This is a genomic window from Pedobacter sp., from assembly GCF_031119335.1.
Lineage (GTDB): Bacteria > Bacteroidota > Bacteroidia > Sphingobacteriales > Sphingobacteriaceae > Pedobacter.
Genome location: NZ_JAVHXT010000019.1, coordinates 13,376 through 71,046, shown reverse-complemented (window position 1 = coordinate 71,046; position 57,671 = coordinate 13,376). Strand labels below are relative to the sequence as shown.

The 57,671-nt window shown below is 38.2% G+C and carries 50 protein-coding genes and 2 tRNA genes (1 of these 52 cut by a window edge); 32 read left to right on the top strand and 20 right to left on the bottom strand.

Annotation, left to right across the window (positions count from 1 at the left end):
- The 3 genes from REI64_RS16870 to REI64_RS16860 all read right to left on the bottom strand — a co-directional run.
- A protein-coding gene (locus REI64_RS16870) for a hypothetical protein (RefSeq protein WP_308851320.1) crosses the window boundary here: on the bottom strand, positions 1-336 show its 5' portion. Its footprint begins 12 nt before the window's first position; the window shows 336 of its 348 coding nt (coding positions 1-336); it begins with the start codon at positions 334-336; the stop codon falls past the left edge of the window.
- A gap of 54 nt (positions 337-390) precedes the next feature.
- Positions 391-654: a hypothetical protein gene (locus tag REI64_RS16865; RefSeq protein WP_308851319.1), complete on the bottom strand. Its 264-nt coding sequence runs from the start codon at positions 652-654 to the stop codon at positions 391-393.
- A gap of 105 nt (positions 655-759) precedes the next feature.
- Positions 760-1,215: a GNAT family N-acetyltransferase gene (locus REI64_RS16860; RefSeq protein ID WP_308851318.1), complete on the bottom strand. Its 456-nt coding sequence runs from the start codon at positions 1,213-1,215 to the stop codon at positions 760-762.
- A gap of 123 nt (positions 1,216-1,338) precedes the next feature.
- Here REI64_RS16860 and REI64_RS16855 point away from each other — a divergent pair, with 123 nt between their 5' ends.
- Both REI64_RS16855 and REI64_RS16850 read left to right on the top strand, forming a co-directional pair.
- On the top strand, positions 1,339-2,169 hold the full coding sequence (locus REI64_RS16855; RefSeq protein WP_308851317.1) for a helix-turn-helix domain-containing protein: 831 nt from the start codon (positions 1,339-1,341) through the stop codon (positions 2,167-2,169).
- Between the two features lie 217 nt (positions 2,170-2,386).
- Positions 2,387-3,298: an alpha/beta hydrolase gene (locus tag REI64_RS16850; protein ID WP_308851316.1), complete on the top strand. Its 912-nt coding sequence runs from the start codon at positions 2,387-2,389 to the stop codon at positions 3,296-3,298.
- Positions 3,299-3,466: 168 nt separating this feature from the next.
- Here REI64_RS16850 and ligD read toward each other — a convergent pair whose 3' ends face one another.
- Positions 3,467-6,208, bottom strand: coding sequence for a DNA ligase D (gene ligD, locus REI64_RS16845; protein WP_308851315.1), 2,742 nt, complete (start codon positions 6,206-6,208; stop codon positions 3,467-3,469).
- A gap of 210 nt (positions 6,209-6,418) precedes the next feature.
- Here ligD and REI64_RS16840 point away from each other — a divergent pair, with 210 nt between their 5' ends.
- The 6 genes from REI64_RS16840 (at position 6,419) to REI64_RS16815 (ending at position 17,918) form a co-directional block, all read left to right on the top strand.
- A complete protein-coding gene (locus tag REI64_RS16840; RefSeq protein ID WP_308851314.1) occupies positions 6,419-7,045 on the top strand; it encodes a GyrI-like domain-containing protein in 627 nt (208 codons plus the stop codon).
- A gap of 751 nt (positions 7,046-7,796) precedes the next feature.
- Positions 7,797-9,017 (top strand): Pycsar system effector family protein, encoded by a 1,221-nt coding sequence (locus REI64_RS16835; RefSeq protein WP_308851313.1) that lies wholly within the window; start codon positions 7,797-7,799, stop codon positions 9,015-9,017.
- 2 nt (positions 9,018-9,019) lie between these two features.
- A complete protein-coding gene (gene ppk1, locus REI64_RS16830; RefSeq protein ID WP_308851312.1) occupies positions 9,020-11,071 on the top strand; it encodes a polyphosphate kinase 1 in 2,052 nt (683 codons plus the stop codon).
- Positions 11,068-11,961, top strand: coding sequence for an SdiA-regulated domain-containing protein (locus tag REI64_RS16825; RefSeq protein ID WP_308851311.1), 894 nt, complete (start codon positions 11,068-11,070; stop codon positions 11,959-11,961). Before ppk1 ends, REI64_RS16825 begins: the two co-directional genes overlap by 4 nt.
- Before the next feature lie 3 nt (positions 11,962-11,964).
- A complete protein-coding gene (locus tag REI64_RS16820) occupies positions 11,965-15,558 on the top strand; it encodes a metallophosphoesterase (protein ID WP_308851310.1) in 3,594 nt (1,197 codons plus the stop codon).
- A 5-nt stretch (positions 15,559-15,563) separates the two neighbouring features.
- On the top strand, positions 15,564-17,918 hold the full coding sequence (locus REI64_RS16815; RefSeq protein ID WP_308851309.1) for a hypothetical protein: 2,355 nt from the start codon (positions 15,564-15,566) through the stop codon (positions 17,916-17,918).
- 108 nt (positions 17,919-18,026) lie between these two features.
- Here REI64_RS16815 and REI64_RS16810 read toward each other — a convergent pair.
- From REI64_RS16810 to REI64_RS16800, 3 genes are all read right to left on the bottom strand, one after another.
- Positions 18,027-18,100, bottom strand: a tRNA-Pro gene (locus tag REI64_RS16810).
- 23 nt (positions 18,101-18,123) lie between these two features.
- Positions 18,124-18,210, bottom strand: a tRNA-Ser gene (locus REI64_RS16805).
- A gap of 67 nt (positions 18,211-18,277) precedes the next feature.
- Positions 18,278-20,350, bottom strand: coding sequence for an HD family phosphohydrolase (locus REI64_RS16800; protein ID WP_375142000.1), 2,073 nt, complete (start codon positions 20,348-20,350; stop codon positions 18,278-18,280).
- A gap of 141 nt (positions 20,351-20,491) precedes the next feature.
- On the opposite strand from REI64_RS16800, the gene REI64_RS16795 reads away from it, so the two are divergent.
- From REI64_RS16795 to REI64_RS16770, 6 genes are all read left to right on the top strand, one after another.
- The gene (locus REI64_RS16795) at positions 20,492-21,349 is read left to right on the top strand and encodes an SPFH domain-containing protein (protein ID WP_308851308.1); all 858 of its coding nucleotides are present in this window, start codon (positions 20,492-20,494) and stop codon (positions 21,347-21,349) included.
- Positions 21,349-21,876 (top strand): hypothetical protein, encoded by a 528-nt coding sequence (locus REI64_RS16790; RefSeq protein ID WP_308851307.1) that lies wholly within the window; start codon positions 21,349-21,351, stop codon positions 21,874-21,876. Before REI64_RS16795 ends, REI64_RS16790 begins: the two co-directional genes overlap by 1 nt.
- A complete protein-coding gene (locus REI64_RS16785) occupies positions 21,869-22,048 on the top strand; it encodes an Arc family DNA binding domain-containing protein (protein WP_308851306.1) in 180 nt (59 codons plus the stop codon). Before REI64_RS16790 ends, REI64_RS16785 begins: the two co-directional genes overlap by 8 nt.
- Before the next feature lie 91 nt (positions 22,049-22,139).
- Positions 22,140-23,318, top strand: a complete 1,179-nt coding sequence (locus REI64_RS16780; protein ID WP_308851305.1) for an acetyl-CoA C-acyltransferase — start codon at positions 22,140-22,142, stop codon at positions 23,316-23,318.
- Positions 23,319-23,327: 9 nt separating this feature from the next.
- Positions 23,328-24,260 (top strand): hypothetical protein, encoded by a 933-nt coding sequence (locus REI64_RS16775; protein ID WP_308851304.1) that lies wholly within the window; start codon positions 23,328-23,330, stop codon positions 24,258-24,260.
- 83 nt (positions 24,261-24,343) lie between these two features.
- Positions 24,344-26,560: an oligopeptide:H+ symporter gene (locus REI64_RS16770; RefSeq protein ID WP_308851303.1), complete on the top strand. Its 2,217-nt coding sequence runs from the start codon at positions 24,344-24,346 to the stop codon at positions 26,558-26,560.
- 241 nt (positions 26,561-26,801) lie between these two features.
- Here REI64_RS16770 and fabF read toward each other — a convergent pair whose 3' ends face one another.
- Entirely contained in the window at positions 26,802-28,043 is a 1,242-nt protein-coding gene (gene fabF / locus REI64_RS16765) for a beta-ketoacyl-ACP synthase II (RefSeq protein ID WP_308851302.1), read from the bottom strand.
- A 1,114-nt stretch (positions 28,044-29,157) separates the two neighbouring features.
- A complete protein-coding gene (locus REI64_RS16760) occupies positions 29,158-29,592 on the bottom strand; it encodes an Hsp20/alpha crystallin family protein (RefSeq protein WP_308851301.1) in 435 nt (144 codons plus the stop codon).
- 78 nt (positions 29,593-29,670) lie between these two features.
- Between REI64_RS16760 and REI64_RS16755 the strand changes: the two genes are divergently transcribed.
- Positions 29,671-30,159, top strand: coding sequence for a thioesterase family protein (locus REI64_RS16755; RefSeq protein WP_308851300.1), 489 nt, complete (start codon positions 29,671-29,673; stop codon positions 30,157-30,159).
- A 23-nt stretch (positions 30,160-30,182) separates the two neighbouring features.
- A complete protein-coding gene (locus REI64_RS16750; RefSeq protein ID WP_308851299.1) occupies positions 30,183-30,641 on the top strand; it encodes a VOC family protein in 459 nt (152 codons plus the stop codon).
- Here REI64_RS16750 and REI64_RS16745 read toward each other — a convergent pair.
- A complete protein-coding gene (locus REI64_RS16745; protein ID WP_308851298.1) occupies positions 30,638-31,000 on the bottom strand; it encodes a dihydroneopterin aldolase in 363 nt (120 codons plus the stop codon). The genes REI64_RS16750 and REI64_RS16745 overlap by 4 nt on opposite strands.
- 105 nt (positions 31,001-31,105) lie before the next feature.
- Here REI64_RS16745 and REI64_RS16740 point away from each other — a divergent pair, with 105 nt between their 5' ends.
- The 6 genes from REI64_RS16740 (at position 31,106) to REI64_RS16715 (ending at position 34,783) form a co-directional block, all read left to right on the top strand.
- Positions 31,106-32,296 carry an acyl-CoA dehydrogenase family protein gene (locus tag REI64_RS16740; RefSeq protein ID WP_308851297.1) on the top strand — a complete coding sequence of 397 codons (1,191 nt, stop codon included), beginning with the start codon at positions 31,106-31,108 and terminating at the stop codon, positions 32,294-32,296.
- 192 nt (positions 32,297-32,488) lie between these two features.
- The gene (locus REI64_RS16735) at positions 32,489-32,881 is read left to right on the top strand and encodes a GxxExxY protein (protein ID WP_308851296.1); all 393 of its coding nucleotides are present in this window, start codon (positions 32,489-32,491) and stop codon (positions 32,879-32,881) included.
- A gap of 110 nt (positions 32,882-32,991) precedes the next feature.
- On the top strand, positions 32,992-33,381 hold the full coding sequence (locus REI64_RS16730) for an SRPBCC domain-containing protein (protein ID WP_308851295.1): 390 nt from the start codon (positions 32,992-32,994) through the stop codon (positions 33,379-33,381).
- A gap of 2 nt (positions 33,382-33,383) precedes the next feature.
- Positions 33,384-33,734: a DUF1801 domain-containing protein gene (locus tag REI64_RS16725; RefSeq protein ID WP_308851294.1), complete on the top strand. Its 351-nt coding sequence runs from the start codon at positions 33,384-33,386 to the stop codon at positions 33,732-33,734.
- 5 nt (positions 33,735-33,739) lie between these two features.
- On the top strand, positions 33,740-34,522 hold the full coding sequence (locus tag REI64_RS16720) for a hypothetical protein (RefSeq protein ID WP_308851293.1): 783 nt from the start codon (positions 33,740-33,742) through the stop codon (positions 34,520-34,522).
- A 45-nt stretch (positions 34,523-34,567) separates the two neighbouring features.
- Positions 34,568-34,783 carry a hypothetical protein gene (locus tag REI64_RS16715; protein ID WP_308851292.1) on the top strand — a complete coding sequence of 72 codons (216 nt, stop codon included), beginning with the start codon at positions 34,568-34,570 and terminating at the stop codon, positions 34,781-34,783.
- Between the two features lie 76 nt (positions 34,784-34,859).
- On the opposite strand, the gene lysA is transcribed toward REI64_RS16715, so the two are convergent.
- Both lysA and REI64_RS16705 read right to left on the bottom strand, forming a co-directional pair.
- Positions 34,860-36,017 (bottom strand): diaminopimelate decarboxylase, encoded by a 1,158-nt coding sequence (gene lysA, locus REI64_RS16710; RefSeq protein WP_308851291.1) that lies wholly within the window; start codon positions 36,015-36,017, stop codon positions 34,860-34,862.
- A 419-nt stretch (positions 36,018-36,436) separates the two neighbouring features.
- The gene (locus tag REI64_RS16705; RefSeq protein ID WP_308851290.1) at positions 36,437-37,759 is read right to left on the bottom strand and encodes an aspartate kinase; all 1,323 of its coding nucleotides are present in this window, start codon (positions 37,757-37,759) and stop codon (positions 36,437-36,439) included.
- Positions 37,760-37,981: 222 nt separating this feature from the next.
- On the opposite strand from REI64_RS16705, the gene REI64_RS16700 reads away from it, so the two are divergent.
- Both REI64_RS16700 and REI64_RS16695 read left to right on the top strand, forming a co-directional pair.
- On the top strand, positions 37,982-39,715 hold the full coding sequence (locus REI64_RS16700; RefSeq protein WP_308851289.1) for a phospho-sugar mutase: 1,734 nt from the start codon (positions 37,982-37,984) through the stop codon (positions 39,713-39,715).
- A gap of 181 nt (positions 39,716-39,896) precedes the next feature.
- The gene (locus REI64_RS16695) at positions 39,897-40,739 is read left to right on the top strand and encodes an NAD(P)-dependent oxidoreductase (RefSeq protein ID WP_308851288.1); all 843 of its coding nucleotides are present in this window, start codon (positions 39,897-39,899) and stop codon (positions 40,737-40,739) included.
- 156 nt (positions 40,740-40,895) lie between these two features.
- Here the strand turns inward: REI64_RS16695 and REI64_RS16690 are convergent, their stop codons facing one another.
- The 5 genes from REI64_RS16690 to REI64_RS16670 all read right to left on the bottom strand — a co-directional run bounded on the left by REI64_RS16690 (position 40,896) and on the right by REI64_RS16670 (position 46,642).
- On the bottom strand, positions 40,896-41,555 hold the full coding sequence (locus REI64_RS16690; protein WP_308851287.1) for a CoA transferase subunit B: 660 nt from the start codon (positions 41,553-41,555) through the stop codon (positions 40,896-40,898).
- Between the two features lie 196 nt (positions 41,556-41,751).
- On the bottom strand, positions 41,752-42,459 hold the full coding sequence (locus REI64_RS16685; RefSeq protein ID WP_308851286.1) for a CoA transferase subunit A: 708 nt from the start codon (positions 42,457-42,459) through the stop codon (positions 41,752-41,754).
- Between the two features lie 165 nt (positions 42,460-42,624).
- Positions 42,625-43,704 carry a PQQ-dependent sugar dehydrogenase gene (locus tag REI64_RS16680; RefSeq protein WP_308851285.1) on the bottom strand — a complete coding sequence of 360 codons (1,080 nt, stop codon included), beginning with the start codon at positions 43,702-43,704 and terminating at the stop codon, positions 42,625-42,627.
- Between the two features lie 48 nt (positions 43,705-43,752).
- A complete protein-coding gene (locus REI64_RS16675) occupies positions 43,753-46,131 on the bottom strand; it encodes an endonuclease MutS2 (protein WP_308851284.1) in 2,379 nt (792 codons plus the stop codon).
- A gap of 1 nt (position 46,132) precedes the next feature.
- Positions 46,133-46,642 (bottom strand): DUF4296 domain-containing protein, encoded by a 510-nt coding sequence (locus tag REI64_RS16670; protein WP_308851283.1) that lies wholly within the window; start codon positions 46,640-46,642, stop codon positions 46,133-46,135.
- Positions 46,643-46,790: 148 nt separating this feature from the next.
- Between REI64_RS16670 and REI64_RS16665 the strand changes: the two genes are divergently transcribed.
- The 5 genes from REI64_RS16665 (at position 46,791) to REI64_RS16645 (ending at position 51,348) form a co-directional block, all read left to right on the top strand.
- Positions 46,791-47,483, top strand: a complete 693-nt coding sequence (locus REI64_RS16665; RefSeq protein ID WP_308851282.1) for a YggS family pyridoxal phosphate-dependent enzyme — start codon at positions 46,791-46,793, stop codon at positions 47,481-47,483.
- Positions 47,484-47,509: 26 nt separating this feature from the next.
- Entirely contained in the window at positions 47,510-47,977 is a 468-nt protein-coding gene (locus tag REI64_RS16660; RefSeq protein ID WP_308851281.1) for a GNAT family N-acetyltransferase, read from the top strand.
- Positions 47,978-47,988: 11 nt separating this feature from the next.
- Entirely contained in the window at positions 47,989-48,798 is an 810-nt protein-coding gene (locus REI64_RS16655; RefSeq protein WP_308851280.1) for a DUF3298 domain-containing protein, read from the top strand.
- Positions 48,799-50,070, top strand: coding sequence for an aspartate kinase (locus REI64_RS16650; protein ID WP_308851279.1), 1,272 nt, complete (start codon positions 48,799-48,801; stop codon positions 50,068-50,070).
- Positions 50,071-50,166: 96 nt separating this feature from the next.
- Entirely contained in the window at positions 50,167-51,348 is a 1,182-nt protein-coding gene (locus REI64_RS16645) for a hypothetical protein (RefSeq protein WP_308851278.1), read from the top strand.
- Between the two features lie 224 nt (positions 51,349-51,572).
- Here REI64_RS16645 and REI64_RS16640 read toward each other — a convergent pair whose 3' ends face one another.
- Both REI64_RS16640 and REI64_RS16635 read right to left on the bottom strand, forming a co-directional pair.
- Positions 51,573-52,175, bottom strand: a complete 603-nt coding sequence (locus REI64_RS16640; RefSeq protein ID WP_308851277.1) for a DNA-3-methyladenine glycosylase — start codon at positions 52,173-52,175, stop codon at positions 51,573-51,575.
- Positions 52,168-52,644 carry a GAF domain-containing protein gene (locus tag REI64_RS16635; RefSeq protein WP_308851276.1) on the bottom strand — a complete coding sequence of 159 codons (477 nt, stop codon included), beginning with the start codon at positions 52,642-52,644 and terminating at the stop codon, positions 52,168-52,170. The genes REI64_RS16640 and REI64_RS16635 overlap by 8 nt, the downstream gene beginning before the upstream one ends.
- Before the next feature lie 168 nt (positions 52,645-52,812).
- Here REI64_RS16635 and REI64_RS16630 point away from each other — a divergent pair, with 168 nt between their 5' ends.
- The 3 genes from REI64_RS16630 (at position 52,813) to REI64_RS16620 (ending at position 57,049) form a co-directional block, all read left to right on the top strand.
- Positions 52,813-54,990, top strand: a complete 2,178-nt coding sequence (locus REI64_RS16630; protein ID WP_308851275.1) for a S46 family peptidase — start codon at positions 52,813-52,815, stop codon at positions 54,988-54,990.
- A 307-nt stretch (positions 54,991-55,297) separates the two neighbouring features.
- Positions 55,298-55,492 carry a hypothetical protein gene (locus REI64_RS16625; protein ID WP_308851274.1) on the top strand — a complete coding sequence of 65 codons (195 nt, stop codon included), beginning with the start codon at positions 55,298-55,300 and terminating at the stop codon, positions 55,490-55,492.
- A gap of 345 nt (positions 55,493-55,837) precedes the next feature.
- A complete protein-coding gene (locus REI64_RS16620; protein ID WP_308851273.1) occupies positions 55,838-57,049 on the top strand; it encodes a TCR/Tet family MFS transporter in 1,212 nt (403 codons plus the stop codon).
- A 403-nt stretch (positions 57,050-57,452) separates the two neighbouring features.
- Here the strand turns inward: REI64_RS16620 and REI64_RS16615 are convergent.
- The coding region (locus REI64_RS16615) for a hypothetical protein (protein ID WP_308851272.1) at positions 57,453-57,671 on the bottom strand (219 nt) is incomplete at its 5' end.

The window sequence follows — 57,671 nt, the reverse complement described above, 5'->3', positions numbered from 1 at the left end:
ATGTGCCACATTAAGATAGCATTCCAAATCTTCTATGAAGTGCCTTATCTTTTTACATTCGGTTTGAATTATTCCAGAAGGAAATTTTGGCTGCAAACGAAGTTCTGAGCGATTAAAACTAATATCTATTAAGAAGGTGGTGCCTATGCTGGTTTTTACTTCTAAACTAATTATTCCTTGCTCATCTTTAACTTCTAACGGGGTATAATCTACTGCGTCTGTAAATAGCTCAAATAGGTAACCTATTGCCTCGGTTGCCTTTTGCTGATAAGACTTACTTTTCTTTTTAGGCGGCACACCACCTTTAAATTGAGGGCTAAGCTGTAGCTGTTGCATAGATGAAATTTGTTGTAGCGTTTAAACACACCGAAATTGAAAATGTTTGAAGAATTAATTTATTGCAATTTCTACAAGTTCATTTTTACCAAATTGATAAAGGTGCACATCTAAATGTTCCCTAAAATTCACTAAATCTATCATGTGATCGCATAAGTCTATTATAATTTGATGGAAATCTATAAACGGCTTGGCCAATAAAAGTAATTTTCCATTAGTGGTAAAATCGGCCATCAGTAAATAATCCTGATAATAAGTTAAAAGTTCAGTTCTAAACGATTCCAAATGTTCTGTCATAGCTGATAATTTTGCTATCATAACATCGGCTAATTAAGATTTGTTTAGGCGCTTTTTAAATTTTAGAAAACCTTATGAATGTCCTCTCTTATACTTCATCACACTAAATTCTAACTATCGCTGAACTTACCTAACCTTTACTAACTTCATTTTTAAAAGCGGATAATTCATACCCAGCTCATCTTTTTCTGTTCGTTCAAATACCTCAAAGCCCATATTACGATAAAAGGCTAGCGCAGCAATATTCTGCTCATTAACATCAACGTGCTTTGCTTCGAGCACACTTATTGCAAAGTCAATTAGTTTACGTCCGTATCCCTGCCCAAAATAAGTAGGATCAATAAACAACATTTCTATCTTTTCCCCATCTACACCAATAAAGCCTGCCATAGTGCTTCTTGTCATTAAACAATACACCCCAAAATTATCGAAATCGACACCGCTCATCAGTTTGCTAATCTCGCCGAAATCTTTACGATCTAGAAAATCGTGTGAAGCCAACACAGACCTCTCCCAAACAGTAAGTAGCTGGTTTCTATAAGCTTGAACAAAAGGTTTGATCTTGAAATTATCTGTTTCCATTAACCGACTAAGTAAGCACACTGTTATTAGTTTACGATGCTAATTGTATATACCAATAGCTTTTTGAAGCTAAATATCTAAAATATATCTTATTTTGCAGAAACAAACCGACCACTTCTAAAAATGCTCAAGGAATTTAACTACAAAAAGTTCGGATATGTGAAACTCCATTCTACAGAAGAACCTCATCATTCATTTAGTTCTTTTCTGGAACATATTAGGATCATGTTTTTACCAGCAAATTTTCGGTTAAAAGTTGACTTTAGAGAATTTCTTTTGCCAAATGATGCACTTCTTTTTGTCAATCCTAAAGTAGTAGTTCAACCTATAGGTGATGTAATTTCTGGAGGTGAACTGGTTTATTTTAATCGAGATTTCTATTGCATAGAATTGCATGACCAAGAAGTAGCCTGCGATGGCATTCTTTATAATAACGTATTTGAAGTTCCTTTTATCGAATTATCAGAAACGCAATCTTCAGCTATACAACATATTTTAAATGAAATCAAAATCGAAATGGCTAATGAAGATAGCCAAACTGAAGAGATGCTACGTATTTTACTTAAATTGGTTATACTTAAATCAACTCGAATTTGGAAGGAGAAACATCAGCTCTCTGAAAATGATAAGCAGACAGAGGTGCAGTTCCTAAGAAAATTCAGCAAACTTGTGGAGATACACTACAAAACCCATCATAGCGTAGCAGATTATGCTGATATGCTTTTCATCACACCAAAAAGCCTCAGCAAAAAGATTAGTTTACTAAGTAAAGAAACACCAAACGATATTATAAAAAACAGAATTATCTTGGAAAGTAAGCGTCTTTTAGCTCATACTTCTATGGCAGTAAAAGAAATTGCCTATTCTTTAAATTACGAGGATGACGCCTATTTCGTTAGGTTTTTTACGAAAAATACAGGTATCTCTCCTACTGCTTTTCGTAAACAGTTTTAGTTTAATGGTCTCGTCTCGTTTAACAGCAGGTCTTATTTAATCATTTCTAAAGTATAAGAACTATAAGTGCAGGTTTCAAACCACCAAAAAACTTAGATATTTTCATTTTTTAATGAATTAGGGAAAAAAGTACAATTCTTGGCGAAGTACGTCCATTGATGCGCTATGCCTTTTACTGGAACTTTGTTTCATCAATTCATCATTAAAATAAATCAAAATGAAAAAGTCAATTTTATCTATCGCATTTCTAGTTTCATTGTTCACTAACAATTTAATGGGACAAAACACATTAAGCAAAAGAGTTCCGGCATCTGCTGGCAGAGCCGAGTACATCGAGGTTGAAAAAGGTGTTAAATTACATGTTACCGATCTTGGCGAAGGCAGACCTATCGTTCTTATTCACGGCTGGCCATTAAGCAATGCAATGTACGAATACCAATATCAGTACTTATCTCGCAAAGGTTTCCGTGTAATTGGCATTACACTTCGCGGTTTCGGAAAATCAGATAAACCTTACGGTAAGTATGATTTCGATGTATTCTCTGATGATATCAAGGTGGTACTAGAAAAACTAAAAATAGAAAACGCTGTGTTAGGTGGTTTCTCAATGGGAGGCGCAGTAGTAATCCATTATATTAACAAATATAATTCGGCGCACATTAGCAAACTTGCCTTATTTGGTGCTGCTGCTCCATCTTGGAAACAAAGAGAAGGTTTTCCTTACGGCATACCAGACGACGTTGTTAACGGGCTAATTAAAAGTACTATGACTAGTAGACAAGATTTAATTGCGAGTTTTGGAGCAGGTTTTCAAGCAAAGCCAGGTAATCTCTCTAAAAACATGGAAAAATGGTTAGAAGACATTAATCTGGAAGCTTCACCTTACGCAACTACTGAGGCTATCACAGCACTTCGTGATTTAGATTTAAGACCCGCACTTGCTAAAATTAACATACCTGTTGCCATATTTCATGGCGTACATGACCAAAGCTGTCCGTTTGTTTGGGCTGAACAGTTACAAAAAGACATCAAAAATGCAAGTCTTATACGTTTTGAAAACAGTGGACATGCACTATTCGTTGAAGAGATGGAAAAATTCAACATCGAGCTTGAAAAATTTGCAAAATAAGAGATATAACATTTTTTTACTTAAAGTTATTTCGTAACAATTGAGTAATAGCATTTGGACACTTTAAAACTAGAGAAGTTATTATTTAGCTTCTCTAGCTCTATTAAACAAATGGCTCAAAGTAGGCGATGGTAAGAAAACACCATAAAAATCATCTCCATTTATGTTTTAAGGATATATTTCTTTTGCTTTTTGTATAGCTTTTTCCAAGTCAATCCCTTTGCCAAGCACGCCTTTAAAAATATCGTCCCTATCTTGTACTCTTTCAAAGGCATTAAAGATGGTAAAATCCGTCATTTTTAAACCTGGTTTAAGCTCGTGCCAGTCTAATGGCATAGAAACAGTTGCACCAGGTTTTGGCCTTAATGAGTATGGGCCGGCAATAGTTGCGCCCGGTCTGTTCTGTAAAAAGTCAAGATACATTTTACCTTTACGTGCAGCAATTATCCTTTCTAAAGAAGTAAACCTCGGTATTTGTTTGTTAACAATTGTGACGATAATTTTTGCGAAAAGCTGGCTTTGATCGTAATTGTACTTGCCGCCCAGAGGGATATAAATATGGATACCGGTAGAACCGGATGTTTTTGCATAACAAGGCACATCAATAGTATCTAGCACTTCTTTAACCACATTTGCGGCCTCAATCACTTTATCAAAATGATGCTTGTCGGGATCTAAATCTATCACACAATAGTCTGGATTGTCTGGCGATTGAACCCGTGAGAACCAAGGATTAACTTCGATACAACCCAGTGAATTTGTCCATAATAGTGTTGCAATGTCATCTCCTACTAAATATTCTTTAGCATCGCCCTCACTTGTAGAATAGGGAAAGGTTTTTGCCCAGTTTGGTGCTTTACCCTTTACATCTTTTTGATAAAAACTTTTACCATGTATACCTCCCGGAAAACGATTGAGCGACAATGGCCTATCTTTCAGGTAAGGCAAAATGTACTCGGCCATGGCGTAATAGTAGTTGAACATATCTCTTTTGCTCACACCATCTTCGGGCCAATATAGTTTTGAAAGATTATTAAACTTTAATTCTTTTCCTTTTACTTTTCTAACTTGGGTTTGCTCTTTGGGGTTGAGTAAAGTTTTCGGGACAGTTTCCTTTGGAGGACGTACAAGTTCAGTATCAATATTCTTAGGCGCAGTCTTTCTTCCATTAGATTTATCTTTGGTTCTTGCTACTATTTCTTCGGTTTCGGTTGCACTTTCGCGAATTACCTCTTTTGCATCTTTATCGCTGCGCATACCTTTAAAAGACGGATGACGAAATACCCCATCGGCTGTAACTTCAGTAAATGTAATTTCGCAAACTAGTTCAGGTTTCATCCAAGTGGCTTTGGCATTTAGTTGTTTATGCTGAAACCGGGATAGCTTATTTACATCAGGCGCCACTTTAAAAGGACTTTTCTTGACAATGTAAGGATCAAATTGCTCCATCATTTTCTTCTGGTCGGCATCCGTAAACCCTGTGCCAACTTTACCTACATAGCTAAGCTCTTTGCCTTCCCATACCGCTAAAATTAACGAACTGAATAATTTTGAAGTGTTTTCGTTACGGGTGAAACCTGCAATAATCACCTCTTGTCTTTTAGATATTTTTATTTTCAGCCAGTCTTTGCTACGCTTGTTCACTAAATAGATACTCGATTTACGTTTAGCTATAATGCCTTCTAGACCAATACGACCGGCTGCATCAAAAAAATCGATACCATTGGTATCAAAAACTTTAGAAATACGTATCCTGTCATCATCTGTAGGAAGTATTTCGTTTAAAACGGCCTGCCTTTCTACCAATGTTAATCCAGTTAGGTTCTTACCTTCGTACCAAAGTATATCAAATACGTAGAAAACAAGTTCGCCATCAGCTTCGCTACGCCAATTTTGAAGCGTGCCAAAATTAGAAATTCCCTTTTTGTTTAGCACTAGCAGCTCGCCGTCAATAACCGCATTGATTTTCCAGCTTTGTAGAAGTTTGTAAATGGAGTAAAAACGGTCGTTAAACGATTTGTTATTTCGCGACAATAACTCCACCTTTCCCTTATTCAATTTTGCTAAAGCACGATATCCATCCCATTTTACCTCATATTGCCAGTCTTCATTGTCAAAGGGTTCATCTACCAAAGTAGCTAACATAGGTTTTATTGCCTTAGGTATAGCTGCTTTAGGTGCAGCTTTTAGAATTTTAGCACTATCCAACTTGGCAGAGGCATCTCCTACTTCGGCGTTTTTTTCTACGCTGCTTTTCTTTGTTGATTTTTTAGATGTTTTAGTTTGTTTAGCTACGATTTTTTGCTCGCCATATTCAGTCCAAACAGCACGAGCATTTTTTTCCATTTCTGCAATGGTTTTGCCAGAAAGCACAGATTTATCTAATTTGGTTACGTCCTTTTTTGCAGCGTAATCGTCATTATGTTTAATGAGCAACCATGAATTTTCGCCCATTCCGTTGGTGCGTACCAAAGCAAACTCTCCATTAAGTTTATCTCCGTGCAACCTCACTTTAACAGATCCATCTTTCAGTTGGGCAAGCAAATGTTTTTCCTGTGCTTTTTTACCTTTAATAGGTTCTTCTGGCTCGTACCAACCTTGATCCCAAACAATTACAGTTCCGCCGCCGTATTCTCCTTTCGGGATAATCCCCTCAAAACTCTTATAATCAAACGGATGATCTTCAACCATCATGGCCAACCTTTTGGTTTTTGGGTCTAAGCTTGGACCTTTCGGCACTGCCCAACTTTTAAGTACCCCTTCCATTTCCAAGCGAAAATCGTAGTGCAAACGAGATGCATCATGTTTTTGAACGACGAAAATTAGTTTGTTCTTATCCTTGCTGTTGCCAGATTTTGGTTCAGTTGTTTTTGTGAAATCACGCTTTTGTGCGTACTTATCTAATCCCATATTCGTTTAGTTATATCTAGCAACTTAAAACAAACATTTTCTTTCATAAAAAAGTTTCTAAGTATTTTTCAAAACATACAGCCACGCAGATAAGCACGTATTTGCTTGAAAATTAGCGTATATATATTAACGAAAAGAAATAAATGCTTAATTAACAAAGCACTGCCATAGGGTTGTCAGTGCCACATCGTAGTCTTGTAAAAACAATACATGATGCAAAAACTTGACCTCACCAAAACTGATAAGACTTATTACAGTGCTAAATCAGTGCCACAACTTGTTAATCTTCAGCCAGCTCGCTACATCTCTATCCAAGGAAAGGGCGATCCTGATGGTTTGGCATTTGGCACTAATGTGCAAGCGCTTTATGCCACCGCTTACCTTCTCAAATTTGTTCACAAGGCTAACGGAAACGATTTTACAGTTCCAAAATTGGAAGGGCTATGGTGGTACGACAAAGAGCTACAGCCTTTAATGGAGCTAGCAAACACACCGGTAGCTATCCCGAGAGAACAATGGCACTATCGTTTGTTGATACGCCTACCAGATTTTGTAACAACAGACGAAATTCTGACTGCCACTGCCAAAGTTGTAAGTGAAAAACAGCTATCTCAAGCTCAAAATGTAAAATACTTTGAACTCCACGAGGGTAAATGTATCCAGATTATGCATACTGGCCCTTTCTCAGAAGAGCCTCGAACCTTGGCTATTATTGCAAGCTTCGCTAAGCAGCACCAACTAGAACAAAATGGGTATCATCATGAAATTTACCTTTCTGATTTCCGAAAAACCCCTTCAGAAAAGCTTCGCACTATTTTACGTGAACCCGTAAAGTAAGCTATAGATCATGTCAATTACGAAAAAGGAAATAATCGTTGATAATTTGATGGTAACTTAGGTCAGCCTACAGCACAGCTTCTCTTTTGGATTACTAGAATTTATAAAACAAAAGCCTTTCAAATATTAATTTGAAAGGCTTAATTGACTTTTAATCGTCTCTGTCGGGGTGGCAGAACAATTTTCAAAGCATTTCCTACAGGATTTGAAGAAGCTGGCAAATTGTTTTTAGACCGAAACTCAACTAGTGAATATTCAAATAAAATTTCCTCTAGTAGAGCAAATGAATAAGTGCGGGCATCTAAACCGTACTTACTTTTATAAAGCACATCTATAAACTAATGCTTTGTCTCTTCCTGAAATAGCTAGTTGGTCGAGTATCGGAAATATATTCTGCGTAAAATGGATTGAAAGAAACTGACCTAGTTTAATTGGACAGTTTGGAACTGAAACGGATGCCTACATTACCGGAACACATACCAATCCGACGAAAAATTATCATAGTCAGCCTCACTTGAAATACCAATAATCATCGATATATCATTATTTAGCTTTTAAAAAAAAGCTCATGACGTCAGTAAACAACTATTTGATGAAGGCATAATTTTGGTACAAGCTAACATCAATATACCTTGAGCTTGTTAGCAAGCTGTCATGTTTATTAAGACTAACTAAGTTCATCCTAATTTTAATTAACTTAGTTATCGAATTACTGGAACCTAGTTCCAGATTAAAACATAACCGATAGACAATGAATTATGCTCAAATACAGCTTGCGGCAGAAACATACGTAAAGCAATACTTCAAAGAACACCAAGACTCTAACCTACTGTATCATGGCCTGGAACATACCTTAGGGGTAGTTGAGGCATCTACACAAATTGCCAATCACTACCAATTATCCCCACAAGATTTCTTTATCGTATATATTGGCGCCTGGTTTCACGACATTGGCTACCTAAAAGGGGAACCCGGCGAACACGAAGTAGCTGGTGCCAAGGCTGCAACAGATTTCCTGCAACAGCACCAAGTAGCAGAAGAGACCATTACTGCCGTTAGCAATGCCATTTTAGCTACCAAACTGCCGCAGCAACCAAAAAACCTTAACGAACAAATCCTTTGTGATGCCGACCTTTTCCATTTGGGCAGCGAAGGTTTTACCAAACGTTCTAAACTATTGCGCAGTGAAATCTCAAAACTATGCCATAAAGAAATTGGCAAAAAAGATTGGTGGCTAAAAGACCTTGCTTTTTTAGAGTCGCACCGGTACCACACCGACTATTGCCGCTTGTCGCTCGATGACAAAAAAGCTAAACATATAGCTAAACTGATAAAGAAACTACAAAAAGACGAAACCCAGCCCATTTTGCATACCACAACCGAACAAAACCCCGTGACAGAACCAAGCGATAAGCTTAAACCACAAAAGGAAGAAACAGGAGGAAAGGGTGTAGAAACCATGTTCCGTATTACCTCTACCAATAACCAAAGGCTAAGTGATATGGCCGATAATAAGGCGCAAATCCTCATCACGGTAAACTCAATTATGCTCTCATTAATTGTGAGCTTGCTGCTGCGCAGATTAGAAGACAATGAACATTTGATTATTCCAACCATGATGCTTTTGTTGGTGAGCCTTTCCTGCATTGTCTTTTCTATTTTGGCTACACGCCCATCTATACCAGCTGGCACTTTTACCCAACAAGACGTTGCAGATAAAAAAGTGAACTTGGTATTCTTCGGAAATTTCTACAAGATGCCTTTAGAAGAGTACCACCAAAGCATGAAAAAGGTAATGGGCGATAAAGATTTTCTTTACGGCACACTGATCAAGGATGTGTATTCACAAGGTGTGGTATTGGGCAAAAAATACAAGCTGATTAGGATTGCTTATAATATCTTTATGTTTGGACTGATAGGTACGGTACTAGCTTACATTATTTCTTACGCCGCTTACGGAAAGCTTTTCTAAAGATGGAAACCTTAATAAAACAAGCTGAAATACCATTATTATTGAACCGCGATTTGAGTTGGCTGTCGTTTAACGCTAGAGTATTGGCCGAAGCGGCGGCGAGTGCTACCCCATTGTTAGAGCGTATCAAGTTTCTATCTATCTATTCTTCTAACCTCGACGAATTTTACAGGGTCCGCTATCCTGTTTTAAAGGCGCTCAAAAAGCTACATAAGAAAACTCACGATGAACACGAGAAGCATGTATTGGAAGAGGCCAACCAAACCATAGACCGGCAACAGCAACAATACGGCCGCATCTTAAAAGAAACCGTACTGCCAGCATTGAGCAGTAACAGCATTGATTTTAGCTATGGTCAGCCCTTTCCACCTGCACTCGGTGCCGAACTGACGCATTATTTCATGACCCAGCTGTTGGGCTTTTTACGTCCTATAGCTCTCGGTACACCCGAGGCCAGCTATTTTCCAGAAAACAACCTGCTTTATTTCTTGGTAGAATTAAATGATCAAGGTAACAGCCAACATTTCATCGTCAATATACCTTCCGAGCAGGTGCCACGTTTCTATCTCACTAAATATGAAGAACGCAGCAAAGTTTTTTTCATAGACGATATCATCCAAGAAAATCTTGCGGTGCTGTTTCCTCAAGGTACCATTACCAATTGCCATAGTTTTAAGATTACCCGAGATGCAGAGCTAGAACTAGATGACGAGTACAGCATCGATATGGCCGATCAGTTAGAAAAACAACTGCTAAAACGTGACCAAGGTTTAGCTACCCGTTTGTTATACTCTCCAGGAATGAGTGCAGACGTTCTGGACTTATTAGTACAAAGGCTAAATGTTGCCCATGCCACTATTGTTAGCGGCGGCAGGTATCACAACCTAAAAGATCTAGCAGATTTTCCGATCAAAGACCCGAAACTTAGCCATAAAAACTGGCCGAAAATACCATATCCAATTCTACCTAAGGGCGAAACTCTGCATCAGTTCATCTTAGCTCAGGACATACTAATTAATCCGCCCTACCAATCGTACGATAGCGTGCTCCAATTTTTTAATGAAGCGGCTACCGATGCAACTACTACCGAAATAGCAACCACGCTTTACCGTGTAGCCAAAGATTCGAAAATTGTAAACGCACTGATTACTGCCGCCAAGAACGGGAAAAAAGTAACTGTTTTGGTAGAGCTTAAGGCCCGTTTTGATGAGAACAACAATATTAAATGGGCAAAAAAGATGAAAACCGCTGGTGTAGCGATTATTTATAGCGTTACTGCCCTAAAAGTACATGCAAAGGTAGCCCTCGTAAAACGAAAAATAGGTTTAAGAACTCAATATACTGGCCTATTGGCTACTGGTAATTTTAACGAAACCACTGCCAACTTTTATACCGATCATATTTTGATGACCGCCAACCCTGATCTGTTGAGGGAGTTGGAATTATTGTTCATCTTCTTGGCAAAAAGGAAAAAACCAAGCGAACATCCTCCAATCAACTTCCAAAAGTTGTTAGTGGCTCAGTTTAATTTGCAACAGGCTTTCCTTGATTTGATACAACGAGAAATACAGCATGCCCAAAGCGGTAAAAAAGCACATGTCATTATCAAACTAAATAACCTGGAAGAAGAAGTAATGATTAGGCAGCTTTACAAAGCTGCTGCTGCAGGAGTAAAGATAGAACTCATCATTAGAGGTATCTGCCGCCTAGTACCCACCACAAATATTATAGTACGCAGAATTGTTGACCGCTATTTGGAGCATGGTCGTCTTTTCTGGTTTTACAACGATGGTAACGAAGCACTGTACTTGGGCTCGGCAGATTGGATGACAAGGAACATCTATCGTAGGATAGAAGTATGCTTTCCCATCTATAACAATCAAATTAAAAAACAGCTTAAAGATCTGCTAAACATCCAACTTGCCGACAATGTACAGGCCACCTACCTGAACCAGCAATTTCAAAACATCCCCGTTGAAAACGCTGGTACTCCCATACAGTCGCAAAAAGCCATCTACGAATACTTAAATCAAAATCATCTACAAACAACATGACAAAACTCACCCATTCCTTCAACCTCACTTTTATTGGCATTTGCTTTGGCTTATGCTGCTCCACAGCTTTCCTTTCCTGTGCTCAAAAGAAAAAAGATAAAGTAGAAAGTCCATTAGGATACGACCTATCGGCGCCCGAAAAATACAATATGCCCGAAGCACTGCTAGAGATTTCGGGCTTTGCCTTTGCCAATGGAGACCCATCCAAAGTGTACGCCCAACAAGACGAAGAAGGTAAGGTATTTACCATTAGCTTAGGTTCAAAAAAATACCAGCATACCAAATTTGCAAAAGACGGCGACTTTGAAGACATCGCCATTGCTTGGGGAAAGGTGATGGTACTGAAAAGTAACGGCGACCTTTTTAGCTTTGCACTGGAAGAAACAAAAAATAAAGAAACCAAAAATGTAGCGCATACTAAATCTGTGTTACCGAAAGGCGAATACGAGGGCATGTATGCAGATGTTATACAAAACAAGCTCTACGTGATCTGTAAAGAGTGTGCTGTAGATAAGGGCACTAAACAAACCAGTGGTTTTATTCTTAGCCTACAAACCGAAGGTCTCTTTAAGCTTAGCGGCACCTTCAAAATAGATGTAAGTACAGTAAGCAAGCTATCGGGGCGTAAAAAAGGAACTTTCCATCCCTCGGCTTTGGCCAAACACCCTTTAACTAGCGAATGGTATCTGTTATCGGCCATCAACAAAACACTGGTGGTTACAGATAATCAATGGAAAATTAAAAACCTATACCCACTTTCTGTTAACGAGTTTAACCAACCAGAAGGCATTGCCTTTGACCACAACGCAAACCTTTATATTTCTAATGAAGGTAGCGATACACAATATGGAAACATCTTAAAATTTAGTTACAAGGCTCAAAAAAAATAGGCGATGAAAAGATTAATTATAGCATTTTATCTACTGTTTGTAGCTGTTCCTTTTTTACTAAGGGCGCAAGATGAGGTGAAACATCGCATGATCTTGATTGGTGACGCGGGCGAGATGAATGCAGGTCAGCGGCAATCGCTGATCAGTGCTGCAAACCACGTTATTAAAGACCGCACCACCACCCTCTTTCTTGGCGACAACATCTATCCCACAGGGATGGCCTTGCCTGGTAGCAACAACTTTGCACATACCGCACAGATCCTTAAATCGCAGTTTGAACCTATGCGTGCCAAAGGTGCTACGGTGTACTTTATCCCAGGCAACCACGATTGGGATAAATCTGGACCCAATGGATTAGCCAAGATACAAGCGCAAAGCGAATACCTAGCTTCTTTTAACGACAAGCAGTTAAAACTTTTGCCTAGCAACGGATGTCCAGATCCAATAGCTATTAACCTAACGGATAAGCTTACTGTTATTGCCTACGATAGCGAATGGTGGCTATTCCCTTTCGAAAAAAGCAATCCAGACTGCGAATGCAACAGCAAGGAAGAAGTATTGGTACGTATGCGGGAACTACGCGACCAAAATCGCGACAAGATGATTATTCTTGCCTCCCACCACCCTTTTCAGAGTTATGGAGCACATGGTGGATATTTTACTTTCAAGAACCATTTGTTTCCACTTACTTCTCTCAATAAAAACCTTTACATTCCGCTGCCTGGCATAGGCTCGCTCTATCCCTTTTTAAGGTCTACCTTTTTAAACCCAGAGGATATGAAACATCCTTTGTACAAGGAAATGATTACCAAAGTAAACGGAGTTTTTGGAGATATGCCGAATGTGGTATATGCTGCTGGGCATGAACACGGTTTACAATTGATCAAATCGGCACAGCTACAGATTGTGAGTGGTGCTGGCGCCAAACATTCGCCCAACAAAAAAGGCAAGAACACCCTATTCCAAAGTTACCACAATGGCTACGTTGTTGCAGATCAGTTAATGGACAACAGCATGCGCTATGAATATTACCTCTATAATGAAACAGGTGTTGAAAAAATGTACACTTATACCCAGCCCTATACCCCTGTAGACGAAAAAACCCAAAAAGCGGTAACAGTGATTACTGCCGATAGCGTAATGGTAAAAGTAAAACCATCATTCGATAGTGTGGGACGTTTCCATCGTTATATTTTTGGCGACAACTACCGCAAGGACTATGCGTTAGATACCAAATTGCCAGTAATCCGTATCTCCGAAATTAACGGCGGGCTAAAACCCACACAATTGGGCGGTGGTAACCAATCCCGTTCGCTTAGGCTCGAAGACAAAAACGGCAAGGAGTATGTGTTGCGCAGCGTAGAAAAATATCCAGAGGTATTACTTCCCAAAGGACTACAAAATACCTTTGCCAAAGATATTGTAAGAGATAACATGGCCTCACAGCACCCTTTCAGCGCATTGGTTGTACCTGTATTGGCCAAGGTTGCGGGCGTACCACATGCCAACCCCATCATAGGACTAGTTTCTCCAGATGTTGCCTTGGGAGATTATGGAGCTATCTTCGAAAACACGGTATGCTTACTAGAGGAACGCCATCCACTGGGCAATTCTGATAATACCGCCAAGTTTTTCAAAAAATTAGACCAAGACAATGACAATACCTACGATGCCAAAGGATATTTAAGAGCCAAAGCATTAGATGTACTGTTGGGCGACTGGGACCGTCATGAAGACCAATGGCGTTGGAAACCAGTGGCTACAAAGAAAGGTGTTAAGTATACGGCCGTTCCAAGAGACCGTGATCAGGTATTTTACCAATCGGATGGCAAACTGCAACGTTTTGCCCAACGATCAGACCTATTGCTATTTATGCAGGGCTATGAACGCAACCTAAAAGACATCAACTGGTTTTTATGGGAAGGTAGAGCCATGAACAGTAAAATTCTTTCTCAATATACCGAAGCACAGTGGGACAGGGAAGTACTGGAATTTTGTAGCCTTTACACCGATGAACTATTGGAAGAAGCTCTTAAACGATTACCAAAGGAAAATTACGACTTAAGACACGACCAGCTATTGGCACAGCTGAAACAGCGAAGGGCAGCAATACCCAAGCTAATGAATGAATACTATCATTTTTTCTTCCGTATAGTAGATATACAGGCTAGCCACAAGAACGAAAAAGCAGTGATTACCGATGCTGCAAACGGACATCTGAAAGTAGAGCTTTACAAAATCAATAAATCTGGTGATGTTAAAGATATTATTTTTAGCAACACCTTCGACCCAAAGATTACCAAGAGGATCAACCTCTACCTTCGCAACGGTAACGACAGTGTACTTTTAGATCAAAAGAATTCACCTATCTCGCTAAGGATTATTGCCGGCAAAGGCAAAAAGGTTTATGATGTACCAGCCTCCGCTAAATCCATTCGCCTGTTTGGGCTAAAGGGCGACAATACTTTTAGTGGCGCAGACCAAAATAAACTGAGAACAAAGCTAGCTACAGATACAGGCAATGCTACTTATCTGGGCAAGGATCTTTACCGCAGAACTTCTGTTTTTCCAAATATAGGGTTTAACGCCGATGATGGCCTTTCTTTGGGTGCGTTGGTTAAAGTGACCAGCCCTGGCTTTAGGAAACAGCCCTATGGCAATTCTCAATCTTTTGCTGCATTGTATTCGGTGGCTACCTCTGCCATACGCTTTAACTATACCGGAGATTGGCTCAAAGCCTTGGGCAGTGCCGATATCCTGATCCACGCCAGTGTACAGGCACCAGACAATACCCGCAATTTCTTTGGTATTGGCAACCAAAGTCCATTTACCGAAACCATCCGTTATTACCGCACCCGTTTCAATTTAATACAACTAGATCCGGCAGTACGTTGGAGAAACCCAAAATCTACCCTTATCCTTGGTCCGAGTTTCCAATATTACGGATTTGATCGCAGTGATAATATTGGTCGTTTCATCAATCAAACCTCACAGCTACACTCTCCAGATAGTCTGGTGATAGACCGTAACAAGTTCTTCGCTGGTGCTATAATAAACTTCATTAACAATACCAGAGACCAAGACCTTTTGCCTACCTTGGGCAGCTACATCAATTTTAAGTTATCTGGCTATAAAGGCTTAAGCAGTTCTGCCAATTCTTTTGCCCAGTTTCAAGGTTCAATTGCCCTTTACAAAAACCTCGATGGCAGGGCCAACCTTATTTTTGCCAACCGTTTTGGAGGCACGCTAACCGTGGGCAAGCCTGCTTTTTATCAGCACGCTTATTTGGGTGGCGAGGGTACTTTGCTCGGCTACCGGCAGTTTAGGTTTGCTGGCCGTCAAAGTTTCTACAATAACCTGGAAATGCGTCTAAAACTGGGAGATTTCGTAAGTTATATACTCCCTGGTCAAGTAGGTATGATGGGGCTTTACGATGTAGGAAGGGTATGGTCTGCTCACGACTCTTCGAACGCATGGCACCATGGTGTTGGTGGCGGTATGTACTTTGCACCTGCATCAATGGCGGTTTTACGCGTGGTTGCCGCCTATTCTAGAGAAGGCTGGTACCCTTATTTTTCAATGAACTTTAGATTTTAGATCCAATGAACACCCAAATCATCAACATAAAAAAAGACGACCAAACTGTTTGCCCAGCCACTTGGAGCCTTTCGTTTCGCCCATTAATTGCCTATCTAAAGCGCAGGCTTAAAACAGAGAAAACCATGAAACGGGAATTCTATCGTTATCTTCTAGAGAAAATTGAAACGGAGGAAGCTTTGGCAAAAACGCTAGATGTTGCTGTGCTGGATGGACATAGGGAAACATTAGAACTTATCTTCACCATTTTAACACCATTGCTTGCCGACGAGAAAGAGCTTTATTGGGCTTTGAGCACACCTGTGCCGCAACAGATATTTTTCAGTACAGATTTGATGTACGATTTCATTAAGAATACCGAAACATCTGCCGAAAAACTGGAAAATACACATTCAATTTCACATGAAGAACACCAGTTCACGTTTCTTTACAACATGATCATGGAAAGACTGTACAGCTACAATACCCTTTCCGACACCGAACTTACCTTTTCCAACACCAATAAAGATACTGGCCTGCGCCAATATTACAGAGTAAATGTAGATACACAATTTGTAGACATTACCTACACCAAGAAAACGCTTCCAAAACTCAATTTCGATCAACTTTCTGGCATTGGGCAAAACGAAAAGGAACTTGAAATGCTAAAACAGCAACTTCCGTTATGTGATTTCCGTTTCGATGGTTTTACTGTGCTATCCATTACCGACGTGTCGCTGCAATACGCCCTAGATGGAATTACCAAAGCACTTGTTAACCACACGTACCAACAATCTGCTTATGAACACATTATACAATCGCTAAAAACCCTTACCGGGAGAGCGGATATAGATTTCGGTCTGTTACCTTTTCTCACCGTTAATGATAAGCCTGTTTTCGATACCACAGAAAGTATCTCAAGCCTATTGCTAAATGCTTTCAAACAGTTTGGCATGGACCAAGAAGTATTTCACCAAAAATTCTACGAGTATAGGAAAGATCCTAAACCGCTTTTCTTTAACGGTATGACCGATGAGCAAATGGAAGAAATGCCGTTTATGGAAGCTATCCGTAAATATGGCATTAAATCCTACTCCATACTACCGGTAACCTACAGCGGACAAACGGTTGGCCTATTAGAGATATATGCCAAAGCAGAACTGGTGTTAGATGACAACCTGCTTTCTAAACTATCAAGGGCCATTCCGCTCCTGGGCCAGCTTTTTCAGTACCATATCGAAGAATTTAACACCAAAATGGATGAAGTTATTAAGGACAAATTTACCGCCCTTCAGCCTTCGGTACAATGGAAGTTTAATGAACATGCTTGGGATTTCCTCCATAAAAACAAGAATCAGCAGTTGGTACAAGAAATAGAAACGGTTACTTTTAAGGGGCTTTACCCTTTGTTTGGCGCTATTGATATAAGAAATTCTACTACAGAACGTAACCAAGCGTTGCGGGAAGACCTAAAGATACAGCTCGACCTGTTAAGTCAAACCATTCTCCAGCTCAAAGAGATACTTAAACTGGAACTGCTCGACAAACTATTATTTAATGCTAGAAATTTGATAGAAAAAATCAACACTTTAGACAATAGCTTACAAGAAAATATTGTTAGCGAGTTTTTAGAGTTTGAAGTACATCCAGTACTCAAACATATTGGAGAAACCCAGCCCAGAGCCACACAAACCATTGCCCCCTATTTTCATAGCATCCTTCCCGAAACGGGGATTTCATTTCAGCATAGGCGTACGTTAGAAAGTGCCATGCAGATGATCAATACGACCGTGGGCGAATACCTTGAAAATTCGCAGAAAGAACTGCAGGCCACCTACCCTTTCTACTTTGCCAAATTTAGATCGGATGGCGTGGAATACGACATTTACATTGGGCAGGCCATTGCCCCACGCATTCCCTTTGATACGATGTACCTCAAAAACATTAGACTATGGCAGCTTCAGTCGATGGCAGAAGTAGCCAGATTAACAAACGGAATGCTGGGCCAGCTATCCACACCGCTCTACACTACCCAGCTCATTTTTATCCATTCTAACCAAATCGATATCAGCTTTAGAAATGATGAGCGGAGATTTGATGTGGAAGGCGCCTATAACATCCGTTACGAGGTAATTAAAAAGAGGATAGACAAGGCCAAACTAAAAGATGGCAAAGAAAGGCTCACCCAACCGGGAAAAATTGCTATGGTTTATTACAACGCCAGCGAGGCGAGCGAATACATTACCTACATCCGCTACCTACAAGACCAGAAAATATTGCTCGATGACTTGGAGGAACTTGACTTGGAAGAACTACAAGGCGTGAATGGGCTTAAGGCACTTCGTGTTGGAATAAACTACGGTTTTTTCACTGCTCAGTAAAAGAATACTGGAATTGCCCAAGTGGATTTGCAATTCCAATTGCAGTTCCAGGTTTAGAGGGAAATAAAAAAGGACAAACCAAACATAAATTTGATTTGTCCTCTGAAGTCGGGGTGGCAGGATTCGAACCTACGACCTCCACATCCCAAATGTGGCGCGATACCGGGCTACGCTACACCCCGATGGTGGTATCACCTTTATTTTGCGGAGAGGGCGGGATTCGAACCCGCGGTACCGTTACCAGTACGACAGTTTAGCAAACTGTTCCTTTCGGCCTCTCAGGCACCTCTCCTTTCGATCAACATTGCTGCGTTTCGAGGTTGCAAATATAGTAATTCATTAATGTTTGCAAAAAAAAATTACACTGTTTTTGGATAATCTATGCGAACATGATAGATACTCATTAGCATTGTCTTGAATATCAACTTAATAGTTTCTAAATCTTTTAACGTTAAATCGCAATTATCTAATTGATTTTGCTCCAATTTGTAGTCAATGATCCTTTCAACTAGGTCACTTATGCTTTGTGCGTCCGGATTTTTAAGACTTCTTGAGGCTGCTTCTACCGAATCTGCCAACATTAAAACACCAGTTTCTTTAGAAAAAGGTATTGGTCCTGGATAACGGAAAATATTCTCGTCTATAAATTTTTCTGGAGAGTTTTTAAGGAAGGATTGATAAAAATAATCGACCCGTGTATTACCATGATGCGTTCTAATAAAATCTATCACAGACTCTGGTAATTTGTGCTTACGTGTAATTTCGATGCCTTTATGTACGTGTCTGATGATAATTTGCGCACTTTGCTCGTATGGCAACTTATCGTGCGGACTGGTGCCTGTTTGGTTTTCTATAAAATACTGAGGGTTTTCCATCTTACCTACATCGTGATACAAAGCTCCTGCTCTTACCAATAGCGCATTCCCTCCTATTTTAAAAATTGCTGCTTCGGCTAGGTTGGCTACTTGAAGCGAATGTTGGAATGTCCCTGGTGCCTTAAAAGCAAGTTCACGTAACAATTTATTATTGGTGTTGGTCAATTCAATTAAAGCCACATCTGAAGTAATTCCAAACACCCTCTCAAAAGCATAAATTAACGGATAGGCTAATAAAGACAACAACACACTAAATACAAACGGCAAAAAGTTCGCCCATTCTATATGCGTTAAAGAGCCTTCTCTTAATAAGGTAATCCCCATAAAAGAGATAAAATATGCACTTAGGATAAAAGATGCTGAGATAAGCAACTGCTCTCTTTTAACCAAATTTTTGATACTGTAAATGGCTACCATACCCGCTGTGGTTTGATAGAAAACGAACTCGAAACTATTAGGCACGAAGAAACCTGCTATCAAAATCACTAACAAATGTAGATTTAAAGCTAAACGTGTATCAAACAAAATCCTGATGATGATGGGAACAATACAGAATGGTATAAGGTACAGGTTGGACAAATTGAACTTAATTGCCCAAGTAAGCACCAGTAACATGGAAGTTACCACCAAAAGAATTAGCGAAAGCTGCCTGCTATCTGCAAAAATATCCTTCCTAAACAAATACAGAAACACCATCAACAAGGTAATGATAAATCCCACCAAGAGTACTTGCCCCAAGAAAACCAATTTATCATCGCCTACACTTTTGGTTTGTGCATCATAGGTTTCCCTAAAAGATACTAGTTTCTGATAAACTTCTTCATCTATGACAGTATCATTAGCTACAATCAAATCGCCTTTTTGTACCATTCCTTTGGTAGTAGAGATGCTTTTAAGTGCGTTAGCTTGCACTGTTGCAGTTAAACTTTCATCGAATAGAAGATTAGGCTTCAAATGACTTTCGGCCAAATCTAAAACTGTTTGCTTAATTTCATCACTACCCTTAAAGTTTTCTTTTAAATAATTTAAAGCCGTTTCTGTGGTAAAAACATCTTGCGAATTACTTTTAGTAGACACATTGTTTCTTACTTGCGAAAAATCGTAATATTTGTTTCCTTTCTGATGTTTTGGATTGATATCTATAATCCCTCTGGTGTAAATAGTTTTAAGGAGTTGATGGGAACGTTGCCTATTTATTTCTTTATCAGCCTCATTTAAAGTGTTAGACCTCCACTTAACATCAAACTCGTTGAGATAGGCCTCACTTTGATCTTTAAAAACCTCGTCTTTGTACTGATACAACGGTAAGATATTATTTATGACACTTTTCTTATCCTCTTCTATTTGTTGCGGCGTTTTTAAGATGGCAAAACTAAATGGCGAAATCAAATCCTTATTTAACCAAGTTTTTCCCTTTTCAAATTCATAACGAAAGCGGGGCTGCTTAGGCAAGTAAAATGTTGTCACCAACACACAAACTGCCATCATTACGTATTTTAAATTGGAGGAGTACTTGCGATAAAGTATTTTATGCGAATTCTTTTTAATCTTGGCCAAAATATAATTCTTTTAATAAATCAAAAATACTATTTATTTCTTCATAAGCACATAAAGTAGCCAATAGATTAAAGAGAGTGGAAAAAATCATTTGGAACTAAAAAATATTTTTATTAAAATTGATATCAAAACAATATCATTATGCAATCTGAAAAAATTATCAAACCACCTTCTGGCTACTTAACGTTAGTCGTGTCAATTATCCTCTTAATTGTTGGGGGATACCTTTTAGCTCACCGTCAATTTGGTTGGGGAGCTCTTGTATTAACTATAGATTTCATTCTCGTTCTACCGGGCTTGATTATCGTTAACCCTAACGAATCGAAAGTATTAACCTTATTTGGAAAATACGTAGGCACCGTAAAATCTGATGGTTTCTTCTGGGTAAACCCGCTAACTACCAAGAAAAAACTGTCGTTGCGAGCTAGAAACCTAAACGGACAACAATTAAAAGTGAACGATAAAATGGGCAACCCCATAGAAATTGGCGCTGTAGTGGTATGGCAAGTGCAGGAAACAGCAAAAGCCAGTTTCTCTGTAGAAGACTATGTGCAATATGTGAGTATACAAAGTGAAGCGGCGGTAAGACATTTAGCAAATAGCTTTGCCTACGATAATCTGGAAGACGAAGATGCACAAATCACCCTTAAAGATGGTGCGGATAAAGTAAACTCACTTTTAGAACAAGAACTAAACGACCGCCTTTCGAGAGCCGGTATTGAAGTGATAGAAGCAAGAATTTCGCATTTAGCCTATGCACAGGAAATAGCGAGCGCTATGTTGCAACGCCAGCAAGCTTCTGCAGTAATTGCAGCTCGTAAACTGATTGTTGAAGGCGCTGTTGGGATGGTTGAAATGGCTTTGGAGAGATTATCTGAAAAGGAAATAGTTAAGTTAGATGAAGAGCGCAAAGCGGCTATGGTAAGCAACTTACTAGTGGTGTTATGTGGCGATAGAAATGCTCAACCAGTTGTAAATACAGGCACACTATACAATTAATGGAATACAAAGAAATACAAAAATTAAATTTATGGTGGCTTTATATCCTATTTGGTATACAAGCCATCATTATATTGAGTATTACTTTTTTAGGTGATACTGGTGTAAGCTTAGAAGAACTTAAAGAGATTTATTACCTTCCAATTGTAGGAGTTGTTCTTATTTTCGCCTTAGCCTATTTTATAAATCAGAACTATCTTTCACTTTTTGTAAACAAAGATGGCATTACCTATAAATATTGGCCTTTCACAAGAACCAAAAGTATTCGTTGGGACGAAATTGATAGTGCTTACCTTAGAAAATACGATGCTTTAGGAGAATACGGTGGCTGGGGTTTCCGTTATCGTTTATGGTTTAAATGGAGTGATAAAGCTTTTATATTCGATGGTGATTCGATTGGTCTTCAGATTGTACTGAAAAACAATAAAAAGCTGCTGTTCAGCACGACTAAATCTGAAAACTTTCGCCAATTTTTGAAGGTATTAAAGAAGGATCATCACCTATTAATGATTAAAACTGATGTCTGATAAAGATAAAAAAGCATTTGCGCTTCGAATTAGCTCTGAATTACTGAAGGAAATTGAAAATTGGGCTGCAGACGAATTTAGGAGCATAAACGGGCAGATAGAATACCTCCTTAATGAAGCTGTTAAAGCCAAGAGGAAGAAATCTGCCAAAAAAAGTAATGACTCAGATTAGTTTTTATTCTGCAATAAAGAAGTGACTATCTACGGGTTTTATCATATTATAGCTAAATTGCCGCCAACCAAATATATTTTATACATTACAAATGAAAGAAGTAGTTATTGTATCAGCAGTTAGAACTCCAATTGGAAGTTTCGGCGGCACACTATCAGTATTTTCGGCCACGCAACTGGGTGGTTTTGCAATTAAAGGTGCTATTGCTAAAGCAGGAATTAAACCAGAGCAAGTACAAGAAGTGTACATGGGTAACGTTTTATCCGCCAATTTGGGGCAGGCACCAGCAACACAAGCGGCTAAATTTGCGGGCTTGCCAGATCTACCTACAACCACCATTAATAAAGTATGTGCTTCTGGCACAAAGGCAATTATGCTGGCAGCTCAAAGTATTGCGTTAGGCGAAAACGAAATTGTTGTTGCAGGCGGAATGGAAAGCATGAGCAATGTTCCCTACTATTTAGATAAAGCTAGAAATGGCTATCGTTTAGGTCATGGACAGATAACTGATGGTTTAGTAAAAGACGGATTGTGGGACGTCTACAACGATTACCACATGGGTTCTGCAGCAGAGCTTTGTGCCGAAACTTGCAAGATCACAAGAGAAGATCAAGATCAGTTTGCTATCCAATCTTACAAAAGAGCACAAAATGCCCAAGCAAACGGAAAGTTTAAAGAAGAGATTATAGCAGTAGAGCTTAAAGATCGAAAAGGTGAAATCACTTTGTTTAGCGAAGATGAAGAGCCTGCAACGGTAAAGTTTGATAAAATACCATCGCTGAAACCAGTTTTTAAGAAAGATGGTACGGTTACAGCTGCCAATGCTTCTACTTTAAACGATGGTGCTGCTGCGTTAGTTTTAATGAGTGCAGACAAAGCAAAGGAGTTAGGTTTAACTCCATTAGCTAAGGTTTTGGCCTACGCCGATGCACAGCAAGCACCAGAATGGTTCACCACAGCTCCTTCTAAAGCAATTCCATTAGCATTGCAACGAGCTAATATTACCAAAGATCAGGTAGATTATTTTGAGATTAACGAGGCATTTTCAGTGGTTTCTTTAGCCAACAACCAAGAACTAGGTTTAGATGGTGAGAAAGTTAACGTAAATGGCGGCGCTGTAGCCATTGGCCATCCTCTTGGTGCTTCTGGCGCTAGAATTGTGGTGACGCTTTTATCGGTATTACAACAAAATAAAGGAAAAATAGGCGTTGCCGGAATTTGTAACGGCGGCGGCGGTGCCAGCGCAATAGTTATAGAAAATCTTCGTTAACGAAATTAAATGCATAGGAATATTTTAAGGACGCTTTTATTTGCAACTACTTGGTGTTTGATGATTGGGAATTTGAACGCCCAAACCTTCATTACGCCTGCAAATTTAGAGAAACTTAATTTAGCGCAGGATAGCTTGTCTACCTATAGCGATTCTACCGTGACGGTTAAGGACGATGTAGAACGGATGGCCTACAATACCATGTTCGTTAAAAAGCTAATTAGCGTGCTTAAAACTCCGCATTCATTTCATTTCGATTTCGATTCACTGGCTAATAACGTTTCCTTTTTAAAATCGCCAAACCAGACTTTTAGAATAATCACTTGGTCGTTGCCTTTTACCGATGGCACCTACAAATTTTACGGAACCATTCAATTGGCAACGAAAGACGGTTCTTTAAAACTTATTCCTTTAAATGACGGCACATCGAATATTACGGATGAAAACCTTATTACAGATCAAAAAAACTGGTATGGAGCTCGTTATTACGAAATCATTCCGGTAACCTACCCTGGTCAAACCCCTTATTATCTTTTGTTAGGATGGAAAGGCAACGATGAAAAGACCACCAAGAAGGTTATCGAGGTGCTTTCGTTCGCTAAAGATAATGCTGTTTTCGGGAAAGGTGTTTTTGAAGTAAAGCGAAAAGCTGCCAATAAAAATCGAATTGTTTTTGAGTATAACAAGAGAAACTCGATGACCTTAACCTTCGATAAACAGGTAAATTTGATTGTATTTGATCATTTGGCACCTTACGACGATGATATGGAAGGCAAAGCAGAGTATTACGTATCAGATTCGAGTTTCGATGGGTATTCTATCAGCTATCAACGTTTATATTTTAAGGAAAACGTTCAGTTAAGAAACGAAGCATCGAATTTAGACGAGCTATACAGCACACCAAGAAAGGCTACAACCTTATTTCAAAAGGGCAAACATTAATTTTGTTGATAAAATATAAATGTATTAGCCTATATTGCACCCAATTTTTTATAAAAAACTAAGACTAACTTATCAAATAATTTATGCAAACAACTACTGCAGAAGATCAAAATGATTTTTTCAAGAGTAAGGTATTAGGGCATCCGTCGGGGCTTTTTGTACTTTTCTTCACAGAGATGTGGGAGCGTTTCTCCTATTATGGCATGAGAGCCTTATTGGTACTATTCTTTACTGCATCAGTATTAGACAGCGGTTGGGGATGGCCAAAGGAACACGCTTTAGCCATTTTCGGCACCTATACCGCATTAGTTTACCTTTCTACAATGTTGGGTGGCTATTTTGCCGATAAAGTAATCGGTATACGTTGGGCCGTAGTGGTAGGTGCGTTGTTAATGACATTAGGACATGCTTTTATGGCGCTTGAAACATCGTTCTTCATTTACGCCGGTCTACTTTTCTTAGTATTCGGAAGCGGTTTCTTCAAACCTAACATGACATCTATCGTATCAGAAATGTACAAAGATTTCCCTGAAAAGAAAGACGGTGCTTACACCATTTTCTATATGGGGGTAAATGCAGGTGCATTTTTTGGTATCATGCTTTGCGGTTATTTGGGCGAAAAAGTAGGCTGGAGCTGGGGTTTCGGTGTAGCTGGTATCTTCATGCTTTTCGGTTTATTACAGTTCTGGTTTGCTCAGGGAATTTTTGGCAATATTGGCCTAAAACCTGTTAAAGCAACACCAGCTGAAAAAGCTGCTGCTGTTACTACCGAACAAGAAGGCGGTAAGTTAAACCCTTTCACAAGTTTCCACATGGTATTAATTATAGCTTGTATCGGATTAGGCTTAGCATGGATTTTGAATGATCCTGTAAATAAAATCTCGGAAGGAACAACAAATTTATTCAGTTTTAATCTGTTCGGAATTGATGGTAGCAATTTCATTATTTTAACTGCGCTTGTGCTCTTCCTTATCCTATTGATATCCAGAATTAGCAGATATGATAAGATTTTAAAAGACAGAATGATAGCTATCGTATTCTTTGCGATAATCACGATGATTTTCTGGTCTATTTTTGAGCAAGCTCCAGGTTCGTTAACGCTATTCGCTAAAGATTATACACAGCGAATTTTAGAAGGAACTTCGGGCACCATATTCAAGATTGTAAATTCGTTGATTACAGTAGGCCCTTTAGCAATTATTACTTGGGTACTTTTTAAATTATTCGGACAAACTTTCAAAAAATATAAACTATCTAATATAATTTTAGGTTTCAGTTTTTTAATTATCTGGGGAATTGCGATCTGGATGGTAGTAAATGAATATAAATCTACCTCTTATAATGTTCAGTATCAAAATGCCAATGGCGTTGTAAATACTGGAAAGGTGGTATCGTCAGAATCTTATAAGGATAATGAACAGGTTGCGATTATCGACTTGGAAAACAACTCATTTTATACATCAAGCGACAAAGCAACGGTAGAAAACAATGCGTTAGTAGACAAGGATAAAAACTACATTGGCGATGTATTCGACGGAAAGATCACCAATATTGTTGATAAAGAAAAACCTGGTGCTTTTGGTACCTTGGTAAGCTATGCAGAAGTAGAATTTACTACAACTGCTGGTGCAACTATTAAACGCGAAATTAGACTTGCCAAAGGCGAAAAAGAAACCTTAAAAGTTGGCGATGCAAAGCAAATTTTAGTAACACACAACATAAAGTACGATAATAATCAAACTTCTCCTACCAAAGCTACCATCGTTTCTAGAGTAGCTGCAACTGAAATCAACGCTAGTTGGTTCAACATTTTAAACTCATTGTTCATCATTACTTTGGCACCACTATTCTCTAAATGGTGGAGCAGTAAACACAATCCATCGGCGAACAACAAATATGCTATCGGAATGCTGTTTTTGGCCATCGGCATGGCATTCGTAGCGGTTGGTGCAGCTTCTATTCCGGCAGGTGCTAAATCTGCTTCTGTAAGTATGATGTGGCTGGTTTTTGTTTACCTCTTCCATACCATGGGCGAACTCTGTGTATCTCCAGTAGCGCTATCGTATGTGAGTAAGTTAGTCCCTGGACGAATGATTGCCATCATGTTTGGTGTATGGTATTTAGCGGTGGCCATAGGTAACAAGTTAGCTGGTATTTTCGGAGAAATGTCGGAGAGCGTAGCTGATGAAAAAGGTTACAGTTATTTCTTCTGGATGCTTACGGGAGTTTCGTTAGCAGCTTCTTTGTTTGCATTCGTTTTAGGACCGATCGTTAAAAAGCTAATGCACGGTGTGAAATAATTACAGCGAGCTTATATAAAAAAGCCCTGAATTAAGTTTAATTCGGGGCTTTTATATTTAATATTGTTTTTGCTTTAAGATTGCCTTCTCGAATAGTCGGGATAAACTGTATACCTCACAATGAAGAAGCAAGGAAAGTCTAACGAAGTCAACCTCTACCATTAATGTGTTTTCAATGGTAAAGATGAAGACTTACGAAGTTTTTGAAACTTCGTAAGTCTCTTATATCAATGCTCTTATATTAAACCAATTCTTTAAAAACTACCGTACTGTTGTGGCCACCAAAGCCAAAAGCATTACTCATTGCCGTTTTCACTTCTTTGTGCAAAGCCTTATTAAACACCAATTGCATTCCAGCCGGAATTTCTGGGTCTGGTTCAGAAACATTAATTGTTGGAGGTACAATATTATCATTGATACTCTTAATCGCAATAATAGCCTCAATAGCTGCTGCTGCACCCAATAAGTGGCCAGTCATAGATTTGGTAGAGCTGATGTGCAGGTTTTGCGAAGTACCAAAAACCAAGAAAGCCGCATTCAATTCAGCTAAATCGCCAACTGGCGTAGAAGTAGCGTGAAGATTTAAATAATCTAACTCTTCTGGTTTTACATTCGCTTCTTCCAATGCCAAATTCATTGCTTTAGCCGCCCCAATTCCCTCTGGATGTGGCGAAGTAATATGGTAAGCATCTGCTGTCATGGCAGCACCTACAACTTCTGCATAAATTCTTGCACCTCTTGCCTTAGCATGCTCATACTCTTCTAAAATCAAAGCGCCTGCTCCCTCGCCCATCACAAAACCATCTCTATCTTTATCAAAAGGTCTACTTGCAGTTTGTGGATCATCATTCCTATGCGACATCGCTTTTAGCGCAGCAAAACCACCGAACGAAGCTGGCGTTATTCCCGCCTCAGAACCTCCGGTTACAAACATTTTTGCCTTACCCATTCTGATGTAGTTAAAGGCATCCATAATGGCGTTGTTACCTGTAGCACAAGCAGAAACTGGCGTATAGTTAATACCTTGCAAACCAAACTTCATCGAAATTAATCCAGAAGCCATGTTTACCAATAATTTGGGGATAAAAAATGGATTGAAACGTGGGTTATATTCGCCAGTTACGTAGTTCTCTACCTCAGTTTCGAAGGTTTGCATACCACCTTGTCCACTTCCCCAAATTACACCAAAATCAAAAGGGTCAATCGTAGTTAGATCTATACCGCAATCTTCCATTGCTTGCGCAGCGGCGTACAAAGCATACTGCGTAAACAAATCTGTACGCTTAATTTCGTTTCTATCTAAATGTTCTGCGGCATTAAATCCTTTCACTTCGCAAGCCATTTGCGAACGGAAGCGAGAAGCATCAAACCTCGTCACGGTTTCACATGCGCTTTTACCATCCACAATGTTCGTCCAAAAATCGGCAACATTATGACCTAAGGGATTAATAGTTCCTAGACCAGTAACTACAACTCTTTTCATATCCTTATTTATTGTTTAAGGGCGCAAAGTTCGCATTTGACGGGAATTAAATGTCTTTATTTTCTAATTTATTTCTTTGCTAATTTGAACCAGCGGTTATCTTGCTACAAGCAATAGTGTTTTTTAAGGTTTTGAAAAGCAATATTCGTGTTACTTAGGATATTTCAGCCCTGCTTTTCGTTGATGTCTTTTTGCCAATTTCTCCGTCATTTCGAACGCATATGAGAATTTAAAATCAACGAAGTTAAATCTCCAATTAAAACAAACCTTAAAAACAGATTTAGCGTTGCTTTCTTTCAGTTCTCCTCATACTTCGTCGAAATGACGCAACAAAAAGGATATCCGCTACAATCAGGTCTAAATAACTTAAAACAGAACTATTTTGAACCTTGTAAAACTGCTAAAATGCAAAACCTTGTAACCTAAGCTCAGTAATTAATTATTTGATTATTAATCTGTTTTATATCAAATCGACACCTCGCCGGTTGCGTACGTTATTAAATCGAACTTAGGTTTGTAGTTTTTTTAACCTATGAGGTTTGTTCTTATGTCCGCTAATAGGGATTTGCAATCCTTAACTTTTAATCTGTAGATTTCAAATCACAAGTATGTTCGTAAGAATCTAAGATTGGGTAGATTGCTTCACTCTTCCCACTTAATTACGCTTCAGTTCGCAATGACGAAAATACATGTGTCATTGCGATAGTTTACTCCTAGTGTATCGGAAAGAGTAGCCACGCGGCAATCTATCACGCCAAACCTTCATTTTAAGTTTTCCGAACACTCGTAATTCCAAATCCCCGCAAATGTGCGCAACTAAAAACCGTAAGCTTTGCTACATCTGGGTTTCCTTTGCTATCCCGTTTGGAGAACTTACAGTAGTATCCCAAACAACGTTGTTTTTAGCAAAGAACCGAGTAAAATAAACCCGGTAGCAGCGAACACGCAGGCGAAGCCGAAGTAAAGCAAATAACGGGACGAATGCTAATTTGAACACCGAAAAGTGCTTTCTAAAACATTATATCGTTTGATCTATACAAAACAAGGGCTGCATTTTCATGCGCCCTTGCAACCTTAAACCAAACCCAATAATGGGTCAAATCAAACCATTGTATTATGAAACTACAATTTCTTTATGCTCGTCTTTAGCTTGTTCTTTTTTGCCTATAGTGATATTTAAGATACCATTTAAATACTCTGCATTAATTTTTTCTGCATCAATATTTTCTGGCAATACAAATGATCTGGCAAATGATAAATATTCGAACTCTCTACGAGTGTAATTTTTTTGCTCTTCAGTTTGTTCTGCTTTCTTTTCTGCCCAAATAGAAAGGTTATCCTTTTTCAACTCAATTTTAAAATCTTCTTTGTTTAAACCTGGTGCAGCCAACTCAATTTTAAAATGTGTAGGTGTTTCTAAAATATTTACGTGCGGTACTTTATTTACACCGTAATTTTTATTTAAGGCATCACTAAACAAAGAATCGAATACGTTGTTAAAGTATGGTGCTGTGTTTCTGGTTCTGTTGTTGAATTTTACTAAGCTCATTTTATATATCTCCTTATTATTTTTTAATTTTTATTTGATACAAACCTTTATTCAAACAGTATTCCAAACCAAAAAAATATGATTTTCAAGACACTTTGGCGCAAAAAAGAAAAACAAGAAGACAAAAAGTCAGTTATAGAAACAAAAACCGACGTATTTAAGTATAGGACTGAACTAGAAATGCGCTTTACTGATCTAGATATGATGGGACATGTAAACAATGCTATGTACTTTACTTATATGGAAATTGGGCGCACCAAATATTGGCAGCAAGCTATACAGTGGGATTGGAAAAAAACTGGCGTTGTAATTGGAAAGGCCAGCAATACCTATATTAAGCCACTGCATTTAGGTGATAAAATAAGTATATATGTTCGTACCTCTCGAATTGGAAAAACCAGCTTCGATCTAGAATATGTGCTAGTTAAAACTAAAAATGGTGAAGAAATTATATGCAGCAAAGGTAAAACCGTTTGTGTAGTTTATGATTATGAAACAAAAAGCCCTGTACCAATTCCAGATAGAGAAAGAAACAAAATGATTGCTTTTGAACAACTGGAAAGCTAATTTATATAAATTGACGGATTGATATGGAGCAAAACAAACTTTTAAGAATGGACAATATTGGCATTGTTGTAGAATCTATAGACAATGCCATTGCTTTTTTCTCTGAAATTGGTTTGAAATTGGAAGGCAGGGCGATGATAGAAGGGGAATGGGCGGGTCGAGTTACTGGACTTGGCGATCAAACAGTTGAAATTGCGATGATGGTTACGCCAGATGGTCACAGTAGAATTGAACTTTCTAGGTTCGTAACTCCCTCTATCCTATCAAATCACACTGTTGCACCAGTAAATGCGCTTGGATATCTACGTGCGATGTTTACTGTAGAGGATATTGAAGAATTGACAACCAGACTAATCAAAAATGGCGCTACACTTGTTGGAGAAATAGTACGCTATGAAACTTCTTACAAATTGTGTTACATCAGATCTGCAGATGGGCTGCTAGTTGGCTTAGCACAAGAAATTGGGGAAAACGGAGGCTAATCTGCTTTATAGCTCAACTCTACAAACGAATGTCCTATTTCACCGGGCATAGGGGGGGTCATCTTCCTAATACCAACTTTTGCTGAAAGAATGAAGGGATAAGCGGCTTTTATCTGCTCTAAAATATTTTTAACCACTGTTTCTAAAAGTTTCTGCGTTTGTTGCATTTCCTTAAGAATGAAATTGTTAAGCACTTCGTAGTTAACTGTTTTGTCTAGGTTTTCGGTATCTTTATTTTCTGTTACGAAAGTCACCTCGGCATCTACCATAAACACACATCCTATCAAATTTTCTTCTGGATAAAAGCCATGAAAAGCATGGCATCTTACATCTCTTAAAGCAACGGTTTGCGTGTACATATCAGTTCTATTTATATCGCAATAATACCCAAATTTTATTTAAGGATTGATGTATTTTACTAACTTTGAGCATAACCAATTGTAAATCTAAAACCAAAATTTGAAATGAGTAAATCTGCAAGAAAAGACCTTTACGAAGCACCTGATTACTATCTGGTAGACGAACTTTTATCTGAAGAGCATTTATTGATACGTACATCTGTTAGGGATTGGGTTAAAAAAGAAGTAAGTCCGATCATTGAAGATTACGCACAAAGAGCCGAATTTCCGAGACATTTGATTAAAGGCTTGGGAGAAATCGGCGCCTTTGGCCCTACCATTCCGGTAGAGTACGGTGGTGCAGGTTTAGATTACACTGCCTACGGCATCATTATGCAGGAAATTGAACGAGGAGACTCTGGCATTCGTTCTACTGCTTCTGTACAAGGGTCGCTGGTCATGTATCCTATCTACGCATACGGAACTGAAGAGCAACGTAAAAAATACCTTCCAAAATTGGCTACAGGCGAATTGATGGGCTGCTTCGGGTTGACTGAGCCAGACCATGGTTCTAACCCAGGTGGAATGGTGAGCAATATTAAAGACAAAGGCGATCATTACTTATTGAATGGTGCAAAAATGTGGATCTCTAATGCTCCTTTTGCTGATATTGCTGTGGTTTGGGCTAAAGATGAAGAAGGGAAAATTAGAGGAATGGTGTTAGAGCGCGGCATGGAAGGTTTCAGCACGCCAGAAACACATAACAAATGGAGTTTACGTGCATCAGCTACGGGTGAACTGGTATTTGATAATGTGAAAGTGCCGAAAGAAAATGTATTTCCAGATATCAAAGGTTTAAAAGGTCCACTGGGATGTTTGAACCAAGCTCGTTATGGCATTGCCTGGGGTGCTTTAGGCGCTGCGATGGATTGCTACGATACTGCTTTACGCTATTCAAAAGAACGCGAACAGTTCGGCAAGCCTATTGGTGGCTTCCAATTACAGCAGAAAAAACTGGCCGAAATGATCACTGAAATTACTAAGGGTCAGCTTTTGGTTTGGCGTTTGGGCGTGCTGAAAAGTGAAAATAGAGCTTCGGCAGAACAAATATCTATGGCTAAACGAAACAGTGTAGAAATTGCTTTGGATATTGCAAGAAATGCCCGCCAGATGTTGGGCGGCATGGGAATTACAGGTGAATATTCGATTATGCGCCACATGATGAACCTAGAATCTGTGGTAACTTACGAGGGTACACATGACGTACACTTACTGATTACAGGCATGGACGTGACAGGGATTAATGCTTTTAAGTAGCAAAATGTCTGTATCAGGATTTTAGGATGAATTGATTTTCATGATAATATTTCATAACAGCATAATCTCTAAACATCCAAATCCCATTAATCCTAAAATCCAACAAATCCTGATAAAGATAATTAAACACCCAAACCCCATTAATCCTAAAATCAAGCAAATCCCGATAAAAACAATTAAACATCCAGCTAAATGATGAGTATCGATGAAATCACCTACAAAGTAAATGGTTGTGCAATGAAAGTTCATAACACACTAGGTAATGGATTTCAAGAAGTGATTTACCAACGTTGTTTGGCAATTGAACTTAGCAGAGCTAGATTAATTTATGCTAGAGAAGTTGAGCAAACCATTTTTTACGAAGATATAGAAGTTGGAATGAGAAGAGCAGATTTCATCATAGAAAACCGGGTGGTAGTAGAGTTAAAAGCCGTGATTAACTTAGAAGATGCTCACTTAGCACAAGCAAAAAATTACGTTACTGCCTATAAATTTCCGATTGGTTTGTTAATTAATTTCGGAAGTACTAGTTTACAGTTTAAGAAAATTTATAACTCAAATAACAAGTATAACCCAACACCATAACATATCAGGATTTACAAGATTAAAGGATTTTTATTATAATAGTTTTAACATCAGAAATCCCCCTAATCCTAAAATCAAGCAAATCCTGATAAAGACAATTAAACACCCAGATGAAAACATTCAAAAAATACATACTCCTACCCGCTCCTCCCGAAGAAGTTTATTTAGGTTTAACCAAAGCACAAAGCATTCAACTGTGGACTGGCGCCGAGGTAGAATTTGAAGAAGAAGCTGGAACTGAATTTTCTTTATGGGATGGTGATATTGTTGGTAAAAATTTAGAATTTGAGCCTAACAAAAAAATTGTTCAGCAATGGTACTTTGGAGAAGATAATGAGCCATCTATTGTTACAATTAAATTACACCACGACAAGAAAGGAACTTCGTTAGAATTTGTGCAAACCAATATTCCAGAAGAAGATTATAAAGAATTTACCGAAGGCATTACCGAGTATTATCTTGGCGGTTTAATCGATTTCTTCGAAGAAGTAGACTTTTAGGAATGCTAAGCGACCTAGACCAATTCTATTTAAAGCAACAGGAACCTATACGCAGTTGTATGTTAGGTTTGAGAGATATCATCCTAAATGTCGACGAACATGTTACAGCCGAGTGGAAGTATAAATTACCTTTCTTCTATCATGATAATAAAATGCTTTGTTATTTATGGATACATAAAAAATACAAACAACCTTACATTGGATTCGTAGATGGCAATTTATTAGATGACGAAGATTTGTTGGTAGAAAAGAGGGCTAAGATGAAGATTTTATTGGTTAATCCGGATGAAGATTTACCAATGGAAAAAATTAACATACTGTTAAAGAATGTTTTGTATCTTAGAAAAACATAACATCAATGAAACGCCTTCAAACACTCTGCACAGTTGCTATTATTCTTACGTTACAATCTTGTAAAACTCCCTCATACTTCTTACCAGCTGTTACAGGGAACGACATCAGCTACCTGCCCAAACCTATGGAAGTAGATTCTGTTAAAAGCAAAACTTACCTTAGTGGAAGTATTGCAGGACTAACTTTACCATACAATTCTGGCAACCTAGACATGGGTTTTCTTAACGTTAGTCGTGGACAGACCTTCAAACACCTAAACTTCGCTTACGGTGCTTATGGTTTTGCTGGTAGAACTTCTGATACCCATACCAACAGAGGCGAAAGACAAATTGCAGAGTTCGACAACAAAAACTTTTACGGCGGCGGACTTAGAACTTCCCTAGGGTTTTACGATATCTCTGGGAATGCCGAATTTAGACTACTAAGTTGGGAAAATAGCCTTAGTTTCGAAAATGGATCTTATGCTTCGTTTAGAAAGAAATACAGCACAATGAACAATCCGGATGTAGTCAGTGCGTCAAAAACTGTAATGTATACTACCGGTGCAGCCACAGAAATTATTTGGCACTCTAAACATCGTCCGGTTAATCAATTTGCATTTAGAATTTTCTACGGCTTTACTGCAGATTTAAACAGTAACTTACGACAGTCTAATCCAACTGAAGAAATTAATGGAAAAGCAATTGATGTTGCATTTTTCGTTAAACTAAACAAGTTCTACGGCATTCTTAATGCGGGCGGAAACAAAGGAACAAGCGGCAAATTAAGTCTAGGCTACGCATTCTAAAAAACAATTTCTGTTTTAAAAATGTTCCCTAATAAAATCTTTATTATGGGAAAATCATTAGGTGTATTGTTAATAGTAATCGGTTTAATTATGGTGGTATGGAGTGGGTTTACCTATACCAAAAAAGAGAAAATTATTGATGCTGGTCCGATAGAAATAAGTGCAGATAGGGAAAAATCTGTGAATTGGCCTCCCTATGTTGGCGGCGTAGCAATGCTGGTAGGCGTTATTGTATACGTTGCTGCTAGAAGAAAGCAATAGAAAAAAATCATCGTTGCGAGTTACGAAGCAATCTCTCGCTTTAGGATTGCTTCGTAACTCTGAATGACGAGAAGCTTCAAAAATCTTCGCTAGTTACCGTTACAATAGCATCACGCAAGTTATAGTTAGATGCCATTACTTCGCCATAAGCGCCAGTACTTCTAATCGCAATTAAATCATTTCTGAAAGTCTCTTGCAAAGGCACTTCTTTTCCAAAGCAATCAGTGCTTTCACAAATTGGACCTACAACATCATACTTCACCGTATTCCCAGTTATACTAGGCGAAATATTTTCAATTTGATGATAAGCTTGGTACAATGCTGGACGCATTAATTCCGTCATACCAGCATCTAAAACAATAAAGTTCTTTTTCTTACCATTTTTAACGTACAGCACACGGCTAATCAATGATGATGACTGACCAACCAATGCCCTACCCAATTCAAAATGCACTTCTTGATGAGGCTTGATCTCCAGAAAATCAGCGAATATCTTAAAGTAAGCCTCAAAGTTTGGAATTTGAGCATTCGGATTATGGTAATCGATACCTAAACCACCACCAACGTTTAAGACTTTAACTTTAAAACCTCTGTCCTCAAACCAAGCACCAAACTCGTTTACACGTACACAAAGGTTTTTATAAACATCTAAATTGGTAATCTGTGAACCAATATGAAAGTGTATACCCACAAACTCTAAATTAGCCGATACGTTTAAAATATCAGCGCAAGCAGGCATATCCCAAGAGTTAATGCCAAACTTGTTTTCATCTAAACCAGTGGTGATGTTAGCATGTGTATGTGCATCTACGTTAGGGTTGATACGAATAGCAACTTTAGCTACCTTGCCTTTTTTCTCCGCCAGTTCGTTAATTACCTGTAATTCTTGCAGCGACTCTACATTAAAGCAGAAAATATCTTGGTCTAGAGCATAGTTAATCTCTTTATCAGATTTACCGACACCTGCAAAAACTACCTTATTATTTGGAAAACCACTTTCTATGGCTTTTCTCACTTCGCCACCACTAACGGCATCAGCACCAAAACCAACCTGTTTAATCTGCGCTAAAACTTTATCGTTAAAGTTGGCTTTCATAGCGTAATGCACATGAAAATTATAAACATTTGCAGCCTCGCTACAAACCTCCAATGTTTCTCTCAACAAATTTAGGTCGTAATAATAAAACGGCGTTTCTAAATTCGAAAAATGTGCTATATCTTTATCCGAAAACATAATCTTGAAATTTATACTCCTTCTCTTCCTCGTTCTTTTGGCTATCATCTACGTTGGTAATTACCTTGATTACCGTCGTGGAAACATTAGCCGCAGAGATTTTGAAAGAAGAATTCGTATCTCAATTGTATTGATATTAATCGTTATTTTTATTTTTTTCTACTATCGTTAACTTCTCGAAAAGCAACAACAGTAGTACTATCTTAGATCAGCCCCGCTTTCCGCTTCAATCCCCGAAGAAAAATCGGGATATTTCCACTTCAATCAGGTTTAGTTAACTTCTTTCAGTTTTTCAAAACGCGTACATATGTTCGTCATTTCGATCCCGATTTTTCTTCGGGAGAGAAATCTAACAGTTGACAATCTATTTGCTAGATTTCTCCTCATTCTTCGTCGAAATGACGTAAAGATTTAAGCTTCTACTCAAAAATCCTATTATGCAAGCTTCTCAATGCTTCTACCTTATCATCAGTATTAATTAAAAGCGAGATATTGTAAGCACTACCACCGTAAGAAATCATCCTTACTGGAATATGTTTAACCGAATCTAATACCTTTGCGGCATAACCATGTTTCTCTGCACCAAAATCACCAACTACACAAACAATGGTTTGGTTTCTGTCTAGCTCAACACTGCCGAAAGAGTTCAGCTCTTCCACAATTTTATCTAGATTATCGGTAAAATCAACAGTTAAAGAAACAGCAACCTCTGATGTAGTAATCATATCAATTGGTGTTTTGTAACGCTCGAAAACTTCGAAAACCTTACGTAAAAAACCATAAGCCAACAACATTCGGCTCGACTGGATTTTGATTGCCGTAATGCCATCTTTCGCTGCAATAGATTTGATTTTACCTTTCTCGCTCTCCGTACTAATTACCGTACCAAAAGCTTGAGGTTCCATCGTATTTAACAAACGAACCGGAATTTTATATTTCTGTGCAGGGAAAACCGATTGTGGATGCAAAATCTTTGCACCAAAGTAGGCCAACTCTGCAGCTTCATCAAATGATAGGTTGGCAATTGGCTTGGTTCCCTTCACAATACGAGGGTCGTTATTGTGCATTCCATCAATATCTGTCCAGATTTGAACTTCTTCTGCTGAAATTGCTGCACCTAACAACGAAGCCGTATAATCGCTACCACCACGGCGCAAATTATCTACCTCGCCAAAGCTATTTCTGCAAATAAAACCTTGTGTTATAAATAACTTCGTATCAGGGTTTGCTTCCAATATTGGAGTTAAATTCTCTGTAGTGTAAGGAATAACTGGTTCGTTATCCTCATCAATCTTCATAAAATCTAAAGCAGGAAGCAATACCGAAGGCACGCCGATAGACTTCAAATAAACGTGATATAAGGTGGTTGATAATAACTCGCCCTGCGCCAAAACTACCTTATCTTCAATAGCAGTAAATACATTGTTGGCTAAAGAAAGTAGGAAGTTGAAATGGTAATCTACCACTTCTTGACCTTGCGCTCTAAAATCGTCATTAACGCTCTCTGGTAGTAATTCGGCTACTACTACATCATATTTATCCTTTAACGTATTAATTAATTCGATGCCCTTCTTCTTATCTTCCTTCAGTAACGCGTTAGAAATTTCTACCAAACTATTTGTAGTACCAGACATTGCCGATAACACTACAATTTGTCTTTCTGCGGGATTAATGATATCCAACAGCGCTTTCATACGTTCTGGGCTACCCACCGAGGTGCCACCGAATTTTAAAATTTTCATTGGTTGTTTTAATTTTACTTATTCATCCTGAGTTGCATCAGAATGTTTTCATTTTTAAATTATAGGATATAGATTTTTGTTATTATTGTAACGGGTCGTGAAAATAAATAAAAGACTGTTAATTTCAGCGAAATCAATGAAATAAATCTTGTTTTGTTTATTTTTAACAAACCCATTCGGAAAAAATTTGTATTTATATCGACATTAACCTTATATAATAATATGCAATTAGATCAAACCACCAGCACAGCCGTGCAACAATGGCTTAGCGGCAACTATGATGAGTTCACCAAATCAGACATTCAAAAATTGATAGATCAAGAAGCTTATACTGAACTTACAGATGCTTTTTATAGAAATTTAGAGTTTGGAACAGGCGGTTTGCGTGGAATTATGGGGGCTGGTTCTAACCGTGTAAATAAATATACCATTGGTACTGCTACGCAAGGTTTATCTAACTATCTGTTAAAAAAGTATCCAGGTGAGAAGATTTGTGTGGCCATTGCCCACGATAGTAGAAATAATTCTGATGTTTTCGCCAAAATTACTGCAGATGTTTTCTCTGCAAACGGAATTAAGGTGTATTTCTTTTCCGCGTTGCGTCCAACACCAGAACTTTCGTTTGCTATCCGCGAGTTGGGTTGCAAAAGTGGTGTGATGTTAACGGCATCACATAATCCCAAGGAATACAATGGCTATAAGGCTTATGGTGCAGATGGCGGTCAGTTCACCTCTCCAGATGATAAAATGGTGATGGAAGAAGTTGCTGCCATTAAAAGCATTGACGAAGTGAAATTCGATAGAGTTGATGCTAACATTGAATTGATTGCGGAAGAAATTGACCAGAAATACTTAGATAAAATCACTGAGCTTTCTGTTTCTCCAGATGCCATTGAGCGTCAGAAGAATTTGAAAATTGTGTTCTCTCCTATTCACGGCACTGGAATAACGTTGGTGCCACCTGCTTTAGCGCAATTTGGTTTCACTAACGTAACAATTGTAGAAGAGCAAAGTAAACCAGATGGTAACTTTCCTACGGTGGTTTATCCAAATCCCGAAGAAAAAGAAGCGCTAACCTTGGCTTTGAAAAAAGCCGAAGAAATTGATGCTGATTTAGTTTTAGCAACTGACCCTGATGCTGACCGTGTAGGAATTGCCGTAAAAAATACCGATGGTGAATTCGTTCTATTAAACGGTAATCAAACAGGAAGTTTATTAGTGAACTACATGTTAACCGCTTGGCAAGAAAAAGGGAAATTAACGGGGAATGAATACATTGTAAGCACAATTGTAACCACACCTTTAATTAAGGCAATTGCCGATGAAAAAGGTGTAGAATATTTCAATACGCTTACCGGCTTTAAATGGATTGGCAAAATCATGACCGAACTTTTGGGTAAAAAACAATTCATTGTGGGCGGCGAAGAAAGTTATGGTTATCTAGTTGGCGATTTAGTACGTGATAAAGATGCGGTAATTTCTTGTGCATTTATTGCCGAAATGACTGCTTTTTATAAGGACAAAGGTAGCAGCTTGTACGAAGCTATGATTGAAATGTACGTGAAATATGGCATGTACAAAGAAGATTTAGTTTCGATAACCAAGAAAGGAAAAACTGGTGCAGAGGAAATCAAAGCGATGATGGAGAAATTTAGAAACAATCCTCCTGCTACTTTGGGTGGCTCGCCAGTAGTGACCTTAAAAGATTACGAGTTAAACAAAGTAACCGATATAAAATCTGGCTCAAGTGCAGAATTAGGCTTCCCTAAATCGGATGTGTTGCAGTTCATTACGGAGGATGGCAGTATTATTTCTGCCCGCCCAAGTGGTACAGAACCTAAAATTAAGTTCTATTGCAGCGTAAACGAACCTTTAGCAAGTACTGGAGAGTTTAAGGCTACCGAGCAAAAGCTGAATGAAAAAATTAAAACAATTATGAGCGATTTACAAGCTTAGAAATCACTTACAGACTTACGAAGTTTCGCAAACTTCGTAAGTCTAGCATAAATCTGTCCGTCACTTCGAACGTAGAGAGAATTGAAAATCAATAGAGTTAAATCTAACTTGCTAGATTTCTGCTCATTCTTCGTCGAAATGACGGGCATTTTTTATTTTAGGCACTTATAAAAAAAACACAGTGAACAACACAAAATTAGGTTGGATAGGTTTAGGTAATATGGGTAATCCCATGGCTAAAAACCTTTTGAAAGCAGGTTACGAATTATCGGTTTACAACCGTTCTTTAGATAAAACAGAAGATTTTAAGTCGACAGCGACGGTGTGCCAAAGCATTAGCGAATTGGTGAAAAACAGTGACATCATCTTTACCATGTTAACTAATGACGATGCTGTAAATCAAGTCTATCAAGAGATATCAAAAGAAAAAATCGGCGGAAAGTTATTCATAGATTGCAGCACCATTTCTCAAGAATGCTCACTAGCTAATGCAGAATTGGTAAAAACTAAAGACGCTAGTTTTATAGATGCGCCAGTTGCGGGAAGTACCATGCCAGCTAAAGAAGGAACATTAATTATGATGGCTGGTGGTGATGAAAACGATATCAAAAGGGCTCAACCTTATTTCGACAAAATAGGGAAATTAACAAAGCACTTGGGTGCAAATGGAAGTGGTATAGCTGCTAAACTTTCCATCAACTATTTCTTATCGTTAATTTACCAAGGGCTGGCTGAAACCGTTTTGTTTTCGGAAAAACTAGGATTGGAGCGTAAAGATATGCTCGAAATCATCAACGAAAGTGCTTGCGGAAATGGCGCTACTAAAGTGAAAACACCTTTACTAATTAACGACAGCTACCCTGCTGCTTTTGCTTTAGATTTAATGCTGAAGGATATTTTGTTAGCACAAAAAGCTGGTGCCAATTTTCCTTTATCGCAAGCAATGATTGATACTTATCAAGATGCGCACAATAAAGGTTTAGGAAAAAATGATGTGATTGGAATTATCGAGGCGTTGAAATGATTTTCAGTAGACTTACGAAGTTTTAAAAACTTCGTAAGTCTTAACCGCTGCTCGTCATTTCGACTGAAGCGCAGCGAAATGGAGAAATCCTTGAAAATCATCTAATAAATAACCAGTCCAAAGATTTCTCTCTGCGTTCGAAATGACGGTTAAAAATTAACCAACCACCATTTCTGGCACATCATCATCTGCGTACAACTTACCAGCTGTAGCTTTTCTAATTTCGTCTACACTAACACCGGGTGCTCTTTCCAAAAGCTTAAATCCACCTTCGGGCAAAACATCGAAAACACCTAATTCAGTTACAATTTTCTTGATGCAATTTACGCCAGTTAGAGGCAGAGTACAAGATGGCAACAGTTTGCTTTCTCCTGCTTTGTTTACGTGCTGCATGGCTACAATAATGTTCTTTGCAGAAGCCACTAAATCCATTGCTCCGCCCATTCCTTTCACCATTTTTCCTGGTATTTTCCAATTGGCAATGTCGCCGTTTTCAGAAACTTCCATCGCTCCTAAAATGGTCAAATCAATTTTTTGAGCTCTAATCATCCCAAAGCTCATTGCAGAATCGAATATAGATGAACCGGGCAAAGTAGTGATAGTTTGTTTGCCTGCATTAATCAAATCGGGGTCTTCTTCTCCCTCAAAAGGAAATGGTCCCATGCCCAATAACCCATTTTCAGATTGTAGTACTACATTAACTCCTTCTGGAATATAATTGGCTACCAAAGTAGGAATACCAATACCTAAGTTAACATAATAACCGTCTTTTATTTCTTTAGCGATACGTTTCGCAATACCGTTTTTGTCAAGCATAATTACTTTGATATTTAATAGGAACTTTTACAGAGATTGATTCGTCGTTCCTCCTCGCAAAGACGGCAAATAGGACGTCATTGCGAGCTTTGCGAAGCAATCTTAAAGCTATTTATCGAGATTTTTAACCACAAAGGCATAACTTGTCCCGATTATTCGGGAAAGAGCACAAAGTGGATTTACATTAGTCTTTTTTTTATCCTTGTTCCTTGCTCCTCACCGTTCGCTGCTCAATCCTTTTTTCATAATCCTTACCTTGGAAAATTCTGTGTACATAAACGCCAGGTGTATGAATATGATCGGGATCTAGTTGTCCAACTTCTACCAATTCTTCTACTTCGGCAATGGTTATCTTACCTGCCATCGCCATTACCGGATTGAAATTTCTGCTTGTAGAACGGAAAATCAAATTCCCTGCAGTATCGCCTTTCCAAGCTTTTACAATGGCGAAATCAGCATCAAACGCATATTCCATTAAATAATCTTTGCCATTGAAGTTTCTGGTTTCCTTACCTTCTGCCACTTCGGTTCCTACGCCTGCGGGAGTGAAAATAGCAGGCATACCGTAACCAGCAGCCAAACAGCGGGTAGCTAACGTTCCCTGAGGAATTAACTCAACCTCTAATTCTCCACTCAATAACTGGCGTTCAAATTCTGCGTTTTCGCCCACGTAAGAAGAAATCATTTTCTTTACCTGCCGTTGCTTTAACATTAAGCCGATACCGAAATCATCTACCCCTGCATTGTTAGAAATACAGGTTAAATCTTTCACTCCCTTTTTCACGAGAGCAGAAATACAGTTCTCGGGAATACCGCATAGGCCAAATCCGCCCAGCATTAAAGTTTGCCCATCCGTAATATCAGCTATTGCTTCATCAGCATTTGCTACAACTTTATTAATCATATTTGGTGTGTTTCGCGGCTAAAATAGGATTTCTTTACTGCTTTACAAAAGCTAAATGTAGATAGTAGTATTGTAAAAACTACACTAAGAGACTATTTTAAAAGCCACAGATATACAGATTATTTTCTATTTCTAAAATCAAAATCTGTGCATCTGTGGCTAGTATTATTTTGATATTTCTATAATCTGATCTTTTGCGTCACCATTACTTGTGCAAATATAGATTTTCCCTTCGGGCGATTGGGTAACGGCTCTAATCCTTTGAAAATCTCCAACAAAAAAATCTTTGGTTTCTACAATTGCATTTTGAGCATCATTTAATTTCAATTGCATTAAACGACTTCCTTTAAGCAAACAAAGCAGCAACGAATTTTTAAATTGAGGAATATAATTAGAATTGTAATACATCATTCCACTTGGGGCAATGGTCGGTGTCCATTCTATGATAGATTCTGCAACGTTATTTTGGTTACAGAACGATGTCTCACTGCTTTCATTACATTTTCCTCTAACGGTTGGCCAACCATAATTTTTACCTTTTTCAATGATATTTATTTCATCGTCTGTAGACGGACCATGTTCCGAAGAGAATAGTCTGTTACCTACCATAGCCAAACCTTGCGCATTACGATGTCCGTAAGACCACATAGGGTTATTCGGAAAAGGATTGTCTGTAGGAATAGTACCATCTAAATTTAACCTGAGTACTTTTCCCGCTAAAGAGTTTACATTTTGAGGTGTACTTAAATCTTCAGCATCACCAGTGGTTATAAATAGTTTATCGCCAGCAATGAGCAAACGAGAACCGTTATGATTATTTGAAGCGGGAATGTTATCTAAAAATGTTTGCGGGCTACCTAATGTGTTGTTGCTATAAGTAAACCTTACCAATTTGTTTCTGTAAGGTGTGCCATATCCGTAAAATACGTAAACAAACGGATTAACGCTGAAATTGGGATGTAAAGCCATGCCAAGCAAACCGCCTTCACCTTGTACCCTAACTTCCGAAATAGTATGTAAAGCAGTTACTTGACTATTAGACGGATTTATTCTACTAATCTTCCCCGATTTTTCGGTAAACCAAATTAAGTTATCTGGCCCGTAAACGAGTTCCCAGGGCAAAGTTAAATTTGAAACCAAAACCTTTGTTTTTAATTCTACAGGTGTAAGGTCTTCGTTATTTCTGTCTTTTTTACAAGCAATGCTGCATAATAAAACTCCGGCAATAAATAGTATCTTTTTCATACACATCACGTTTTACATTATATTAACAACGTTTTGTATGATTGGTTTTTACTTCATATAAACATAAGTAATTCCATCTCCACCCCTGTCTAAATGCTCATCTTCCATTCTATCTACTTGCTTGTACGATTTCAAGTGAGTTCTGATCAGCTTACGTAAAATACCATCGCCTTTGCCATGGATAATTTTAATAGATGGAAAGCCCAACATAATTGCTTTGTCCATGTAATTTTCCAACTCTTGCAATGCAACTTCGCCACGCATGCCACGCAAATCTAACTCTGCTCTAAAATTACTTACGGCATCGCTTAAACTATTGGTATAAGAGCTACGTTGTACTAATTTTTTCACCTGTCGGTTACTAATTTTCTGTACTCGGTTCTTTTTTACTACCGAACGTAAATCACCAAAAGCCACCACCAGGTTATTCTTGTTAATTTCCATCACTTGTCCTGTACTTTCTGTACCGATCAATTGAATAAAATCTCCCACTTCTATGGCTGTATCATCAAATTCGACTACGGGTGTTGGTTCTTCTGCCTTCACTTCGTTTCTAGCCAAACCTTTCTGCAAGTTTTGCCTTATTTCACGGGTTGCTTCCTTATCGGCCTGTTTCTTTTTAATTTGGGCAATGGTATTCTCTACCAACTTGTTGGCATCTTTAATGATGTTTTGGGCTTGAACCTTGGCATCTTTAATTAAAGTGCGTTTATTCTCTTCTAAAAATGATTTTTGCTTTTCATTTTCAGTCAATAATTGGTTTAACCTATTCTGCTGATTAGCTAATTTCACTTTAGTTTCGTGAACCTGACGTTTCTCCTTTTCTAAATTCACCAATAAGCTATCGATACTATTTTGATTGGTTCCAATTTTCTGCTTCGCGAGTTCTAAAACTTCCTTCTGTAGGCCAATATTCTGAGCAATTTCGAAAGCGTAAGAACTACCAGGCTTACCAATATCCAGAATGTAGAGCGGCTTCATTTTGCTGTTATCAAATAACATCGAGGCATTTTCCAAACCTTCGGTATCACCAGCAAAAAGTTTCAAATTAGAATAGTGCGTTGTAATTACACCGCGAACTTTTTTGTTATTTAGCACTTCCAGCACGGCTTCTGCCATTGGCCCACCAAACTGGGGATCGGTTCCTGTACCAAATTCATCAATCAGTACCAATGTTTTTGGATTGGCGTGTGCCAGGAAATAGCGCATTTTGTTCAAGTGAGCACTGTAAGTACTCAAATCAGATTCAATAGATTGGTCATCACCAATATCAGCAAAAATCTGGTTAAAAACTCCCATTTCACTATGTTCGTCAACCGGCACCAGTAAACCTGTTTGCAACATCATCTGTAACAAACCCACGGTTTTCATACAAACCGATTTTCCTCCTGCATTTGGTCCAGAAACCAACACAATGCGCATTCCATCGTTAATATGAATGTTTAGCGGTACCACACTCTTGCCGTTCTGTTCATTGGCAAAAGAAAGCAGTAACAGCGGATGACGAGCATTGATCAACTTTGTTTGCGGTTCCTTGCGTAGTAGCGGCATTTCTGCACCAATTTGTATCGCAAACAAAGCTTTCGCCCTCACAAAATCCAACTTGGTTAAAAACCCGTGATAAGACAACAAAATTGGCGTATAAGGCCTCAGGTCATTGGTAGTTTCAATCAGTATGCGAATAATTTCTCTACGTCTATCAAATTCCAAATCCCGAAGTTTATTATTGAGTGTAAAAACTTCTTCTGGCTCTAAATATACCGTTTGTCCGCTGGCAGATTCATCATGGATAAAACCCTTGATTTTACGCTTATTCTCTGCTAAAATTGGGATACAGATCCTTCCATCACGCATAGTTAAACTACCATCTGCTACCCAATTGCTTGCTACTGCATTTTTGTAAATGGCATCCATTTTTCGGCGTACTTCTTGTTCACCTTTGGCAATTGCTGTGGTAATATATAGCAATTCGTTAGATGCGTTAGGCTTAATTTTCCCTTTGGCATCAAGCACGCGTTCAATTTTTTTAAGGATATCTCTTTCTATGGGCAGATGCTCAAACAAGGCCTCTAAACTAGGATAAAGCTCTTTCCGTTCGTCAAAAAATCGAATAACAGAAAAAACAGTTTGTAGCGAAGTATAAATTTTAAATAGCTCCTCCTCTACTAAATAACTTCCTTCTACCCTAATTTTATCAGCCAACACTTTAATATCAAAAAAAGTACTGATCTGTAAAGGTTCTTGGTTTTCTAAGATGTTTTTAAACTCTTTCGTCTGGCGTAAAAACTTGTCTATCTGGTCATACTTAGACATTACCTGCATCTTGTCGACCAGGTTTTGTCCCATAGTACTTAAGCAATGCTGACGCACCAATTGCCTAACCTCATTAAATCCTAATCTCTCTTCGCAATTTTCGGGGTACAGCATATTAGTTCTTTGTAGATTGACTTGTTCTTAATGATGATTTAGCTGGTTTAGCTATTTTTTTAACAGTATCTGTCTGCTTATTTTTGTTTACGTTCTTTATAGAATCTAACCTTCTTTTAGCAGCGGCTTTAGCAAGTTTTTCTAACTTTTCTCTTTCTAATTTTGCTTGCGTTTCTTGCTTCTTCACTTCTGTATCTCTCTCCTTACTTATCCTATCGCTTATTTTATCATACATTTTAGACAGCAAATCTGGACGTTTATAGTAGTAAGCCATACTTTTAGCATGCGTTGCCGAATCTATACCGTACTTTTTAAAAATACCTTTATAAAGCGGAGCTGATGTTTTTCTAGCGCTATCAGGTGTAGGTATGGTACCTACATATCCATCCAACACATGGATATCATACAATATGTTTTCCATTTCTGTAGGCTGTATGATATCTTTTGGAATACCAGGTTTACAGGCCGCTAAACATAATACACTTAAAAGGATGAATAAAAATCTCGTCATTTCTATATTATCAAAAATTTCAGCAACCACATAGTAACATAGGTTTCTCTATTAACACCTTCATATCAAAATATTAGGTACTTAAAATGCTATGTGTCTATGTGGTTTCGTTCGTAATAATTAATTTTACCCCCAAAAATAACGATAAATGAGTATTGCTGATAACTTATTGAAATATAAAAGCGAAATTGAAAGCGACGGAGTTAAATTGGTAGCCGTTTCTAAAAACCATCCGGCAGAAGCTGTTAAAGAAGCTTACGATGCTGGACAAAGAGTTTTTGGCGAAAACTTGGTGCAAGAGATGGTAGATAAGCAAGCGCAATTGCCTGCAGATATCGAATGGCATTTGATTGGGCATTTACAAACCAATAAGGTAAAGTATATTGCTTCATTCGTAAAACTGATAGAGTCTGTAGATAGCTTAAAACTGCTGAAAGAAATTGATAAACAGGCTGCAAAACACAACCGTGTGATAGATTGCCTGCTACAGATTTACATTGCAGATGAAGACACCAAGTTCGGTTTGGGCTTTGATGAAGCTATTGAATTACTACGATCTGAAGAATTTGCAGCATTAAAAAATGTGAGAATAGTTGGTTTAATGGGAATTGCAACAAACACAGCAAGCGATGAACAAACTAGTGCAGAGTTTAACGAGTTAAAAGTGTTGTTCGATGGTATTAAATTAAGTTATTTTAGGAAAGACGAATTTTTCAAGGAAATTTCGATGGGAATGTCTGCTGACTACAAATTAGCAATTGAAGAAGGAAGTACCATCGTTAGAATTGGAAGTAATATTTTCGGTAAAAGAGTAATCAAGCACTGGAAGAATCAGGAATAAAGAACTTCAAGTCTCATATCTAAAGAATGAATATTCAATTAAGAACAGCAACAGCCGAAGATTGTCCTCGATTACTGGAACTAATTACAGAATTAGCTGTTTACGAAAATGCTCCAAACGAAGTTACGGTAACTTTAGAAGAGTTTGTAGAAGCTGGTTTTGGTACAAATCCGGTTTGGAAATCTTTTGTAGCGGAAGATGGCAAAACCATTGTTGGCTTAGCATTGTTTTACATCAGATACTCAACTTGGAAAGGTTGTCGTTTATATTTAGAAGATTTTTTGGTTACCGAAAGCTACAGAGGAAAAGGAATTGGAAAGCTCTTGTTTGATCGCGTAGTACAAGAAGCCAAAGAAAGAAACTTTAATGGAATGAGCTGGCAAGTGTTAGATTGGAATACGCCAGGCATCAATTTTTACGATAAATATGGCGCAAACTACGAAAACGAATGGCTAAATGCATCCTTTACCAAAGAGCAGTTAAGTAAACTTTAAAACAATTTGTTATGAAAAAAATCATCTTACCTCTTTTAGCAATTAGTTTTGTTTGGGCTTGTACTAGCGACAATAAAGAAAAAAAAGTTGCGCACGTTATAACTGCGGAAAATGATACACTAACCTATCGTTACGACTCCATTAAGGTGGTGAGCAATAACGTGGTAAAGCCAGAAGTAAATAGAGAGGCTGATACAGCTAATGCTTTAGTTAGATATCCAGTATTTGAGAACGATAGCCTGAACAATTACATCAAAAGTCAGGTGTTTCATTATTTTGGCGACGAAGAAGTACCAACAGCATTTGATGACATTGCAGCAAGTTTCATTAGAGGTTACAACGATTTTTACATAGAAAACCCAGGCACTGCACAATGGTGGTATTTGCTTATTGATATTAAAGTAATTAGACAATTGCACAACTACGTAGCTATGAAATATGTTCATTCAGACTATGCAGGTGGCGCACATGGCAACACCATTATTTCTTACATCAACTTTAATCCTAAAACAAATAAGGCTGTAACTTTGGATTCGCTTATCTTACCAGAAAAGAAAGCTGAATTATTAAAAATTGGTGAAAGAATTTTTAGAAGCAATGAAAAAATTAGTGCTACCGAACCGCTAGATAAAAGATATTTCTTTACTAACGGGAAATTTTCGCTACCCAAAAGCTATTATGTAAGTGATAAGGGATTAGTATTTCTCTATAATGCTTACGAAATTAAATCTTACGCCGAGGGTACTACAGAATTAGTAATCCCTTTTTCAGAACTTAGCGGTATTGCCAAACCTCAAACCATCTTAACTCCAAGCGAATAAATGCAAGTATACAAATTTGGTGGTGCATCCATCAAAAACATCGAAGGAATAAAAAACGTTACTCAAATTATACAATCTTTTGGCACTAAAAACCTACTCGTTGTGGTTTCTGCCATAGATAAAACTACCGATAGGTTGCAAGAATTGGCTTTTGCCCATATCAATGGTGATGATAAAAAACATCAACTATTAGAAACAGTAAAAGATTTTCATTTCGATATCATCAGTAAGTTATTTCCTGATGTGAAAAATCCGATTTATAATGAGGTTGCCAATACTTTTGTAGAAATTGAATGGCTTTTGGAAGAAGAAGCTGAAGATGCGCCAGATTATCTTTATGACCAGATTGTGTCGGTTGGAGAATTGGTTTCATCCAAAATCATTGCAGCTTATTTAAACCAACAAGGCAGTTTTTGCATTTGGCAAGATGCCCGTAATTATATCCAAACCGACAATAATTACCGCGAAGCGAATGTACAATGGGACAAAACAACCAGCGAGATCCAAAAGCATTTGCCGAGTTATTTAGAGCAAGGAGTTGTTTTAACGCAAGGTTTTATTGGTACTACTAGCGAAAATTTTACTGCTACTTTAGGTAGAGAAGGTTCTGATTATTCTGCTGCTATATTCAGTGCAGCTTTGGATGCCGAGAAAATGACCATCTGGAAAGATGTACCCGGTGTGCTAAATGCCGATCCGAAGTGGTTTGATGTAACGGAGAAAATCCCGCAACTATCTTACAGAGATGCGATTGAATTGACTTACTACGGTGCAACGGTCATTCATCCTAAAACCATAAAACCCATACAGAACAAAAGCATTCCATTATATGTAAGGTCTTTTATTCATCCAGAAGAAGCAGGTACAGAAATTAGTACTGAAGCTACTACCCTTCCAGTTCCTTCGTTTATTTTCAAGGTTAACCAAGTGTTGCTGTCTATTTCCCCAAAAGATTTCTCCTTTATTATTGAGGAAAATTTAAGCGATATTTTCGCCATCTTCCATAAAAATCGGGTGAAGGTAAATACGATGCTAAATTCTGCCATCAGTTTTTCGGTGAGCGTAGATAACGACGAAAGGAAGATTGAAAGTTTAATCAAGGACCTTTCTGCAGATTATAAAGTGAAGTACAACCAAGATATGGAATTGGTTACCATCCGGTATTACAACCAAGAAACAATTGATAGAGTAACCGTGAATAAAAAGGTTTGGCTTGAAGTAAAAAGTAGAAACACTTGCCAAATGGTGATGAAAAATCTTACCGAAGGTTAACTGTTAAACTGGTTAATCGGTTAATTGATTTGCGCATTGGTTGAAAAACTCTATCAATCAGTCTCAAATCTCATATCTCAATACTCATATCTAATTATGAACAAAAACCTCTTACAAAAGGAAGTGCAAGCGTACATTAACAGTAATTTAAACACTGCTGATGTAAGTAAGATTGCGCTGTCAAAATCTCCTTTTGCTGGGGTAAGTTCGGCCGAGCTGGCCAATCAAATTGCAGCCAAAAAGAAAGCTGAGAAGAAATTACCAACTTGGTTTAAGCAAGAAAACATCATTTACCCAAGTACTTTATCTGTAGAGCAAACGTCATCAGAAGATACAGCGGCTTATAAACAGCGATTGGTAAAAGGCAACTCATTAATAGACATTACCGCAGGTTTTGGAGTAGATAGTTATTATTTTTCGCACAAAGTGGATGAAGTTTACAGTTGCGAAATCAATGGAGAGTTGTCTTCAATATCTGCTCACAACGCAAAAATTTTAGCAGCTGATAACATCCATTGTTTAGCGTTAGACGGATTGAAATATTTAGCTAGCTCAGAAAAATTGTTCGGTACTATTTATGTAGATCCAGCACGGAGGAACACTAGCGGTAAAGTATTCAAATTAGCAGATTGTACGCCTAATGTGGTACAACATTTAGATTTGTTATTGAGCAGATCGGAAAGGATTATCATCAAAACCTCTCCTCTTTTGGACATACAAGCGGGTTTAAAAGAATTGAAACTTGTTTCCGAAATCCATATTGTAAGTGTAAAGAATGAGTGCAAGGAACTTCTTTGGGTAATAAATAAGAATTTTGTGGGCGAAGTGAAAATAACTTGCGCCGCACTAAATATTGAGCTAAAGCAAATCGATCTTCCTCTAATTGACAACAGTACCACAAATTACGTAGATACACATTTGAGCAGTGGTTATCTCTACGAACCTGATACAGCTTTGATGAAGAGCGGTGCTTTTAATGCCATCGCCAATCAATTTAACTTGCAGAAATTAGACAGGCAAAGCCATCTCTACTTCTCCATGGATTTACAAGCCTCATTTATTGGTCGCATTTTCGAAATTGTAGAAAGTTCTTCTTTAAATGAATTGAAGAAAGAGAAAAATCTGCAAGGCAATGTGATCGTGAGAAACTTCCCAGAAAGGGCAGATAGTTTGGTTAAAAAACTAAAGATTAAACCAAACAAAGAAACATTTTACATTTTCTCAGAAGTGCAACAGAAATACGTTGTGTTTAAAACCCGAATAGTTCAGTATTACTAAGATTTCTTTAGCTTAGCCTCGTCTCATTGGCGGGGACGCCAACAAGCGAAACAAGAATCTGTCTAAGTTCTAGTAAAAAATTATAACCACATAGATACATAGTTTTTCATCGAAATGAAGATACCAAAGGGTATAACATAGCGGCAGATAGAGTATACAAGAAGATTATCATACCTTTAAAGCTGTTCTATAAAAAATATTCTTATGTGTCTATGTGGTGGCTTCTAAGAACTCGGCTTACTCACAAACTTATTCCCTTTTACGTAAAACCGAAATGGCCATAAAGCATGCTCTTCCGCATAAGCCACACCAATTCTAGTAGTTGCTACAATTTGGTCGTCGTTATAACTTTCAAAATCTTCGATCCAAATTTCGTTAGCAGAAAGATCTTTTGCATTAAGTTGCTTATCTATGCCCAGCGCCTGCGATAGCGCTCCCGGACCAGCGGTAATGCGTGGCGCAAGCTTATCCATCTTTCTACGTTGCAACATAGCTTCTAAACCTACAACAGGCTCTATAGCTCTAATTAACACGGCTTGCGGATTGCCTTCCTTTCCACTAACTACATTTAACAAATGATGAATACCGTAGCAAAGATAAACGTAAGTTACGCCACCCTTTAAAAACATCGTTGCTGTGCGATTGGTGTACTTTCCACCGTAGGCATGACAAGCCTTATCTATCGCTCCATCGTAAGCTTCGGTTTCTGTAATGATACCTCCAGTTACGATACCGTTAATATTAGTGAATAGTTTTTTACCTAACAGTTGCTTAGCAACGCTCACTACATCTTCTTGTTGGTAAAAAGCTAAAGATAATTTAGACATTAATCAACTTCAAAATTTCATTTAGATACTTGCCATCAACTTCATTAAAATGAGATAGATATTCACTATCTACATCTAGCACGCCGATAATTTTTCCATCTAAATAAAGTGGCAAAACAATCTCAGATTTAGATGCAGAAGCACAAGCAATATGTCCTGGAAACTCATCAACATTTGGTACGATTAACGTTTGCTCTTGTTGCCAAGAAGCACCACAAACCCCTTTGCCTTTTTTAATTCGGGTACAAGCCACTGGACCTTGAAATGGCCCTAAAACCAGTTCTTCATCCTTAACCAAATAAAATCCTACCCAAAACCAATTGAACTGCTCTTTTAACGCTGCACAAACATTTGCCAGGTTTGCAATTAAGTCATCTTCTCCTTCTAAAAGTCCTTTAATTTGCGGGATTATCGATATATACTTTTCTTCTTTCGAAGCTTCTTTTAAAATGGTTAAATCTTCTGCCATAGGACAAAGGTAAGGATTACCCCCTAAATCCCCTAAAGGGGACTTTCGAAAATCGAGGCGGCGTCACATCTTCGTAATGTGGTATTTACATTCAACTCCCCTTTAGGGGTTGGGGGTTAAAGCATATTTCCTTAGCTTTGACCTGCTAGAAACTTAACTAACAACACAATGAACAAGAAAATCTTATCAATTACTTTAGCATCTACCCTTTCCGTAGCCGCATTGGGGCTTTTGGGGTATAAATTTCGCGACGAAGGAATGTTTCCTTTAAGCGAAATACATAAAATAGACTTGAAAAAGGCCGGCTTAAAAATTGAGCCTAATGAAGTATATAATCCCAACGGAATTAGCCTAGTAGATGCATTAGTTAATGTTGGCGGCTGCACTGGTTCTTTCGTTTCTGATGAAGGTTTGATCATCACCAATCACCACTGTGCATTTAGCGCTGTACAACTGGCTAGCACTCCACAAAACGATTACTTAAACAATGGATTTGTAGCTAGAATACGTGAACAAGAAATTGAAGCAAAGGGATTAACTTGCCGTATTACAGAAAGTTATGAAGATGTATCAGATAGAATTCTAGGTTCTGTTGCGAATATCGAAAATCCGGCAACACGCTTACAGATGATTACCAACCAGATGAAAAACATTGCTGCAGAAGCAGAACAAAAAGACCCTACTATTAAAGCAGAGGTATCTGAAATGTTCATTGGTAAAACCTATGTGCTGTTCAGATACAAAACCATTCAAGATGTGAGATTGGTTTACGTACCCAACCGTCAAATTGGCGAATTTGGTGGAGAAACCGATAATTGGGTTTGGCCACGCCACACTGGCGATTACGCTTTCATGAGAGCTTACGTTGGCAAAGATGGAAAGCCGGCAAAGTACAGCAAAGACAATGTGCCATTCAAACCTAAAAAATCGCTTAAAGTTAATGCTAGCGGCACTAATGAAGAAGATTTCGTATTTATTTTAGGTTATCCAGGTAGAACTTTCCGTCATCGCCCTGCGCACTTTGTAGATTACCAAGCGAAATATGTTTTGCCATATACTTCAGAACTATATGATTTCCAGAACGCAACGATGGAAAATATAGGAAAGAAGGATAAAGCAACGGAAATTAAATTAGCTACTCGTATCAAGCGTAACGCCAACGTAATGAAAAATTACCGCGGCAAATTAGCGGGCATAAAAGGTATCGACCTTGTCGCTAAAAAACAGGAAGAAGATGCAGCATTAGCTGAGTTTATCAATGGAAATGTTGAAGTTAAAGCGCAGTACGGTAATTTAATGGCCAACATCGACCAGCTGTACAAACAAATTAACGGCGATGCAAATAGAGATTTATGGTTGTCACAAATCTACAACTCAACCAGCCTTATCAATATTGCAAGAAATATTAATGTATTCAAAAGCAACCTCAACCAACAACCATCTGCACAGAAACAATCGTATTTCGATGCGAATGTTGGCAGATTGAAACAGGTATTATCTAATATTTACGATGCTTACCATATTGATGCAGATAGACGTATTTTCAAAAGAATGATGCTAGATGCGGTTGCTTTTACACCCAATCAACGTGTGGCGGCGGTTGATAAAATCATTAATCGAGGCAGCAATAGCGAAGCAATGGTTGATGATTATATTAACGATACTTTCGGTTTAACCAAATTGAAAGATCAAAACTATGTATTCAGCAGCCTATTAAAATCGCCCAAATCGATTAGTGATTACAATGACGGACTGCTTTTACTAGAGAACGACATTGCTCGTCAAATAGCAGAATTAAAGCCCGAGAAAGATCGCAGAGATGGTATCCTGAATAAACTGATGGGAGATTACGTAAACGTTAAGGAGAAGTTCTTAAATAAAGGATTTGTGCCAGATGCGAACAGCACATTAAGGCTAACTTATGGCTACGTACGTGGCTACTCTCCTGCTGATGCTACCTACATGTCGCCTTACACCACCATCAAAGGCATTATTGAAAAAGGTGCGTCGGGCAATCCAGATTTTTACTATCCAAACATTATTAAAGAGCTTTGGAACAAAAAAGACTTCGGTTCTTTTGCTAAAAAGGATTTAAACGATGTACCTGTGGGCTTTCTTTACAACATGGACACTACTGGCGGAAATTCGGGCTCACCAATTATGAATGCTAACGGCGAGTTGATTGGTGTTAATTTCGATAGAGCGTATGGCGCTACTATTAACGATTACGCTTGGAACGAAAGCTATAGCCGCTCAATTGGTGTAGATATTAGATACGTACTTTGGGCTGCTTCGAAAATTGATAAAGCTGATTTCTTACTGAAAGAAATGGGCGTTAACCCATAACCAAAAAACACAAGCGGCGTATGGCAATTAAATTATTGCATTCGCCGCTTTACTTACAAACATCCTTTAAATAAAACCACGCACCGTACTGACCCTGAAATAAATTTGCTTCGCAGCTACTTCATGGTTAGGGTGATGCTAAATCCGCACTCCGTCATGCTGAATTCATTTCAGCATCAGCTTGTAAATTACACTCTACATAAACTATAAGTATCCCCAATTACAAAGCACTTAAACAGTAAGGAAATTAACCATGAGAATAATAGCCGAATTACCACATCCACAATGCAAGATCAGCATCTTTAGTATGAACCAAAAATTCATTGTAAAGTTTGAACAAGGACCATACGAACAGAGCTACAAAATTTCGGAATTAGACCTCACAGGAGGAGGTGTCAACGAGGTATTCCAAATCATTGACGAAGCATTTATTGAAACCGTTATTGAGCGTTTCAAAACCATGCGAAGCGATTTTATTGAAGCTTATAAGAGACAACAATAAAACCTAGAAAACACAAACATAAGTAACTGATAAACAAATACATTAACGTTTAAACGAAATTTTATTTTGATTTTAACACCATTTTTCAACCGTAAAAATACATTTATAAAAATAAAAACTTTAACCTATCATATTTAAATATACTGATTTATAATAATTTAATATGTATAACAAAATATTATTCTGATTGATAATTATGCCAAATAAATGGGAACTTAGCATTCATTTCTAATTAAAATTGGTATAAATCGAATAAGTCAGAAAAATGAAAATCAGACCTGCTCAAATAAATTATCAGATGTGGAATTGGTAATTATATTACCTTTGCGTTTCTAAAAAACCAACATGGCAAGCAACAAAAATGCTGGTGTGTTTTTCATACTAGTTACTATCCTATTCGACTGTATTGGCTTTGGCATTATCATACCAATCATGCCAGATTTAATACAAGAATTAACCGGAGCTAGTTTAAGCAAAGCATCAGAATATGGTGGAGTAATGCTCACTGTTTATTCTTTAATGATGTTCGTTTGCTCTCCTATCTTGGGATCATTAAGCGACAAGATTGGCCGCCGACCAGTGCTCTTAATTTCGTTATTAGGAATGGCGATAGATTACTTCTTTTTGTCGTTTGCACACACCATTACCTTGCTGTTTATTGGGCGTATCATTGCTGGGCTTTGTGGCGCAAGCATTACTACAGCTTCGGCCTATATTGCAGATGTAAGCACTCCAGAAAAGCGTTCTCAAAACTTCGGATTAATCGGTGCAGCTTTCGGTCTGGGTTTTATTATTGGCCCTGTTATAGGTGGTATTTTTGGTGAGATAGGAACACGGGTTCCTTTCATGGTTGCCGGAGGATTATCGCTGCTCAATTTCATGTATGGTTATTTCATCTTACCCGAATCATTAAAAAAAGAAAACAGAAGAGCATTTGATTGGAAAAGAGCTAATCCAGTAGGTGCTTTTTTACAACTCAAACGCTACCCTTCTTTAATTGGTTTATTAGCAGCACTGCTTATTTTATACATAGCTGCACAATCTACACAAACCGTTTGGGCATACTACACCAAGGAGAAATTTGAATGGAACAAAACATGGGTAGGCTACTCTTTAGGTTTTGTAGGCTTAACAGTAGCCATAGTTCAGGGATGGCTAATTCGTTTGGTTATTCCTAAATTCGGAAATAAAAAAGCCATTATGTTTGGTTTGTGCCTTTATGTACTTGGCTTCGTATTATTTGCTTTTGCCAGCAAAGGCTGGATGATGTTTGCCTTTATGGTGCCTTATGCCCTAGCGGGAATTACAGGACCAGCAATGCAGGGTATTATTTCTACCAAAGTTAAGCCCGATGAACAAGGCGAGCTGCAAGGAATTATGACTGGCTTTATGAGTTTAGCAAGTATCATCGGACCAACATTGATGTCGTATTTATTCGCCTATTTTACGAACGCAAAAAATCATATCTACTTCCCTGGTGCACCGTTTATGATGGGCGCTCTACTCACCTGCGTTTCCATTGGAATTTGTTACCGAACGCTGAAGAAACATCATTAATTTCTAAAACCACTAAGCTTAGTTAAAGACTTACGAAGTTTCAAAAACTTCGTAAGTCTAAAAAACCTGCGGCTCTTGGTAATTGCGAACCGTACGGATTTGTAATCTACGCTCTTCGGTACTCTTCGTGTTTTGCAATTTCGAAGCCTTACTTACGAATCCGTTATTTTACTTAAAAAACGCATCTATCTTAAACACATTTAAATCAAGTACTGGAAAGACCTCATCGAGGTCAAATATCTATAGTAAATATGCTTTGTAGTTTGTTCGACCCCTTCGGGGTCGCATCATAGATATCATCAACCGATACTATAAATATTCAAATCCTTCGGATTTTTTTATCAATCGCATAAGTTCTACACTATTAAAATTTTCGTTCTTCGTGATTTACAATCTCGAAGCCCTATCTACGGATTTGTAATCCAAACCATGCAAAATATTTAAAGACTTGAAGCCGACCTTCAAAGATTTCTCCATTTCGCTGCGCTTCAGTCGAAATGACGAGACAGCATAATGTGCTCTTCGTGATTTGCAATCGCGAAGCCCTATCTATGGATTTATAATCCGAACCATGCAAAATATTTAAAGACTTGAAGCCGACCTTCAAAGATTTCTCCATTTC

Excerpts from the sequence above, each read along its gene's own strand:
- REI64_RS16825 (WP_308851311.1), top strand. The coding sequence starts at position 11,068 with ATGACAAAACTCACCCATTCCTTCAACCTCACTTTTATTGGCATTTGC.
- REI64_RS16735 (WP_308851296.1), top strand. The coding sequence starts at position 32,489 with ATGATGAGTATCGATGAAATCACCTACAAAGTAAATGGTTGTGCAATG.
- REI64_RS16680 (WP_308851285.1), bottom strand. The coding sequence starts at position 43,704 with ATGAAAAAGATACTATTTATTGCCGGAGTTTTATTATGCAGCATTGCT.
- REI64_RS16650 (WP_308851279.1), top strand. The coding sequence starts at position 48,799 with ATGCAAGTATACAAATTTGGTGGTGCATCCATCAAAAACATCGAAGGA.
- REI64_RS16820 (WP_308851310.1), top strand. The coding sequence starts at position 11,965 with ATGAAAAGATTAATTATAGCATTTTATCTACTGTTTGTAGCTGTTCCT.
- REI64_RS16850 (WP_308851316.1), top strand. The coding sequence starts at position 2,387 with ATGAAAAAGTCAATTTTATCTATCGCATTTCTAGTTTCATTGTTCACT.
- REI64_RS16620 (WP_308851273.1), top strand. The coding sequence starts at position 55,838 with ATGGCAAGCAACAAAAATGCTGGTGTGTTTTTCATACTAGTTACTATC.
- REI64_RS16755 (WP_308851300.1), top strand. The coding sequence starts at position 29,671 with ATGATTTTCAAGACACTTTGGCGCAAAAAAGAAAAACAAGAAGACAAA.
- fabF (WP_308851302.1), bottom strand. The coding sequence starts at position 28,043 with ATGAAAAGAGTTGTAGTTACTGGTCTAGGAACTATTAATCCCTTAGGT.
- REI64_RS16790 (WP_308851307.1), top strand. The coding sequence starts at position 21,349 with ATGGAATACAAAGAAATACAAAAATTAAATTTATGGTGGCTTTATATC.
- REI64_RS16840 (WP_308851314.1), top strand. The coding sequence starts at position 6,419 with ATGATGCAAAAACTTGACCTCACCAAAACTGATAAGACTTATTACAGT.
- REI64_RS16865 (WP_308851319.1), bottom strand. The coding sequence starts at position 654 with ATGATAGCAAAATTATCAGCTATGACAGAACATTTGGAATCGTTTAGA.
- REI64_RS16665 (WP_308851282.1), top strand. The coding sequence starts at position 46,791 with ATGAGTATTGCTGATAACTTATTGAAATATAAAAGCGAAATTGAAAGC.
- REI64_RS16760 (WP_308851301.1), bottom strand. The coding sequence starts at position 29,592 with ATGAGCTTAGTAAAATTCAACAACAGAACCAGAAACACAGCACCATAC.
- REI64_RS16860 (WP_308851318.1), bottom strand. The coding sequence starts at position 1,215 with ATGGAAACAGATAATTTCAAGATCAAACCTTTTGTTCAAGCTTATAGA.
- REI64_RS16725 (WP_308851294.1), top strand. The coding sequence starts at position 33,384 with ATGCTAAGCGACCTAGACCAATTCTATTTAAAGCAACAGGAACCTATA.
- REI64_RS16815 (WP_308851309.1), top strand. The coding sequence starts at position 15,564 with ATGAACACCCAAATCATCAACATAAAAAAAGACGACCAAACTGTTTGC.
- REI64_RS16630 (WP_308851275.1), top strand. The coding sequence starts at position 52,813 with ATGAACAAGAAAATCTTATCAATTACTTTAGCATCTACCCTTTCCGTA.
- REI64_RS16795 (WP_308851308.1), top strand. The coding sequence starts at position 20,492 with ATGCAATCTGAAAAAATTATCAAACCACCTTCTGGCTACTTAACGTTA.
- REI64_RS16625 (WP_308851274.1), top strand. The coding sequence starts at position 55,298 with ATGAACCAAAAATTCATTGTAAAGTTTGAACAAGGACCATACGAACAG.
- REI64_RS16690 (WP_308851287.1), bottom strand. The coding sequence starts at position 41,555 with ATGCTTGACAAAAACGGTATTGCGAAACGTATCGCTAAAGAAATAAAA.
- REI64_RS16855 (WP_308851317.1), top strand. The coding sequence starts at position 1,339 with ATGCTCAAGGAATTTAACTACAAAAAGTTCGGATATGTGAAACTCCAT.
- REI64_RS16660 (WP_308851281.1), top strand. The coding sequence starts at position 47,510 with ATGAATATTCAATTAAGAACAGCAACAGCCGAAGATTGTCCTCGATTA.
- lysA (WP_308851291.1), bottom strand. The coding sequence starts at position 36,017 with ATGTTTTCGGATAAAGATATAGCACATTTTTCGAATTTAGAAACGCCG.
- REI64_RS16700 (WP_308851289.1), top strand. The coding sequence starts at position 37,982 with ATGCAATTAGATCAAACCACCAGCACAGCCGTGCAACAATGGCTTAGC.
- REI64_RS16655 (WP_308851280.1), top strand. The coding sequence starts at position 47,989 with ATGAAAAAAATCATCTTACCTCTTTTAGCAATTAGTTTTGTTTGGGCT.
- REI64_RS16635 (WP_308851276.1), bottom strand. The coding sequence starts at position 52,644 with ATGGCAGAAGATTTAACCATTTTAAAAGAAGCTTCGAAAGAAGAAAAG.
- REI64_RS16685 (WP_308851286.1), bottom strand. The coding sequence starts at position 42,459 with ATGATTAATAAAGTTGTAGCAAATGCTGATGAAGCAATAGCTGATATT.
- REI64_RS16640 (WP_308851277.1), bottom strand. The coding sequence starts at position 52,175 with ATGTCTAAATTATCTTTAGCTTTTTACCAACAAGAAGATGTAGTGAGC.
- REI64_RS16835 (WP_308851313.1), top strand. The coding sequence starts at position 7,797 with ATGAATTATGCTCAAATACAGCTTGCGGCAGAAACATACGTAAAGCAA.
- ligD (WP_308851315.1), bottom strand. The coding sequence starts at position 6,208 with ATGGGATTAGATAAGTACGCACAAAAGCGTGATTTCACAAAAACAACT.
- REI64_RS16730 (WP_308851295.1), top strand. The coding sequence starts at position 32,992 with ATGAAAACATTCAAAAAATACATACTCCTACCCGCTCCTCCCGAAGAA.
- REI64_RS16750 (WP_308851299.1), top strand. The coding sequence starts at position 30,183 with ATGGAGCAAAACAAACTTTTAAGAATGGACAATATTGGCATTGTTGTA.
- REI64_RS16785 (WP_308851306.1), top strand. The coding sequence starts at position 21,869 with ATGTCTGATAAAGATAAAAAAGCATTTGCGCTTCGAATTAGCTCTGAA.
- REI64_RS16675 (WP_308851284.1), bottom strand. The coding sequence starts at position 46,131 with ATGCTGTACCCCGAAAATTGCGAAGAGAGATTAGGATTTAATGAGGTT.
- REI64_RS16740 (WP_308851297.1), top strand. The coding sequence starts at position 31,106 with ATGAGTAAATCTGCAAGAAAAGACCTTTACGAAGCACCTGATTACTAT.
- REI64_RS16770 (WP_308851303.1), top strand. The coding sequence starts at position 24,344 with ATGCAAACAACTACTGCAGAAGATCAAAATGATTTTTTCAAGAGTAAG.
- REI64_RS16705 (WP_308851290.1), bottom strand. The coding sequence starts at position 37,759 with ATGAAAATTTTAAAATTCGGTGGCACCTCGGTGGGTAGCCCAGAACGT.
- ppk1 (WP_308851312.1), top strand. The coding sequence starts at position 9,020 with ATGGAAACCTTAATAAAACAAGCTGAAATACCATTATTATTGAACCGC.
- REI64_RS16670 (WP_308851283.1), bottom strand. The coding sequence starts at position 46,642 with ATGACGAGATTTTTATTCATCCTTTTAAGTGTATTATGTTTAGCGGCC.
- REI64_RS16775 (WP_308851304.1), top strand. The coding sequence starts at position 23,328 with ATGCATAGGAATATTTTAAGGACGCTTTTATTTGCAACTACTTGGTGT.
- REI64_RS16715 (WP_308851292.1), top strand. The coding sequence starts at position 34,568 with ATGGGAAAATCATTAGGTGTATTGTTAATAGTAATCGGTTTAATTATG.
- REI64_RS16745 (WP_308851298.1), bottom strand. The coding sequence starts at position 31,000 with ATGTACACGCAAACCGTTGCTTTAAGAGATGTAAGATGCCATGCTTTT.
- REI64_RS16780 (WP_308851305.1), top strand. The coding sequence starts at position 22,140 with ATGAAAGAAGTAGTTATTGTATCAGCAGTTAGAACTCCAATTGGAAGT.
- REI64_RS16645 (WP_308851278.1), top strand. The coding sequence starts at position 50,167 with ATGAACAAAAACCTCTTACAAAAGGAAGTGCAAGCGTACATTAACAGT.
- REI64_RS16720 (WP_308851293.1), top strand. The coding sequence starts at position 33,740 with ATGAAACGCCTTCAAACACTCTGCACAGTTGCTATTATTCTTACGTTA.